54 protein-coding genes and 6 tRNA genes (2 of these 60 only partly in view) are annotated in these 57298 nt (G+C 51.9%); 27 read left to right on the top strand and 33 right to left on the bottom strand.

The window, feature by feature from the left end; all coding sequences use genetic code 11:
• The 7 genes from acpS to lepA form a co-directional block, all read right to left on the bottom strand.
• Positions 1–273 carry the 5' portion of a holo-ACP synthase gene (acpS, locus tag DUT67_RS06095; protein ID WP_113631582.1) on the bottom strand. It extends 108 nt beyond the left edge of the window, so 273 of the gene's 381 nt are visible here — the first part of the coding sequence; its start codon is at positions 271–273; the stop codon falls past the left edge of the window.
• Positions 273–1004, bottom strand: coding sequence for a pyridoxine 5'-phosphate synthase (gene pdxJ, locus DUT67_RS06090; protein ID WP_113631581.1), 732 nt, complete (start codon positions 1002–1004; stop codon positions 273–275). The genes acpS and pdxJ overlap by 1 nt, the downstream gene beginning before the upstream one ends.
• 80 nt (positions 1005–1084) lie before the next feature.
• Positions 1085–1822 (bottom strand): DNA repair protein RecO, encoded by a 738-nt coding sequence (gene recO, locus DUT67_RS06085; protein ID WP_048261552.1) that lies wholly within the window; start codon positions 1820–1822, stop codon positions 1085–1087.
• Positions 1823–1833: 11 nt separating this feature from the next.
• Complete coding sequence (gene era, locus DUT67_RS06080; protein WP_048261553.1) at positions 1834–2739, bottom strand: GTPase Era; 906 nt, start codon at positions 2737–2739, stop codon at positions 1834–1836.
• Positions 2736–3416 (bottom strand): ribonuclease III, encoded by a 681-nt coding sequence (rnc, locus tag DUT67_RS06075; protein WP_048261555.1) that lies wholly within the window; start codon positions 3414–3416, stop codon positions 2736–2738. The genes era and rnc overlap by 4 nt, the downstream gene beginning before the upstream one ends.
• 292 nt (positions 3417–3708) lie before the next feature.
• A complete protein-coding gene (gene lepB / locus DUT67_RS06070; RefSeq protein ID WP_048261557.1) occupies positions 3709–4674 on the bottom strand; it encodes a signal peptidase I in 966 nt (321 codons plus the stop codon).
• A gap of 16 nt (positions 4675–4690) precedes the next feature.
• Positions 4691–6490, bottom strand: a complete 1800-nt coding sequence (gene lepA, locus DUT67_RS06065) for a translation elongation factor 4 (RefSeq protein ID WP_048261559.1) — start codon at positions 6488–6490, stop codon at positions 4691–4693.
• On the opposite strand from lepA, the gene DUT67_RS06060 reads away from it, so the two are divergent.
• Entirely contained in the window at positions 6482–6694 is a 213-nt protein-coding gene (locus DUT67_RS06060; RefSeq protein ID WP_113631580.1) for a hypothetical protein, read from the top strand. The two genes, lepA and DUT67_RS06060, sit on opposite strands and share 9 nt — an antisense overlap.
• 92 nt (positions 6695–6786) lie before the next feature.
• Here the strand turns inward: DUT67_RS06060 and rseC are convergent, their stop codons facing one another.
• Genes rseC through rpoE form a run of 4 tightly spaced genes read right to left on the bottom strand, consistent with a single transcriptional unit; the run spans position 6787 to position 9480 of the window.
• Complete coding sequence (gene rseC, locus DUT67_RS06055) at positions 6787–7239, bottom strand: SoxR-reducing system protein RseC (protein ID WP_048261561.1); 453 nt, start codon at positions 7237–7239, stop codon at positions 6787–6789.
• Complete coding sequence (rseB, locus tag DUT67_RS06050; protein WP_113631579.1) at positions 7236–8198, bottom strand: sigma-E factor regulatory protein RseB; 963 nt, start codon at positions 8196–8198, stop codon at positions 7236–7238. The genes rseC and rseB overlap by 4 nt, the downstream gene beginning before the upstream one ends.
• Positions 8198–8845: an anti-sigma-E factor RseA gene (gene rseA, locus DUT67_RS06045; RefSeq protein ID WP_113631578.1), complete on the bottom strand. Its 648-nt coding sequence runs from the start codon at positions 8843–8845 to the stop codon at positions 8198–8200. Before rseA ends, rseB begins: the two co-directional genes overlap by 1 nt.
• Positions 8846–8904: 59 nt before the next feature.
• Positions 8905–9480 (bottom strand): RNA polymerase sigma factor RpoE, encoded by a 576-nt coding sequence (gene rpoE, locus DUT67_RS06040; protein WP_005973561.1) that lies wholly within the window; start codon positions 9478–9480, stop codon positions 8905–8907.
• Positions 9481–9871: 391 nt separating this feature from the next.
• On the opposite strand from rpoE, the gene nadB reads away from it, so the two are divergent.
• Positions 9872–11473: an L-aspartate oxidase gene (gene nadB / locus DUT67_RS06035; RefSeq protein ID WP_113631577.1), complete on the top strand. Its 1602-nt coding sequence runs from the start codon at positions 9872–9874 to the stop codon at positions 11471–11473.
• 70 nt (positions 11474–11543) lie between these two features.
• Here nadB and DUT67_RS06030 read toward each other — a convergent pair whose 3' ends face one another.
• The gene (locus DUT67_RS06030) at positions 11544–12290 is read right to left on the bottom strand and encodes a tRNA1(Val) (adenine(37)-N6)-methyltransferase (RefSeq protein ID WP_113631576.1); all 747 of its coding nucleotides are present in this window, start codon (positions 12288–12290) and stop codon (positions 11544–11546) included.
• Positions 12291–12424: 134 nt separating this feature from the next.
• Between DUT67_RS06030 and srmB the strand changes: the two genes are divergently transcribed.
• On the top strand, positions 12425–13750 hold the full coding sequence (srmB, locus tag DUT67_RS06025; RefSeq protein WP_048261569.1) for an ATP-dependent RNA helicase SrmB: 1326 nt from the start codon (positions 12425–12427) through the stop codon (positions 13748–13750).
• 72 nt (positions 13751–13822) lie between these two features.
• On the opposite strand, the gene grcA is transcribed toward srmB, so the two are convergent.
• Positions 13823–14206: an autonomous glycyl radical cofactor GrcA gene (grcA, locus tag DUT67_RS06020; protein ID WP_005973551.1), complete on the bottom strand. Its 384-nt coding sequence runs from the start codon at positions 14204–14206 to the stop codon at positions 13823–13825.
• A gap of 392 nt (positions 14207–14598) precedes the next feature.
• On the opposite strand from grcA, the gene ung reads away from it, so the two are divergent.
• Positions 14599–15285 (top strand): uracil-DNA glycosylase, encoded by a 687-nt coding sequence (gene ung, locus DUT67_RS06015; protein WP_048261571.1) that lies wholly within the window; start codon positions 14599–14601, stop codon positions 15283–15285.
• A gap of 179 nt (positions 15286–15464) precedes the next feature.
• Here ung and DUT67_RS06010 read toward each other — a convergent pair.
• Both DUT67_RS06010 and DUT67_RS06005 read right to left on the bottom strand, forming a co-directional pair.
• A tRNA-Ala gene (locus tag DUT67_RS06010) sits at positions 15465–15540 on the bottom strand.
• A 47-nt stretch (positions 15541–15587) separates the two neighbouring features.
• Positions 15588–15663, bottom strand: a tRNA-Ala gene (locus tag DUT67_RS06005).
• 265 nt (positions 15664–15928) lie between these two features.
• On the opposite strand from DUT67_RS06005, the gene DUT67_RS06000 reads away from it, so the two are divergent.
• Positions 15929–16798, top strand: a complete 870-nt coding sequence (locus DUT67_RS06000; protein WP_223254560.1) for an alpha/beta hydrolase — start codon at positions 15929–15931, stop codon at positions 16796–16798.
• 73 nt (positions 16799–16871) lie between these two features.
• Here DUT67_RS06000 and gltX read toward each other — a convergent pair whose 3' ends face one another.
• The gene (gene gltX, locus DUT67_RS05995; protein ID WP_113627976.1) at positions 16872–18287 is read right to left on the bottom strand and encodes a glutamate--tRNA ligase; all 1416 of its coding nucleotides are present in this window, start codon (positions 18285–18287) and stop codon (positions 16872–16874) included.
• A gap of 291 nt (positions 18288–18578) precedes the next feature.
• Between gltX and DUT67_RS05990 the strand changes: the two genes are divergently transcribed.
• The 4 genes from DUT67_RS05990 (at position 18579) to DUT67_RS05975 (ending at position 19013) form a co-directional block, all read left to right on the top strand.
• Positions 18579–18654, top strand: a tRNA-Val gene (locus tag DUT67_RS05990).
• Between the two features lie 58 nt (positions 18655–18712).
• Positions 18713–18788: transfer RNA gene (locus DUT67_RS05985), tRNA-Val, on the top strand.
• Between the two features lie 66 nt (positions 18789–18854).
• Positions 18855–18930: transfer RNA gene (locus tag DUT67_RS05980), tRNA-Val, on the top strand.
• A 7-nt stretch (positions 18931–18937) separates the two neighbouring features.
• A tRNA-Lys gene (locus DUT67_RS05975) sits at positions 18938–19013 on the top strand.
• 32 nt (positions 19014–19045) lie between these two features.
• Here the strand turns inward: DUT67_RS05975 and DUT67_RS05970 are convergent.
• Together DUT67_RS05970 and DUT67_RS05965 are read right to left on the bottom strand one after the other, a co-directional pair.
• Complete coding sequence (locus tag DUT67_RS05970) at positions 19046–19867, bottom strand: oxidoreductase (protein ID WP_113627975.1); 822 nt, start codon at positions 19865–19867, stop codon at positions 19046–19048.
• Positions 19868–20015: 148 nt separating this feature from the next.
• Positions 20016–21122 carry an NADH:flavin oxidoreductase gene (locus DUT67_RS05965; RefSeq protein ID WP_113627974.1) on the bottom strand — a complete coding sequence of 369 codons (1107 nt, stop codon included), beginning with the start codon at positions 21120–21122 and terminating at the stop codon, positions 20016–20018.
• A 187-nt stretch (positions 21123–21309) separates the two neighbouring features.
• Between DUT67_RS05965 and DUT67_RS05960 the strand changes: the two genes are divergently transcribed.
• The 3 genes from DUT67_RS05960 to DUT67_RS05950 all read left to right on the top strand — a co-directional run bounded on the left by DUT67_RS05960 (position 21310) and on the right by DUT67_RS05950 (position 23777).
• On the top strand, positions 21310–22359 hold the full coding sequence (locus DUT67_RS05960) for an aldo/keto reductase (protein ID WP_113627973.1): 1050 nt from the start codon (positions 21310–21312) through the stop codon (positions 22357–22359).
• Positions 22360–22443: 84 nt separating this feature from the next.
• Positions 22444–23025 (top strand): TetR/AcrR family transcriptional regulator, encoded by a 582-nt coding sequence (locus DUT67_RS05955; protein WP_048261581.1) that lies wholly within the window; start codon positions 22444–22446, stop codon positions 23023–23025.
• A gap of 317 nt (positions 23026–23342) precedes the next feature.
• Entirely contained in the window at positions 23343–23777 is a 435-nt protein-coding gene (locus DUT67_RS05950) for a DoxX family protein (RefSeq protein ID WP_048261583.1), read from the top strand.
• Between the two features lie 82 nt (positions 23778–23859).
• On the opposite strand, the gene DUT67_RS05945 is transcribed toward DUT67_RS05950, so the two are convergent.
• The 7 genes from DUT67_RS05945 to dgt form a co-directional block, all read right to left on the bottom strand.
• Positions 23860–24852 carry a sulfate/molybdate ABC transporter ATP-binding protein gene (locus tag DUT67_RS05945; protein ID WP_113631575.1) on the bottom strand — a complete coding sequence of 331 codons (993 nt, stop codon included), beginning with the start codon at positions 24850–24852 and terminating at the stop codon, positions 23860–23862.
• Entirely contained in the window at positions 24842–25723 is an 882-nt protein-coding gene (gene cysW / locus DUT67_RS05940; RefSeq protein ID WP_048261586.1) for a sulfate ABC transporter permease subunit CysW, read from the bottom strand. Before cysW ends, DUT67_RS05945 begins: the two co-directional genes overlap by 11 nt.
• Positions 25724–25735: 12 nt before the next feature.
• A complete protein-coding gene (cysT, locus tag DUT67_RS05935; RefSeq protein WP_048261588.1) occupies positions 25736–26548 on the bottom strand; it encodes a sulfate ABC transporter permease subunit CysT in 813 nt (270 codons plus the stop codon).
• Between the two features lie 155 nt (positions 26549–26703).
• Complete coding sequence (locus DUT67_RS05930; protein ID WP_048261591.1) at positions 26704–27714, bottom strand: sulfate ABC transporter substrate-binding protein; 1011 nt, start codon at positions 27712–27714, stop codon at positions 26704–26706.
• A 436-nt stretch (positions 27715–28150) separates the two neighbouring features.
• Positions 28151–29308: a CdaR family transcriptional regulator gene (locus DUT67_RS05925; RefSeq protein ID WP_048261593.1), complete on the bottom strand. Its 1158-nt coding sequence runs from the start codon at positions 29306–29308 to the stop codon at positions 28151–28153.
• Between the two features lie 231 nt (positions 29309–29539).
• Entirely contained in the window at positions 29540–31003 is a 1464-nt protein-coding gene (gene degP / locus DUT67_RS05920) for a serine endoprotease DegP (protein ID WP_048261595.1), read from the bottom strand.
• Positions 31004–31192: 189 nt separating this feature from the next.
• The gene (gene dgt, locus DUT67_RS05915) at positions 31193–32704 is read right to left on the bottom strand and encodes a dGTPase (protein WP_113627972.1); all 1512 of its coding nucleotides are present in this window, start codon (positions 32702–32704) and stop codon (positions 31193–31195) included.
• A 123-nt stretch (positions 32705–32827) separates the two neighbouring features.
• On the opposite strand from dgt, the gene mtnN reads away from it, so the two are divergent.
• The 3 genes from mtnN (at position 32828) to DUT67_RS05900 (ending at position 34880) form a co-directional block, all read left to right on the top strand.
• Positions 32828–33526 carry a 5'-methylthioadenosine/S-adenosylhomocysteine nucleosidase gene (mtnN, locus tag DUT67_RS05910; RefSeq protein WP_113627971.1) on the top strand — a complete coding sequence of 233 codons (699 nt, stop codon included), beginning with the start codon at positions 32828–32830 and terminating at the stop codon, positions 33524–33526.
• A gap of 3 nt (positions 33527–33529) precedes the next feature.
• Positions 33530–34369, top strand: a complete 840-nt coding sequence (gene btuF / locus DUT67_RS05905) for a vitamin B12 ABC transporter substrate-binding protein BtuF (RefSeq protein WP_113627970.1) — start codon at positions 33530–33532, stop codon at positions 34367–34369.
• A 232-nt stretch (positions 34370–34601) separates the two neighbouring features.
• The gene (locus DUT67_RS05900; protein WP_048261603.1) at positions 34602–34880 is read left to right on the top strand and encodes a hypothetical protein; all 279 of its coding nucleotides are present in this window, start codon (positions 34602–34604) and stop codon (positions 34878–34880) included.
• A 138-nt stretch (positions 34881–35018) separates the two neighbouring features.
• On the opposite strand, the gene erpA is transcribed toward DUT67_RS05900, so the two are convergent.
• Positions 35019–35366 carry an iron-sulfur cluster insertion protein ErpA gene (gene erpA, locus DUT67_RS05895; protein ID WP_005969047.1) on the bottom strand — a complete coding sequence of 116 codons (348 nt, stop codon included), beginning with the start codon at positions 35364–35366 and terminating at the stop codon, positions 35019–35021.
• A 267-nt stretch (positions 35367–35633) separates the two neighbouring features.
• Here erpA and hemL point away from each other — a divergent pair, with 267 nt between their 5' ends.
• Together hemL and DUT67_RS05885 are read left to right on the top strand one after the other, a co-directional pair.
• Positions 35634–36914, top strand: a complete 1281-nt coding sequence (gene hemL / locus DUT67_RS05890) for a glutamate-1-semialdehyde 2,1-aminomutase (RefSeq protein ID WP_113627969.1) — start codon at positions 35634–35636, stop codon at positions 36912–36914.
• 172 nt (positions 36915–37086) lie between these two features.
• Positions 37087–37710, top strand: coding sequence for a glutathione S-transferase family protein (locus DUT67_RS05885; RefSeq protein ID WP_113627968.1), 624 nt, complete (start codon positions 37087–37089; stop codon positions 37708–37710).
• Positions 37711–37712: 2 nt separating this feature from the next.
• Here DUT67_RS05885 and DUT67_RS05880 read toward each other — a convergent pair whose 3' ends face one another.
• Positions 37713–39173, bottom strand: a complete 1461-nt coding sequence (locus DUT67_RS05880; RefSeq protein WP_113627967.1) for a PLP-dependent aminotransferase family protein — start codon at positions 39171–39173, stop codon at positions 37713–37715.
• Between the two features lie 135 nt (positions 39174–39308).
• Between DUT67_RS05880 and DUT67_RS05875 the strand changes: the two genes are divergently transcribed.
• Positions 39309–39899: a LysE family translocator gene (locus tag DUT67_RS05875; protein ID WP_113627966.1), complete on the top strand. Its 591-nt coding sequence runs from the start codon at positions 39309–39311 to the stop codon at positions 39897–39899.
• A 42-nt stretch (positions 39900–39941) separates the two neighbouring features.
• Here DUT67_RS05875 and fhuB read toward each other — a convergent pair whose 3' ends face one another.
• From fhuB to hrpB, 5 genes are all read right to left on the bottom strand, one after another.
• The gene (gene fhuB / locus DUT67_RS05870; protein ID WP_113627965.1) at positions 39942–41960 is read right to left on the bottom strand and encodes a Fe(3+)-hydroxamate ABC transporter permease FhuB; all 2019 of its coding nucleotides are present in this window, start codon (positions 41958–41960) and stop codon (positions 39942–39944) included.
• The gene (gene fhuD, locus DUT67_RS05865; RefSeq protein ID WP_113627964.1) at positions 41953–42879 is read right to left on the bottom strand and encodes a Fe(3+)-hydroxamate ABC transporter substrate-binding protein FhuD; all 927 of its coding nucleotides are present in this window, start codon (positions 42877–42879) and stop codon (positions 41953–41955) included. The genes fhuB and fhuD overlap by 8 nt, the downstream gene beginning before the upstream one ends.
• Before the next feature lie 16 nt (positions 42880–42895).
• Positions 42896–43693 (bottom strand): Fe3+-hydroxamate ABC transporter ATP-binding protein FhuC, encoded by a 798-nt coding sequence (gene fhuC, locus DUT67_RS05860; protein ID WP_113631587.1) that lies wholly within the window; start codon positions 43691–43693, stop codon positions 42896–42898.
• 613 nt (positions 43694–44306) lie between these two features.
• Positions 44307–46787, bottom strand: a complete 2481-nt coding sequence (mrcB, locus tag DUT67_RS05855; RefSeq protein ID WP_113631574.1) for a bifunctional glycosyl transferase/transpeptidase — start codon at positions 46785–46787, stop codon at positions 44307–44309.
• Between the two features lie 102 nt (positions 46788–46889).
• The gene (hrpB, locus tag DUT67_RS05850; RefSeq protein WP_113631586.1) at positions 46890–49334 is read right to left on the bottom strand and encodes an ATP-dependent helicase HrpB; all 2445 of its coding nucleotides are present in this window, start codon (positions 49332–49334) and stop codon (positions 46890–46892) included.
• Between the two features lie 93 nt (positions 49335–49427).
• Between hrpB and thpR the strand changes: the two genes are divergently transcribed.
• The 9 genes from thpR (at position 49428) to panD (ending at position 56887) form a co-directional block, all read left to right on the top strand.
• Positions 49428–49958: an RNA 2',3'-cyclic phosphodiesterase gene (gene thpR, locus DUT67_RS05845; protein WP_113631573.1), complete on the top strand. Its 531-nt coding sequence runs from the start codon at positions 49428–49430 to the stop codon at positions 49956–49958.
• A 20-nt stretch (positions 49959–49978) separates the two neighbouring features.
• Entirely contained in the window at positions 49979–50683 is a 705-nt protein-coding gene (gene sfsA / locus DUT67_RS05840) for a DNA/RNA nuclease SfsA (RefSeq protein WP_113631572.1), read from the top strand.
• Positions 50684–51075: 392 nt separating this feature from the next.
• Entirely contained in the window at positions 51076–51531 is a 456-nt protein-coding gene (dksA, locus tag DUT67_RS05835; RefSeq protein ID WP_005969032.1) for an RNA polymerase-binding protein DksA, read from the top strand.
• A gap of 127 nt (positions 51532–51658) precedes the next feature.
• Positions 51659–52627, top strand: coding sequence for a tRNA glutamyl-Q(34) synthetase GluQRS (gene gluQRS, locus DUT67_RS05830; protein ID WP_113631571.1), 969 nt, complete (start codon positions 51659–51661; stop codon positions 52625–52627).
• Positions 52628–52766: 139 nt separating this feature from the next.
• The gene (gene pcnB / locus DUT67_RS05825) at positions 52767–54179 is read left to right on the top strand and encodes a polynucleotide adenylyltransferase PcnB (protein WP_223254562.1); all 1413 of its coding nucleotides are present in this window, start codon (positions 52767–52769) and stop codon (positions 54177–54179) included.
• Entirely contained in the window at positions 54179–54676 is a 498-nt protein-coding gene (folK, locus tag DUT67_RS05820; protein WP_113631570.1) for a 2-amino-4-hydroxy-6-hydroxymethyldihydropteridine diphosphokinase, read from the top strand. The genes pcnB and folK overlap by 1 nt, the downstream gene beginning before the upstream one ends.
• Positions 54677–54792: 116 nt before the next feature.
• The gene (gene panB, locus DUT67_RS05815; protein ID WP_113631569.1) at positions 54793–55587 is read left to right on the top strand and encodes a 3-methyl-2-oxobutanoate hydroxymethyltransferase; all 795 of its coding nucleotides are present in this window, start codon (positions 54793–54795) and stop codon (positions 55585–55587) included.
• 47 nt (positions 55588–55634) lie between these two features.
• Positions 55635–56489, top strand: a complete 855-nt coding sequence (gene panC / locus DUT67_RS05810) for a pantoate--beta-alanine ligase (RefSeq protein WP_113631585.1) — start codon at positions 55635–55637, stop codon at positions 56487–56489.
• A 17-nt stretch (positions 56490–56506) separates the two neighbouring features.
• Positions 56507–56887: an aspartate 1-decarboxylase gene (gene panD / locus DUT67_RS05805; protein WP_039325177.1), complete on the top strand. Its 381-nt coding sequence runs from the start codon at positions 56507–56509 to the stop codon at positions 56885–56887.
• A 69-nt stretch (positions 56888–56956) separates the two neighbouring features.
• Here the strand turns inward: panD and DUT67_RS05800 are convergent, their stop codons facing one another.
• On the bottom strand, positions 56957–57298 hold the final stretch of the coding sequence (locus DUT67_RS05800; RefSeq protein WP_039307158.1) for an ABC transporter permease. 429 nt of this gene lie beyond the right edge of the window; only the last 342 of its 771 coding nucleotides appear in the window; its start codon lies beyond the right edge, outside the window — the gene reads right to left on this strand; its stop codon occupies positions 56957–56959.

Below are 57298 nucleotides of genomic sequence, written 5' to 3'. Positions count from 1 at the left end.
AAACCGCAGACAGGGTTTGCCCAGTTCGTCATTAAAGACCTCAAACTGGTTGAACGCGAGGCCATTACGAATTCCCGTACCAAACGCTTTTGCTGCCGCTTCTTTCACAGCAAAACGCTTGGCGAGGAAACGAACAGGCTGCTGATGCTGTTGATAATGCTCCCATTCAGCATCCGTCAGAATACGGCGAGCCAATCGCTCGCCTGAACGTTCAATCACCACTTCAATACGGGCGATTTCGACAATATCCGTTCCCAGCCCGAGAATCGCCATCAGCGGCGTGCTTCCCGCATCAGAATTTTCATTTCGCCAACTGCATCCTTCAGCCCGCTCATCACTGCACGCCCGATAATTGCATGCCCGATATTTAATTCGTGCATTTCCGGCAACGCTGCAATCGGAAGAACGTTATGGTACGTCAAACCGTGACCAGCATTCACCTTGAGCCCTTTCGCCGCCGCGTAAGTCGCCGCATCACGAATGCGCTCGAACTCATGCTGACGAGTTTCATCATCTGGCGCATCGGCATACGCCCCAGTATGGATTTCGATATAGGGTGCCCCACTGGCAACGGCAGCATCAATTTGCCGTTTATCCGCATCAATAAAGAGCGAAACCAATATATTAGCCTGGCTAAGTCTGGCTACTGCGTTACCAATTTTGTCCTGCTGCCCTGCCACATCTAACCCGCCTTCTGTTGTTACTTCCTGGCGTTTTTCGGGTACCAGACAGCAAAAATGCGGCTTCACCTCACAGGCGATGTTCAGCATTTCTTCCGTGACGGCCATTTCCAGATTCATACGGGTTTGGAGCGTCTCTCTCAGGATCCTCACATCACGATCCGTAATATGGCGACGATCTTCACGCAAGTGCACCGTGATACCATCCGCCCCCGCCTGCTCAGCGACAAAAGCCGCCTGAACGGGATCGGGATACGCCGTTCCGCGTGCATTACGCAGTGTCGCAATGTGATCGATATTAACGCCAAGTAACAGTTCAGCCATGATAAATCCTCGGTAAAGTCATGCACGGTACGTGGCAGTTTACACCGATGTCACGGCGTCAGGGTACTGACGAAAGGGGATTATTTATCAGAAGAAGTAGGTTTGGACAAATTAGCCGCAGGAACGAACTGCCTGAATAGTTCACGACTTTTCAGCGGTTTCCCCCCCAGATACGGTTTTAACGCAATGCGGGTGAAACGCTTTGCAGCCTTCAGTGTGCCAACATCAGGAAATTCACGTGATGCCAGTGAATGTAACTCATGCCCAGTAAAACTCTTATTATCAACAACCAGACTGGCGATGAACCCTCTTTCCTCTCGATACTGATAGGTCATGGTATCCGCCACGGGTTCGCCGCTACCAGCACAATGCAGGAAATCGACGCCATATCCCAGGTAGCCCAATAACGCCAATTCAAAGCGTCTTAATGCCGGTTCTGGAGAAGCATCTTGTGCAGCAAGGTGTTGTAAACAGTGGAGATAATCGAAGAAAAGAGCGGAATAATTAGTTTCGTGTTCCAGCACGCGGGACAGCAGCTCGTTAACATATAAACCGCTATACAGCATCGAGCCAGTCAGTGGCAGCGCCAGTGAGACGGGCTCCGCACTGCGTAATGTTTTCACTTCACCCCGCCCGCTCCAGCGCACCAGCAGCGGAGTAAAAGGCTGTAAACAGCCTTTTAGGCTAGAGCGTCGAGCTCGCGCACCTTTGGCAAGCACGCGAACACGACCATCGCTTTCGCTAAACAGATCCAGCAATAAACTGGTTTCACTATAAGGTCGCCCATGTAAGACAAATGCGCGCTGCCAGCCTTCCATCGACGTAAACCTTACAAGTCTTCGCTATAACCCAGGCTGCGCAGGGCACGTTCGTCATCTGCCCAGCCGGATTTCACTTTAACCCACAGTTCAAGGTGAACTTTGGCTTCGAACATCTCTTCCATATCATGACGAGACTCGATACCAATGGTTTTAATTTTGGCACCTTTGTTACCAATGACCATCTTCTTCTGGCCTTCACGTTCAACCAGAATCAGGCCATTGATGTCATAACCGCCGCGTTCGTTAGTCACGAAACGTTCGATTTCGACCGTTACGGAATACGGCAATTCTTCACCCAGAAAACGCATCAGCTTTTCACGGATAATTTCCGATGCCATAAAACGCTGAGAACGATCGGTGATGTAATCTTCCGGGAAGTGATGAGTTGCCTGCGGTAAGTGTTTACGCACAATGCTCGCAATCGTATCAACATTTGTGCCTTTCTCCGCAGAGATAGGCACGACATCAAGGAAGTCCATCTGTTGGCTGAGGAACTGGATATGCGGCAGTAACTTGGTTTTATCCGTGACGTTATCGACTTTATTGATCGCCAACAGCACAGGAAGTTTCTGGTCACGCAGTTTATTCAACACCATGTCATCGTCGTCGTTCCAGTGCGTACCTTCAACAACGAAAATGATCAGCTCAACGTCACCAATCGAGCTGCTAGCCGCACGGTTCATCAGGCGGTTAATCGCTCGTTTTTCCTCAATATGCAGCCCCGGCGTATCCACATAGATAGCCTGATAAGGCCCTTCAGTGTGAATACCCATAATGCGGTGCCGCGTCGTCTGGGGCTTACGTGACGTAATGGAGATCTTCTGCCCCAGTAATTGATTCAATAACGTCGATTTTCCGACATTAGGTCGACCAACAATCGCGACAAAACCGCAGTGTGTTTGTATTTCGCTCATTCAAGCCCCAGTTTTTTCAACGCTTGTTCAGCCGCAGCCTGTTCGGCTTTACGACGACTCGATCCAGTACCAATGACCGACTCACTAAAGCCGCTCACCTCACAGTGGATAGTAAATTCCTGATCGTGTGCTTCCCCACGAACCTGCACAACCAGATAGGTTGGCAAAGGTAAGTGACGCCCTTGCAGAAATTCCTGCAACCGCGTTTTCGGATCTTTTTGCTTATCGCCAGGACTGATTTCATCCAGACGCGTTTGGTACCAATTCAGGATCAAACGCTCGATATTCAGGATGTCGCTGTCGAGGAAAATACCACCAATCAACGCTTCGACCGTATCAGCCAAGATCGATTCACGACGAAAACCACCGCTTTTTAATTCACCAGGACCGAGGCGCAAGCACTCTCCCAGTTCAAATTCACGCGCGATTTCCGCCAAAGTGTTTCCTCGCACCAGCGTTGCCCGCATCCGGCTCATATCCCCTTCATCAACCTTAGGGAAACGGTGATACAGCGCATTGGCGATCACAAAACTCAGGATGGAGTCACCCAGGAACTCGAGTCTTTCATTATGTTTGCTGCTGGCACTGCGATGTGTCAACGCCTGTAACAAAAGCTCGTACTGCTGAAAAGTATAGCCCAGCTTTCTTTGTAAACGATTTATCAGGATGGGATTCATGTGTTACCAATAGATCAACGATGCGTCAAAAACAGCAGCATACGGAACAGCCCTGCTTACCAATTCGGTCAAAACTGTTTCGTTTGCATTGGCTCCCATCAGGGAGCCTGCCTTTCTGCCCGTCATACTTCGCGTTGCATGTCCGTTAACGTGGTTCAAACGATAACGTTTTGTCCTGCAACTTCCATTATTTAGGGCACGTTCTTTCAAAAAGAACATTTCAGAAAATATTCTACAACGGACAGCATCAGAATGCTGCCTGTATCTTATTTTGAGTAATGCTTACTTTTGATTAATGAATACCACCGATGCGGCTCAAACGTACACCAGTAGGCCATTCACCTTCCTGCTTCTCAAAACTCATCCAGATAGCAGTGGCTTTACCGACCAAATTTCTCTCCGGTACAAAGCCCCAATAGCGACTATCCAGGCTGTTGTCGCGGTTATCACCCATCATGAAGTAGTGCCCTGCTGGGACGACCCATGTCGCAAGCTGCTGCTGCGATTGCTGATAATAACCACCGAGCTGATCCTGCTGGCCCGGCACTAATAAGATATTATGCGTCACATTACCTAATGACTCTTTGCGCGCGCCCATGCGGACACCATCCACGCTGTTGTCATTGGCTGGCACCTGATAGAAACCACCACGCGATTCCATACCAGGCTGGTTAAAAGTCTGAACAAAATCGCTAGGCTGTACATTACTGTATGTGACTGCCAGTGCGGTATCACACGCCTGCTGCCCTTGACAGGATGGACGAATCGTTACCTGCTTGGTCATCGGGTTATAGCTGACGCGATCGCCAGGAATACCAACCACACGCTTGATGAAATCTACCTTAGGATCGGACGGATATTTAAACACCACCACGTCGCCACGCTTCGGATGCCCCGTTTCGATCAGCGTTTTTTGCGTGAAGGGTTCTTTAATGCCATAGGCAAATTTTTCCACCAGAATAAAATCACCGATCAACAGCGTCGGCATCATCGAACCAGATGGAATTTGAAACGGCTCATAAATAAAAGAACGCACAACCAATACTAAAGCAACGACTGGGAATACGGACGCTATCGTCTCAATCCAGCCTGGCTGTTCAATGGCTTTCGATGAAACCGCGCCATCAGCCAGATTGGCACCGCTCATAGCGGCAAATTTTTTCCGGCGAGCAGGTTCCCAGACGAAACGTTCTAAACACCAGACAATCCCCGTGACCAGCGTCACCAATGCCAAAATTACGGCAAACATATTGGCCATGCATACTCCTCAGAATTTATTTACTGTCTTTGCCGACGTGCAGAATTGCCAGAAACGCTTCTTGCGGCAGCTCGACATTCCCGACCTGCTTCATACGCTTCTTACCATCTTTCTGTTTCTGCAACAGTTTCTTCTTACGGCTGACGTCGCCACCATAACACTTGGCCAGTACGTTTTTACGCAATTGCTTAACCGTCGCACGCGCAATAATGTGGTTACCAATCGCAGCCTGAATCGCAATATCAAACTGCTGACGCGGAATGAGTTCTTTCATCTTTTCGACGAACTCACGGCCACGATATTGTGAATTATCACGGTGAGTAATCAGGGCCAATGCGTCGACACGCTCGTTGTTGATTAATACATCAACACGCACCATGTCCGATGTCTGGAAACGTTTGAAGCCGTAATCCAGCGACGCATAACCACGAGAGGTTGATTTCAGACGATCGAAGAAATCGAGCACCACTTCAGCCATCGGAATTTCATACGTCAACGCAACCTGATTACCGTGATACACCATGTTCGTCTGCACGCCACGCTTCTCAATACAGAGCGTAATCACGTTGCCCAAATATTCCTGAGGCATCAGCATATGACACTCGGCAATCGGCTCACGCAGTTCCTGAATGTTATTCAGCGGCGGCAGTTTAGACGGGCTATCAACATAAATGGTTTCTTTAGCCGTCGTTTCTACTTCATATACGACCGTCGGTGCAGTGGTGATCAATTCCAGATCGTACTCACGCTCCAGACGTTCCTGAATGATCTCCATGTGCAGCAGACCCAGGAAGCCACAGCGGAAGCCAAAGCCCAGCGCAGTAGAGCTTTCCGGCTCATAGAACAGAGAGGCATCATTGAGGCTCAGCTTGCCTAACGCATCACGGAATGCTTCATAGTCGTCGGAACTGATCGGGAACAAACCGGCATAAACCTGAGGTTTGACTTTCTTAAAGCCCGGCAATGCTTTTTCAGCTGGCTGACGCGACAGCGTCAGGGTATCCCCGACTGGTGCCCCCAAAATATCTTTGATGGCACACACCAACCAACCTACTTCGCCGCAGTTCAATACATCGCGGTCGATCTGCTTCGGTGTAAAAATACCAAGACGGTCAGCGTTATACACCTGACCCGTACTCATCACCTTAATTTTGTCGCCTTTGCGCATCGTGCCGTTTTTGATACGTACCAGCGATACCACGCCAAGGTAATTATCAAACCAGGAGTCGATAATCAGCGCCTGCAACGGTGCATCAGCGCTGCCTTCCGGCGGCGGAATATCACGCACCAGACGGTCCAAAATATCCGGCACGCCAACTCCTGTTTTCGCGGAGCAACGCACGGCATCAGTGGCATCAATACCAACGATGTCTTCAATTTCTTGAGCAACACGATCTGGATCAGCAGCAGGCAGGTCGATCTTGTTCAGAACCGGCACCACTTCCAGATTCATATCTAACGCGGTATAGCAGTTAGCCAGCGTTTGGGCTTCAACACCCTGCCCAGCATCAACAACAAGCAGCGCGCCTTCACAAGCAGCGAGCGAGCGGGAAACTTCATAAGAGAAGTCAACGTGCCCAGGCGTATCAATGAAGTTTAACTGGTAGGTTTGGCCGTCCTGCGCTTTATAATCCAGCGTTACGCTTTGTGCTTTAATCGTTATTCCGCGTTCACGTTCCAGATCCATGGAATCCAGAACCTGCGCAGCCATTTCACGCTCGGTTAAACCGCCGCAGATCTGGATAATACGGTCAGATAACGTCGATTTACCGTGGTCGATATGGGCAATAATGGAGAAATTTCGTATATGCTTCATTATAAAAATTTTTCTACCTTGATATTCCTGAAATTCTTGCCGATGGGCATGCGCATAGGTGAAAAAATCAGCGATGTTATTCCACCTGAATCGCAGCATTCTACATGCGAGAAGCGTGAAAACCTAGTCATGTCCGGTGCATTCCCCTTGATTATGACGGTTTTATTTGGAATAGCAGAACAACGAGAGGAAAGCAGGAAGTAAAGTGTCATTACGTGGCAAACATCGTGTCGAAAGATAACAAAATACTGAACGCTGTCTCCGCATCGCACGCCGTTTATGCTCAGGCGCACAGGTCAATTTTGTAAGAGCGTGCCAGGCAACGCAATTTGCAGGATAACAGGCTCATAACGCTTATTCTTACCTAACCGTTTTGCCCATCGCTTCACGCCGATAAACGCGAATCCACCGCCCAACAACGCACCGATAACAGCAGCCAAGTCGGTACCGAATAGCGTTTGGAATACCGCAGCACCAAACAACAGTCCCACCAGCGGAACGAAGTAAACCAGAGCGGCAGAAAGTAGTAATCGCCCCTCGGAAATTCCCAGCTCTACTTTTTGCCCGACCTCTAAAGGTCGATCGTAAGGGACATACAGCGTATTTTCAGCGGAAAGCCCGAGCTGACTTAACAACCCCGTTCCACACGACGAGCGAGATTTACAGGTGCCACATCCCGCACTCGGTTCACACCGCAGTTCTGCGATGCCATCCTGCCATGATACAACCGTTGCCCACTCTTTGATCATGGCTGCACCTTCAACACGATACTGTCAGCCACGCGTTTAGCCGTAGAAGGCGGAATATCACCGACAACGGTAATCTCGCGATTTCCCCGCATGACGGTATGAATAGCACGTCGCCCCGTGAGCAGAGACTGTTCCTCGCTCACGTCAGAAGACGGGCTAATGTTAATCGAGAAACTGAACAAACCATCGCTGTACAGCCGTGTTTCAATCGGAACAGATGATCCAGGCAATACTTTCTTATTGTGCGAAAGTGCTTTCATCCCTGTAGGCAGCCATTCTGGTTCCCAGGTAAAATCACCTTTTTCTGCAGCAGGCGTCGGTAAAACAGGAGGTAGTTTGATCCCTTCCAGCGGACGCATCACGCTAACCACATCATCGTCAACAATCAGCGATGTCGTTAAGAATTGCTCCAACCGCTTGTCGCCATTGCGATCCTGTAAATCAATCCGCAGGGGAAGTTTCGATTCCGCATCGATCCAGACCATGTAGCTGTAGCGTGTACCATCGCGTGAAATAACCCGAACCCCTGACGCCAGACGATCGGCAATACGCACCCTTCCGTCGGCGGGAATAAAGTCATAATAAGGCGATAACTTCTGGAAATCAGCGAAAACCAGAGAAGGGAGAGAATCGACAATATGATCGCTGGCGAGCGTAAACGGCTCAAAACCCGGATCGAAATAGCTAACTTCATTGCCACGCTGCACGATTTCGCGTCGCGGCCCGTCCATAAACAGCAACTGCGCCAAGGAGCGATTGTTGACTATGGCATGGCGATACCGTACCGACTCAAATCCTTGCGGGGTGATGTTGATAAATGAAATTTCGTAATTCAGAGAACGAACGGCGCTATTCATCTGCTGCAGCAACGCACCCGGCTCAACATTCTGAGCCGGGGCGAACGTAGAATAAAACAGACTGCCAATCAGAAAACAGGCGGCGGACCAAACACGCTTCATTACCGAGACTGTGTTCCTAATGATTGAGTGCCGGGAACCTGAATTGCCGCTTGCTGATCGTCCTGCGGCAGAGCGTGTTCGGCATGCAGCCGACGCTGTAATTCGTAGTCCTGCAAAATGGCGTTAAGGCGGTTACGCTGCATATCAGATTTCTGTTGGCCGCTGTGAGGGGCAATATTTTCTGACGGAACGCCCAAGCTAACTGGGGAAGCCGTGCCCATAGCAGGCAAGGTACTGAACACACCGGATTCGACAACATGCTCGGGTGCATTACCCTGCTGGTAATTTTGTACGCCGACGATCACCGCTAAAGATACGCAGGCAGCGACACCGATTTGCGTCAGTTGGCTACCCCAAGGACGGATTTTGCGCCAGAAAGGCATCTTCGTCCACTCGACAGGTTGTGGCTGAGATTCAGGCTGCGCTTGGGGAACCAGACGAACAGGTTCCTTTTCAATTGCAGCAGCAACACGAGAAGCGATGTCCAGATGAATCACGTTTTCACTGACATCACCACGCAACGTATCACGAATTAGATGATAACTTTGCCAACTTTGCTGCAACGCGTCATCGCGTGACAGTGCGCCTAACAGTTCGGAATCTACTGCTTCGCCATCCATTAAAGCGGAAAGTTTCTCTTTCTGCATACCGACACCCTTACCTTGTCAAATCCATCATTAGTCATGCGGATAGCTGAAAACGCTCGCTAGCGCTGAATAAGCGGTTGTACTTTATTATCAATAGCTTCCCGCGCCCGGAAAATACGAGAACGAACAGTGCCGACGGGACAATCCATAATCACGGCAATCTCTTCGTAGCTTAAACCGTCCAACTCACGCAGCGTAATCGCTAAACGTAAATCCTCCGGCAAAGACTCGATAGTTCGGAAAACTATGCTTCGTAATTCCTCTGACAACATTAAATTCTCAGGGTTCGATATTTCTTTCAGTGCGCCCGCATTTTCATAGTTTTCCGCGTCATTGGCATCAATGTCGCTGGAAGGCGGGCGGCGCCCCTGAGCTACCAGATAATTCTTGGCCGTATTCACTGCAATACGATACAGCCACGTATAAAATGCACTATCGCCACGGAATGATTCCAACGCGCGATACGCTTTAATAAACGATTCCTGTACCACGTCCGGCACGTCCCCTTGTGGAACATACCGCGATACCAGACTCGCTACCTTATGCTGATAACGAACGACCAACAAGTTAAACGATTTTTGATCGCCTTTTTGGACTCGCTCGACCAGAACCTGATCTGCCAGTTGCTCGCTCATCCGAGGTAATCTCTACTCAAACCGTTCTCCACACATAAAATAATACTGCCAGCTATATAAGTCATATTTAGAGCAAGCTCCTCATTAGAACCAAGACATTCAATAAAGTTCCGGGTCATCATTTTTCTTTTACTTAGCGCCGTTACTCGTCTTTGCGATGCGTATCATGACGCATTCTCTTCATTACACATTGTCTTCAGCAAAAAATTGTCTTCATCTGAGGCTTCCGCTCTTGCGAGGATGATACGATAAATCCAAGGTATTCGCACGATTCACCATGCTCCACCACTCGCTTATTCTTTATAGTGTAAGGGGCTAAAAACCCATACTGCAATCAACCGTTGGGTGCTACCATCGGAATTCCTCTTCTTTTCGTATCCACGACACGACCATGCAAACGACCACTGAACACGTCTGTGATGTTTTAATCATTGGCAGCGGTGCTGCCGGGCTTTCACTGGCGCTGCGTCTGGCTTCACAGGCCAACGTGACGGTACTAAGCAAAGGCCCACTCAACGAAGGCGCGACGTTTTATGCTCAAGGCGGAATCGCAGCCGTTTTCGATGAAACCGACACGATTGATTCTCATATCGAAGATACTCTGATCGCTGGCGATGGCCTGTGTGAACGGGAAGCCGTTGAATTCATCGCCAGTAATGCCAAACACTGCGTGCAATGGCTGATTGAACAAGGCGTGCTATTCGATACCGAAACTAGCACCAGCGGTGAAGAACGCTATCATCTCACGCGCGAAGGTGGGCATAGTCACCGTCGGATTCTGCACGCAGCGGATGCAACCGGAAAAGAAGTGGAAAATACGTTGGCGCAGAAAGCGTTATCCCATCCGAATATTCGGATTATGGAACGCTGTAACGCCGTCGATTTAATTACCTCCAATAAGCTGGGCTTGCCTGGCACACGCCGCATTATTGGTGCTTATATATGGAATCGTGAACGGGAACGCGTAGAATCCTGCCGGGCGAAAACAGTAGTTTTAGCGACCGGCGGCGCATCCAAAGTTTATCAATACACCACGAATCCTGATATTTCCTCCGGCGACGGTATCGCCATGGCGTGGCGTGCGGGTTGTCGCGTAGCGAATCTGGAATTCAATCAATTTCACCCAACTTGCCTGTTCCATCCGCAGGCGCGAAATTTCTTGCTAACGGAAGCGTTACGCGGTGAAGGCGCATACCTCAAGCGCCCCGACGGCTCCCGCTTTATGCCCGATTTCGATGCCAGAGGCGAACTGGCTCCGCGTGATGTGGTCGCCCGAGCGATTGACCATGAGATGAAACGGCTTGGTGCAGACTGCATGTATCTGGACATCAGCCACAAACCCGAAGCGTTCATCAAACAGCATTTCCCTACCATCGATGAAAAATTACAGTCTCTCGGCATTGATCTGACACGAGAAGCGATACCGATCGTACCAGCAGCGCACTATACCTGCGGTGGCGTGATGGTCGACCAACATGGGCGTACCGATCTTGACGGCCTGTATGCGATTGGCGAAGTCAGCTATACCGGATTACACGGCGCAAACCGCATGGCATCTAATTCACTGCTGGAATGTCTGGTTTATGGCTGGTCAGCCGCTGAGGATATTTTGCAGCGCTTACCGCAAATCAAAGCGGTGAAAAAATTGCCGGATTGGGATGAAAGTCAGGTAGACAACTCCGACGAACAGGTGGTGATCCAGCATAACTGGCATGAGCTGCGTCTGTTTATGTGGGATTACGTTGGGATCGTGCGGACCACCAAGCGATTGGAGCGGGCACAACGTCGTATCCATCTGCTTCAGCAGGAGATCAATGAGTACTACTCTCACTTCCGTATTTCCAATAATTTGCTGGAGCTACGTAATCTGGTGCAGGTAGCCGAACTCATCGTTCGCTGTGCGTTGGAAAGGAAAGAAAGCCGCGGGCTGCATTATACGCTGGACTATCCAGAACAGTTCGAGGCACCGACACCAACGATTCTGGTGCCATAATGCATAAAAATCGTAGTTAACAAAAATCATAGTTCAGAAAAGGCAGACGCGGCTACAAGGCGTCTGCCACCTACATGAAAAGATAAAAATCTTTTGTGAGTTGCTGGAAATCCGTCGAATAACGTCTTTCTGCATCACGGATTGCCAATGAGGAATTCACACACTCACTTTCCTGACGAGACAGCGCCAGTAAAACGCGATGCGCCGGCCTTTCTTCCTGTTCAGATATGCAAAGCTGGTGCTGAACGTGCCACTGATGTTGCTGAGCCAGCGGAATAAAGTGCTCCGCAACCTGAACGGGCAGCACCACGCAAAAAAGCCCTTCGGGCGTCAGTAGTTGATGAGCACAACGCAATAGCACGTCATGGGTTAACAAAGTGGTGTAGCGCGCCTGTTCACGCTGGGCTGAACCACATGCGATTCCCGGCGAGAAATAAGGTGGATTACTTATAATCAACGAATAGTCAGCAGATCGCGTCGCGGCGAAACGCACGATATCCTCAGCATAAACCGTGATTCTTTCCGCCCATGGAGAAGCGGTAACGTTTTCTTTCGCCTGCTGACTGGCGGCACTATCCAACTCGACCGCATCAATCAGAATATGTGGCTCGGAACGTTGTGCCAGCATCAACGCGAGGAGGCCAGAACCACTGCCGATATCCAGAATCCGCGTAGCTGAGGACACTGGCACCCAGGCTCCTAGCAAAATACCATCGGTTCCAACCTTCATTGCACAGCGATCGTGCGCCACAAAGAATTGCTTGAAGGTAAATCCATCCCGACGCAATGTCAGTTTATTATCAGCCTGATGACTCATGAAAATAAGATTCCAAACGCAAACCGCAGTAGCATAGGCGAAACATCAATGCAGGAAAAGTGCCGATATCTGCTTAAACAGGTGAAGAAACCGGCCAATCCGTCTATAATCGGCGCCCCAAATAGAGGTAGACCATGACTGTAACCAATTTTTCCGAGCTCGATCTTGATGAAAGCCTGTTAGACGCCCTGCGTGATATGGGTTATGAACGTCCGACTGCGATTCAAGCCGAGGCAATCCCTCCGGCGATGGAAGGCCGTGACGTACTGGGCTCCGCGCCAACAGGAACAGGTAAAACCGCCGCCTATCTGCTGCCGGTTTTGCAGCATCTTATCGATTTCCCTCGTAAAAAATCAGGTCCACCTCGTATTCTGATCCTCACGCCAACCCGTGAACTCGCTATGCAGGTTGCCGATCAGGCGCGAGCATTCGCGGCACATACGCATCTGGATATCGCCACGATCACTGGCGGCGTAGCGTATATGAACCATGCGGAAGTGTTCAGTGAAAATCAGGATGTCGTCGTCGCGACGACTGGCCGTCTGATGCAATACATCAAAGAAGAAAACTTCGATTGCCGCGCGGTAGAAACGCTGATTCTGGACGAAGCGGACAGAATGCTGGATATGGGCTTTGCCCAAGATATTGAACACATCGCCGGAGAAACCCGCTGGCGTAAGCAAACGCTGCTGTTTTCTGCGACGCTGGAAGGGGACGCGATCAAGGATTTCGCCGAGCGTCTGCTCAACGAACCGGTTGAAATCGAGTCCGATCCATCACGTCGGGAACGTAAAAAAATTCTGCAATGGTATTACCGTGCCGACGATCTCAAACACAAAACGACTCTGCTCTGCCATCAGTTAAAACAGCCAGATGTTACGCGTTCTATCATCTTTGTACGCAAGCGTGAGCGGGTGCATGAGCTCGTATCCTGGCTGCATGAAGCTGGCATTAACTCATGCTATCTCGAAGGCGAAATGGTGCAGGCCAAGCGCAACGAGGCGATCAAACGCATGAGCGACGGTCGGGTTAACGTGCTGGTGGCAACAGATATCGCAGCGCGCGGCATCGATATTGACGATGTCAGCCACGTATTTAACTTCGACTTGCCGCGTACAGCAGATACTTACCTTCACCGTATCGGCCGCACCGGCCGCGCGGGTCGCAAAGGCTGTGCCATCTCTTTCGTTGAAGCGCACGATCACCTGCTGCTGGGAAAAATCAGCCGCTACCTGAATGAGCCGCTAAAAGCGCGCGTCATTGAGGAACTCCGCCCAGAGACCAAAGCGCCAAGCGCCAAAACGACGGGCAAACCATCGAAAAAAGTGCTCGCCAAGCGGAAAGAGAAAAAAGAGAAGGAAAAAGAAAAAGTTAAAGTGAAGGTTCGCGATCGCGACAGTAAAAATGTTGGTAAGCGTCGTCAACCAACAAAGAAAACTGACGAACCGTCTGCTGAATAAAACAGTCGATATTTTATATAGATGTAAAAAAGGGAGCTTCGGCTCCCTTTCTGTTAAAGCTTAAGTAACAACTTACAGGCTTGCGGTAAAAGTACGAGCGATAACGTCGCGCTGCTGTTCCGGCGTCAGTGAGTTGAAACGAACAGCATAGCCAGATACGCGGATGGTCAACTGAGGATAGTTTTCCGGATGCTTAACGGCATCTTCCAGCGTCTCACGGCGCAGAACGTTTACGTTCAGGTGTTGACCACCTTCCACACGCACTTCAGGTTTGATTTCCAGCGGGATTTCACGATACTCGATCTGACCCAGATCGCTAACCGGAACGATTTGATCTTCGCTATAACCAGATTTAGCACATACGCAACGCGCCTGTGATTTTTCTTCATCCAGCAACCAGAAGGAATTGATCAGAGCACTGTCGTTAGCCTTGGTGATTTGAATACCAGTAACCATAATTGCCTCCGTAAAACGGCGTGTTATTGTCTTAGTTAAAAACCGACATCGTTAAAAACTAGCTTAGTAAAAATCGCTATAGGCAAAAAACTGCCAGATTTCATAACGATCGTATAAAACTATGTTTCTCTGCTCTCTTATATACCAGCCTGACAACCAGATATCTTTGACTTAAATCAATTTTAAAACCCACCAACTTAGTGGCACGCTAGCAATATATTGTTTTATATCAATTTTACCAACACATCGAATTGCAAATATTTTTGTAAATTTTCAATTTTTTTTCAAGAAAAGTCCCTTTCATCCCGACAATTGCGGTTACGGTTTTACCTCGGCACGATAGATCGGTAAGCTACCTACAACACCATTTAACCTGTAAAAAAGAGTGCATGATGGCGACCTCTCTCACCTGGCATGACGTGCTGGCACAAGAAAAGCAGCAGCCTTACTTCATCAATACCCTTGAATTCATAGGGAAAGAACGGGCTGCTGGTAAGACGATTTATCCCCCGCAGAAGGATGTTTTTAACGCGTTCCGCTTTACCGAACTGCATCAGGTCAAAGTCGTCATTTTGGGGCAAGATCCTTATCACGGCCCAAATCAAGCTCACGGACTGTCATTTTCTGTACGTCCGGGCGTCCCCGCTCCGCCTTCTTTGGGTAATATTTATAAAGAACTGGCGAACGACATCCCTGGATTTGAAATTCCACGACACGGTTTTCTGCAAAGCTGGGCGGAGCAAGGCGTTTTACTGCTAAACACGGTATTAACGGTTGAAGCTGGGCAAGCGCACTCACATGCCAATCTGGGCTGGGAAACCTTTACTGACCGCGTCATTGCTGCATTAAATGAACAGCGGGAAGGCTTGATTTTTCTCTTGTGGGGTTCGCATGCACAGAAAAAAGGCAATATCATTGACCAACAGCGTCACCATATTCTGAAATCACCGCACCCATCCCCACTGTCTGCACACCGTGGATTTCTGGGCTGTAAGCATTTTTCGCAAGCCAATCAGCTTCTGGAACAGCAAGGATTATCGCCAATAGATTGGACGCCAAGGCTTCCGGAAGAGGTCTAAGCGGTAGCGGTTTGGTTGCTTTCAAAGAATGGGAGCAGCCGACTATCCTTTACAAAGAACTGCTTATAAAAGAATCGTTAACAAGAAGCTACTTACACGTGTATTAAGCAAATGAAAAACGCTGATTGAATACGGATAAATCGAGAAAAAAGAGATAAATAGGAAGTAACGCGATGATTTGGTGGAGCTAAGCGGGATCGAACCGCTGACCTCTTGCATGCCATGCAAGCGCTCTCCCAGCTGAGCTATAGCCCCACAACGAGTGGAATGTTCGTGATAACTAACCAAACAGAGGGAGTGTTTGGTGGAGCTAAGCGGGATCGAACCGCTGACCTCTTGCATGCCATGCAAGCGCTCTCCCAGCTGAGCTATAGCCCCGTATCTTACAGCATTACCGTAAAGGCAAGTACTGTGCGAACGCGTCGCATAATATGAAACCCAATTAGCAGTGTCAACGGCTAAATCCGGTTATCCGATCAACCGCTGAAAAAGACGCCAAAGGTAAGAAAAAACAGGCGGCAATTTCAGTGTCATCTCATCATAAGCACAATAAAAAGCTGCCAACGATAACGCGATTTATTATCATTGATCCACGTTACGCTTTTGTCTTCTATTAAGCACCCAGCACATGCGCTATTTTCCTATGATTGTATTTTCTCTGATGATATCTACATCTGGCATGCTGCCCGTTCGGGCTGAGCCAACCATTTCTGATATTACCGAACAAGCAAAAGCTCAATTTGAGATCAGGCACGTTGAGATGCAAAGCAGTGCACAACATTCCTATCGGTTTTTCATCGCGCTTCCCCGCCAACCCGCACCAGAAGGCGGCTATCCGGTGCTGTACATGTTGGACGGCAATGCTCAGTTTCCTGTTGCTATAAACAGCTATAACGCAAAAAATGGCGCAGCACCGCTGATTGTCGCTATCGGTTACCCGATCGATAAACCTTACGATGTTCCTGCCAGAACGCGAGACTACACGCCGCCAACCACACTCACCGATCCAGATTTTGCCACAGGCGGTGAAGCCGAGGCGTTTTATCAATTCCTGCAATCCACCGTAAAACCTTGGATTGAAGCAAACTATGCCGTTAATAAACAAAAACAAACACTTGCTGGACACTCTTTCGGTGGTCTGTTTACGCTCTATACGCTTTTTAACCACACCGAATCTTTCCAGCGCTATGTTGCTGCAAGTCCATCTATTTGGTGGGGCGATGGCGTTGTGGTTCCAGCAAGAACGCCGCTGCTCGCTACACCGCCGCTGTCAATTACCGTCACAGCAGGGGCAAATGAAGATGAACCTGTCAAAACGCGGGCGGGTCAACCCGTTGATGAAAAACGGACAGAACGGCTCAGCCAGAGAAAAATGGTTGAAAGAGCAAAAACGCTGGCCACACAGCTCAATGAGCAAGGTACAAAAGCCGACTTTATTCTTTTCCCTGGAAAGGGACATGGTGACGTGATTCCCGATGCTATTGGTAAAGCGGTCGCTATAGCCGGTCAATAACCCTCATACCCTATAATAAAAAACCCCGGCATTTTGGCCGGGGTTCGTTTTGTATACATTCACATGATAGTGATTACTGCTGGGTTTCACGCTCGGCAATGAACGCCAACGCTTTATCAATACGCGCCAGCGAACGCTGTTGACCAACCGCGTGCACGGTAACATCAACACCCGGAGACTGACCTGCGCCTGTTACCGAAACGCGCAGCGGCATACCGACTTTACCCATGCCCTGACCCAACTCGTCCGCCGCCCCCTGAATGGCGTGGTGGATGTTCTCTGCCGTCCAGCTAGTAATCGCTGCAAGTTTTTCACGTACCAGCTCAAGCGGTTGACGCGCAACCGGACGCAGATGTTTCTTCGCGGCATCGGCATCAAACTCAGCAAAGTCTTCATAGAAATAGCGGCAAGAGTCCGCGATTTCTTTCAACGTCTTACAACGTTCACCCAACAAGCCGACCAGTTCGCTCAACTGCGGGCCGGTGCGAGTATCAATTCCAGCCTGCTCAATATGCCATGACAAATGCGTCGCCACGTATTCAGCAGGCAGATGGTTAATATAGTGATGGTTCAGCCACTGCAGCTTCTCAGTATTAAAGGCGCTCGCCGATTTGTTGACGGCATCCAATGAGAACAGAGACTTCATCTCATCAATAGAGAATATTTCCTGATCGCCTGATGACCAGCCTAAACGCACCAGATAGTTCAGCAGTGCTTCCGGCAGATAGCCATCATCGCGGTATTGCATCACACCGACAGCGCCGTGACGTTTGGACAATTTCTTACCGTCATCACCCAGAATCATCGACACGTGCGCATACTCAGGTACTGGTGCGCCCAGCGCTTTCAGGATGTTGATCTGACGCGGCGTGTTGTTGATATGGTCTTCACCACGAATAACGTGCGTAATTTCCATATCCCAGTCATCGATAACGACACAGAAGTTGTAGGTCGGTGAGCCGTCAGTACGGCGGATAATCAGATCGTCGAGTTCCTGATTGCTGAATTCGATCGGCCCACGAATGCGGTCATTAAAGATGACTGAGCCTTCTTGTGGGTTAAGGAAACGGACAACGTGCGGTTCATTATCAGCATGATGCGCGTGAGAACCACGGCAGCAGCCGTCGTAACGTGGCTTATCACCATTTTCCATCTGCTGCTCACGCAGCGCTTCCAGACGCTCTTTCGAACAGTAGCATTTATATGCCGTACCGTTTTCCAGCATCTGGTCAATAACGGCGTTGTAACGGTCAAAACGTTTAGTCTGGTAGTACGGGCCTTCATCCCAGTTCAGGCTCAGCCAGTTCATACCATCCATAATGGCATCAATCGCGTCCTGAGTTGAACGCTCCAGATCGGTATCTTCAATACGCAGCACAAACTCGCCGTCCTGATGACGGGCAAACAGCCAAGAGTACAGTGCGGTACGAGCGCCGCCAACGTGAAGATAGCCAGTAGGGCTAGGGGCGAAACGGGTTTTGATTTTCATTTGGGATTACAGCCTTATTACGCAACGGCTGTCGGCATAGACCGACATAAGCTCAGAGAACAAAAGTGGGCAACATTCTATCACTCTGCTTCGATTCCTCAACGCCGTAACATGCCGCACGCGCTTTTATTGTGGTTGAAGGAGCAAGATAGCTGACTGAATTGCACAAGGATACGGCGCTAACGGCGATAAATACGACGCCTTGCCTAATTTTGCAACGAACAATCATTTTAGTTTTAAAAAGCGTTGACTCATATTCAAGGATCCCTATAATGCGACTCCACACAGCGGGGGTGATTAGCTCAGCTGGGAGAGCACCTCCCTTACAAGGAGGGGGTCGGCGGTTCGATCCCGTCATCACCCACCACTCTTTACTGATTTTAAGTAAGATTTACTCGCTGTGTAGAGTAAGAAGATTTGAGATTGGGTGATTAGCTCAGCTGGGAGAGCACCTCCCTTACAAGGAGGGGGTCGGCGGTTCGATCCCGTCATCACCCACCAATCTCTACCAGCTGGTCTTCTTATTAGAAGTTGAAGTGAGCATAGAAGTAAACGTAGTACAGAAGTGGGTGATTAGCTCAGCTGGGAGAGCACCTCCCTTACAAGGAGGGGGTCGGCGGTTCGATCCCGTCATCACCCACCACTTCTGCGGGTCGTTAGCTCAGTCGGTAGAGCAGTTGACTTTTAATCAATTGGTCGCAGGTTCGAATCCTGCACGACCCACCAATGTAAAAAGGCGCCCTAAAGGCGCCTTTTTGCTATCTGTCATTTACGTCGAGCTGAAGGTTTTTTCGGATACCAGAATCCAGCATACTTGGCGCAAATCGACGCAATAACGTCAGACGAGCCGCAGCCGTACCAGCCGTGTAGCGGATTTTCGGGTGTTTCGCTTGGGCCGCTTTCAGCACAACCTTGGCTACGACAGTTGGGTCGTCCGCATTTTCCATCGCCTGCTTCAATACTTTGCCTAATTCGCGCCGCACAAACGCATATTCATCCAGCATTGCATCCGGCTGCACATTGTTCGCTTCAAACTGCGTCTTCGTATATGCAGGTTCAACAACAGAAATCCGGATACCACGAGTGCGTAACTCATGATCTAGTGATTCTGAATAGCCTTCTACTGCATGCTTGCTGGCGACATAAAGTGCCGTGTAAGGCATCGGCACAACGCCCAGAATAGAACCGATATTGATGATACGACCAGCCCTCTGCTGACGCATGTGAGGCACGACAGCCTGAATCATCCGAACAATGCCCAAAAAATTGGTGTCAAAGATTGCCTGAGCCTGTTCAAGCGAGCTTTCTTCCGCACTTGCTGGGCTCAGCCCAAAACCCGCGTTGTTCACCAACAGATCGATACGCCCTTCCCGCCTGATTAGTTCACTCACTGCCTCTTTAACTGACTTATCGCTAGTCACATCCAACGACAGCATTTCAAACCGCTGATTCCCTAACGATGCACCTCGCCTGCTGGTTCCATACACGGTATAGCCCGCTAGTGCCAGTTGCTCCGCGATAGCAGCCCCAATCCCCGATGAAGCACCAGTAACCAGCGCGACAACTTTATCTGACGCCATAAAAAGCCCCTTATCTGTTAAACCTCAACCATTAAATGATGATTGACATATATAATGAGAAAATAAAGCCGACATGGAACCATCCGATATCGGCAGAAAAATAGATTGTCAGGCTGCCACAGTCTTAATTCACCATGGCACCTAAACGTCACGCCAGTACGGCTAAATCCGCTGCATCAAAACCACGTAATTTATCAGTCTGTCCAGAACGCACTTTTTGCACCCATTGCGCATCAGAGAGCAGTACCCGGCCGACCGCGATCAAATCAAACTCTTCCCGCTCCATTCGTGCATACAGATTGTCCAGCGCCGCCGTACCAGAACCTTCACCACCAAACGCAGCAAAGAAATCTGAGCTTAACCCTACCGAGCCAACGCTGATTGTCGCCGCGCCAGTCAGCTTCTTCGCCCAACCGGCGAAGTTCAGCCCTTCAGCCCCGTCAATCTCAGGGAACTCCGGCTCCCAAAAACGACGCTGAGAGCAGTGGAGAACATCCACACCCGCCTCAACCAGCGGTGCCAGCCAGTCCGTCATTTCCTGCGGTGAGGTGGCAAGCCGTGCGCTGTAATCCTGCTGCTTCCACTGGCTCACGCGCAGGATCAGCGGGAAATCCTCACCAACAGCGGCGCGAACCGCACGGATAATCTCTGCAGCAAAGTGGGAACGCTCACGGATCGTGGCTCCACCGAAGATATCTGTACGCTTATTCGTACCCGGCCAGAAGAATTGATCGATCAGGTAGCCATGTGCACCATGCAGCTCCAGCGTGTCAAACCCCAGACGTTTGGCATCGGCAGCCGCACGGGCGAAAGCCGCCACGGTATCGGCGATATCTTCTTCCGTCATCACCACACCACGAGGCTCATCCGGCCCAACCAGTCCAGAAGGACTCTCAACAGGGGCATCAGGTTCCCAGCCGCGACCGTGCGTTGATCCCGTGTGCCAAATTTGTGGGCCGATACGCCCCCCTGCGGCATGAACGGCTTTAGCCACCGTATCCCAGCCCGCCAGCGCCGCTTCACCATGGAAAAATGGAATCCCTGGCATGTTACGCGAAGCAGGGCGATCGACAACGGTCCCCTCCGTTAGAATCAGTCCTACGCCACCCTCAGCGCGGCGTCGGTAATATTCCGCATTCACCGTACCGGGAATCCCCTCTTCCGCCATACTCCGCGTCATGGGTGCCATAACGATGCGATTGGGAAGGGTTAACCCTTTCACCGTGAAGGGACTAAACAGAATATCATCAGACATGGATATTTCCTTTTAAGGTTTAACGCCATAGCGGCGTTGAACATTGATTAAAAACGCAATTCATGCAGTTAAGCAACCTCTGTTAGCATCGCCTCTCGTAAAGATAATGCCACCCTGCTTGCACTTATAGATGATGTGTGACATATATAATAAATGTCAATCAACATTTAAATGTAAGGTGAACAGTATGAAATACACGACGTTTGGACGGAATACGGGATTACGCGTTTCGGAGCTGGCCCTCGGAACAGGAAATTTTGGCACCGGGTGGGGATATGGTTCTGAAAAAGAACAGGCTAAACAGGTATTTGATCGTTATGCCAATGCTGGCGGTAACTTCATCGATACAGCAGATGCTTACCAATTCGGTCAATCTGAACAGATGGTCGGAGAATTTATTGCCGCAGACCGCGATCATTTTGTCGTGGCAACGAAATACACCTTAAGCGCCATGCCAGATGCCGGAATATCCCGAACCGGCAATAGCCGTAAGAATATGATCTCATCGGTAGAAAACAGCCTTAAGCGACTGAAAACCAATCGTATCGATGTGCTGTGGGCGCACTTTGATGACCAATTAACTCCGCTTGAAGAAATTGTTCGTGCTTTCGACGATCTCATTCGAGCAGGAAAAATCCAGTACGCTGGCTTCTCTAATTTCCCAGCCTGGCGTATTGCCCGAGCGGACACCATCGCGGAACTGCGCGGCTGGTCGCGAATTGCTGGTATTCAGGTGGAATACAGTCTGGTACAACGCACAGCAGAGCGAGAACTGCTGCCGATGGCAGAAGCAATGGGGCTGGCAGCCACGCTTTGGTCTCCGCTGGGCGGCGGCTTGCTGACAGGAAAATACCGCCAAAGCAAAGAAGGTCGTCTGATCGGTTTTGGCGGAAGATTAGTGCATACCGAGCAAGATACAGCCTTGCTGGATGAAGTATTTCGCGTTGCAAACGACGTGAACGTCATGCCAATACAGATTGCCATCGCCTGGTTACGGCATAAATCCGCACACTCCAGCACCAGCCTGATCCCCATTCTGGGTTCTCGCACGCTGGCACAACTGGACGATACGCTACTCGCATTAGATGTGACGCTAAGCGAAGATCAGGTCGCGCGACTGGATAAAGTCAGTGCTATTTCGCTAGGAACGCCGCACGATCAGATCGCGGGGACGTTGCCTCGGGCTCAAGGAGGCGACAGCGCTAATATCATTACACCGTGGCCACCACGAGCCTGATCTGACTATTGATGAAAGGCATCATCTATTGAGTCTGGTTTTTTCATACTTTAAGATGATGCCTGACAGAGGAAGGAGAACAAAATGGCCCGTGTATCAAAACAGCAGATGGAGCGTAACCGAGAGGAAATCATCCAGGTGTCGTCACAGCTCTTTCGTGAACGAGGCCTGAACGGCGTCAGCGTGAACGATTTGATGGCCGCGGCTGGATTAACCCACGGTGGCTTTTATGGCCATTTTGCTTCTAAAGATGAACTCGCCGCAATCGCCAGCCGTAAAGCGTTTGAAGATTCCGGTTCTCGCTGGAAGGAAATAAGCCAACACGCCGATCAACATGATCTACGAACGATGGTGGAACACTATCTTTCCCCTGACCACCGTGACGGCGCTAAGGATGGCTGTGCGATCACCGCGTTAGCCAGCGACATCGCCAGAGAAAGTGAAGACAAACCGGTACGTGAGGTTTATCTCAGCGGCGTCAGAGCTATGCTGGGCAGGCTGGAATCCATCTCCACGATAGAAGATAAAGAACAGCGCAGGCTGCATGCTCTGGCGCAATTCGCACTGCTGTCCGGCGCACTAACGTTAGCCCGTGCAACAGCTGGTGATCCCTTATCGGACGACTTTCTTAACGCCGCTAAAAAAGCACTGCTTGGCGAAGCATAAACCGGTTATGAAGGGGCCTACCGCATCCATGATAAGCCCCAAACCGCGTTCCCTCTTAAAATATTCCCTACAAGCTATTCCCTGACCTTCAGTCGGTCAGGTTGTAGACGCTTTTCATAACATATTGTTATTGCGTTATTCTCATCCATCATTAGACCGCCACAATTGCAGTGCTATGCTTATCCGCGTTGACACGCTTCACCTAATTTTTTGACAGAAAATATCAAATTTATTTGTTTTCTATTCAGGCGCTAAATCGACGACACTGCCGCCTTATATCCAATAGCACTTTTCGCTTACTCATGAGGTTGTCTAGTATGATTTCTCAGTTGAATCAGTGGTTCACGCGTTTAACCGATCATCCCGATGCAGGTAAACTTTTACTGCGTTTAACCGTGGGTATTCTGTTGCTGTTTCACGGCGTAGCAAAAGTTGAGCACGGCGTAGGCTGGATCGTACAGATGCTGCAAGGCGCAGGCCTGCCAGGTTTTATCGCTTATGGCGTTTATGTGGGTGAAGTCGTTGCGCCGATTCTGATTATTCTGGGCGTATTTACTCGTATTTCTGGCCTGATTGCCGCGGTGACACTGGTTGTCGCTACGCTGATGGTGGGTACTGGTAAATTCTTCACCCTGACCAACGTCGGTGCATGGGCACTGGAACTGGAAGCACTCTATTTCTTCGCGGGCATTATCATCATGCTGGTTGGCAGCGGCCGTTACTCTGTTGCCTCTAACCCCGCTTATCGTTAATTCTTTCAATCGAAAGCATTAACCGTAAACGCAAAAACCCGCGAATTTCGCGGGTTTTTTATTGCTATCGTCGGCCTGCCGATCAGATTTCCCAGTCGTGATTATAGCGCTTGGGCTTGAACTGAATAACGTCACCTTTCTGCAACCCTTCCAGGCTCGCATCGTCTTTTGCGACTTCAGCTTCAATTAACTCCGACTGCTCACCCAACTTCAACGACAGACGCGTCAAGGCTCCTAACGGGCGAATATCGCGAACCGTCACCGCCTGATAGCCATCCTGAGCTTGAACAGACAACGACACTTCATGTGGGCGGAACAGAATAGTTTCTTCCGTTTGCGCCACTTTCAGACGGTTACTGTCGCCAAGGAAATGGTAAACAAATTCGCTGGCCGGATGGTTATATACCTCTGCTGGCGTACCGATTTGCTCAATCACGCCTTTGTTCATCAGCACGATGCGGTCGGCCACTTCCATCGCCTCTTCCTGATCGTGTGTTACAAATACCGATGTCAGATCGATATCTTCATGCAACTGAGATAGCCAGCGACGCAGCTCTTTACGCACCTTGGCATCCAGTGCACCAAAAGGTTCATCCAACAGCAGAATGCTCGGTTCAACGATCAACGCACGTGCCAGCGCAATACGCTGACGCTGGCCGCCGGAAAGCTGTTCAGGATAGCGGTCTCCCAGCCAGTCCAACTGCACCAGATTCAGCAATTCATGCACTTTCTTTTCGATGTCACTCTTCGACGGGCGGATATTCTTCGGCTTCATTCGCAGCCCAAACGCGACGTTATCGAACACCGTCATGTGGCGGAACAGCGCATAGTGCTGGAAGACAAACCCGACGTTGCGTTTACGTACATCGTGGACGGACACATCCTGACCGTGAAAGATGATACTGCCGCTATCCGGCTGCTCCAGCCCGGCGATAATACGCAGCAACGTCGTCTTACCACAGCCTGATGGCCCCAGCAGCGCCACCAGCTCGCCGCTGTGGATCGACAAATTAATCTCGTTCAGCGCCCGAAACTGGCCAAATTGTTTATTAATATTGCGAATCTCAATGCTCATTTTTGGCCAACTCCTGTTGTTTCTGTATTTGCTTCGTCAATCGACTTTCACTCCACTGACGTAGTAACAGCACCACCAGCGACATCATCAGCAGCAGAATCGCCACGCTGAAGGCTGCAACGATGTTGTACTCGTTATAAAGAATTTCGATATGCAGCGGCAGCGTGTTAGTCAGGCCGCGAATATGACCGGAAATGACGGAAACCGCGCCAAATTCCCCCATTGCACGTGCGGTACACAGTACCACGCCGTAAATCAGCGCCCATTTCACATTCGGCAGCGTAATGTGCCAGAACATTTGCCAGCCATTCGCCCCCAGCAGTCGCGCCGCTTCTTCTTCCTGCGAACCCTGTTCTTCCATCAGCGGAATCAGCTCACGGGCAACATAAGGCAATGTGACGAAAATCGTCGCCAGTACGATGCCAGGCACGGCGTAAACAATTTGCAAATCGTGTTCGAGCAGGAAGGGATAGATCTTGCTTTGTGCCCCAAACAGCAGCACATATACCAGCCCCGCAACAACGGGTGATACGGAAAAGGGCAAATCGATCAGCGCCAGCAGAAAGCTCTTGCCACGAAATTCGAATTTCGTCACACACCACGCCGTCGCCAGCCCGAACACCACGTTTAACGGCACGGAAATGACCGTCGCGAGTAACGTCAGCTTAAGCGCAGAGATCGCATCCGGTTCGCTAATCGCGTCCCAAAATGCGCCAATGCCTTTATCCAGACCCTGAGTCACTACCATCATCAGCGGCAGCACCAGAATCAGGAAAAAGACGACCCACGCCAGTGAAACCAGAATGTAATAGGCTGCGGGCTGTTTCTTTCTTTTAGCCGCGCTGTCCTGAGCGGAAATAACCTGTTCCATGACGACCAGCCCTTACAGTTTCGGTTGAATGCGGCGCTGCAACACGTTAATCAGCAGCAGCATAATGAAAGAAACCAGCAGCATGAACACGCCGATCCCAGTTGCTCCTTTGTAATCATACTGATCGAGCTTAGAGACAATCAGCAGCGGCAGGATTTCGGTTTTAAAAGGAATATTCCCCGCGATAAACACCACCGAACCGTATTCCCCTACGCCGCGAGCAAAGGCCAGAGCAAAACCAGTCAGCCATGCGGGTAACAGCGCGGGGACTAACACATGACGGAAAACCTGAAGCGGGCGGGCGCCAAGGCAGGCTGCGGCCTCTTCCACTTCTTTGGGTATATCAGCCAACACCGGTTGCAGCGTTCTGACGACAAAAGGCAACGTAACGAAGATCAGCGCCAGCGTGATACCAATGCTGGTGTAGGCAATTTTGAAAGGAAACAGCGAACCAATCAAACCATTCGGCGCATACAACGCCGTTAGAGCAATCCCCGCCACGGCGGTTGGTAGCGCGAAGGGCATGTCGATCATGGCATCGATCACTTTACGGCCGGGGAAAGTATAACGAACGAGTACCCACGCCAACAGCGTCCCGAGAATACCGTTAATAAAAGCCGCAGCCAGTGCCGTACCAAACGAAAGCCGCAGAGAAAACAACACCTGACGGCTGGTGATGAGATCCCAAAATTGACCGAAGGTTAGTTGGCTGGCATACAAAAACATCGCTGCCAACGGAATAAGAACAATTAATCCTAAATAGCTCAGGCTAAACCCTAACGTTAGCCCGAAACCGGGGATCACTGAGGAAGAACGCTGTGACATACCGTGCCTTTAATTTTCATACTCACTATCCAGCCAACAACTGCTTGCCGACACGCACTACCTGACAGAGCATTTCAGGCGGCAGTGGCCTGCCTTTTTAACCTGAAAAAGCCGCTACGGTTAATAGCGGCCTTAATCCGTCAGACGTTACAAAATTACTTATTGATCTCTTTAAAGATTTTGTCGAACACGCCGCCATCGTTAAAGAATTTGTCCTGTGCCGCTGTCCAGCCACCGAAATCCTTATCGATCGTCACCAGGTTCACCGGTGCAAACTGATCTTTAAACTCTTCGGCAATTTTGGCGTTACGCGGGCGGTAGAAGTTTTTACCGATAATGCGTTGTGCTTCATCGCTGTAGAGATATTGCAGATAAGCCTCTGCTTGTTTCTGTGTTCCTTTACGCTCAACCACTTTGTCGACAACCGCTACCGGCGGTTCAGCCAGAATTGACAGAGACGGCGTGACGATTTCAAGCTGATCGCCGCCCTGCTCTTTTAGAGACAGGTAAGCTTCGTTTTCCCATGCCAGCAGCACATCGCCCAACTGGCGTTGTACAAAGCTGATGGTCGCGCCACGCGCACCGGTATCCAGTACTGGAGCATGGCGATACAGTTCGGTGACAAACTTCAGTGCGGTTTCTTCATTGCCGCCCGGTAGCGCTTTGGCATAGGCCCATGCAGCCAGGAAGTTCCAACGTGCGCCGCCAGAAGTTTTCGGGTTTGGCGTAATCACTTCAACACCCGGTTTCACCAGATCGTTCCAGTCTTTGATTTGCTTCGGATTACCTTTGCGTACCAGAAAAACGATGGTGGAAGTGTAAGGAGTACTGTTGTCAGGCAAACGCGCCTGCCACTTAGGATCGATCAGCGGTTGGTTCAGGTTTAATGCATCAATGTCACCGGCCAGCGCCAGCGTCACCACGTCGGCCTGCAAGCCGTCAATAACTGAACGCGCCTGTTTTCCAGAACCACCGTGCGAGTTTTTGATGGTGATATCTTCACCCGTGGTCGCTTTCCAATGCTTAATAAACGCGGCATTGTATTGCTGATACAGTTCACGCGTCGGATCGTAAGACACGTTTAATAATTCGGTAGCCGCCGAGGCCACACCAGAAAATAACAGCGCTGCAGTAGCAACAGATAACCCCAGACGACGTATTGACATTCTTATCACTCCCTAACCTTAATGCTTGAAAGTATTTAGATGAATGTGGCCGACTGACGCCTTTTGTACGGCGATGCCCTAAATAATTCGAGCTGCAAGAAGGCGGCGACACAGCGAATCCCCAGGAGCTTACATCAGTAAGTGACTGGGGTAAGCGAGGAAAGCCAACGCACATGCAGCTTGAAGTATGACGGGTATGTCAGGCTGACAACATGGGAGTGACAATAGTGGATATAGAGAAGGGGCAAAAATATTGTTTCGCGATAATTTATGCTATCGCGTTATATTGTTAATGGTTATGTCATAGTTTTCAGTCTAAGCAATTTTGTTACGACTGAAGACCGAAATGGGTAGCCCTGATACCGAGTGGCATCAGGGGGACACGGTAGAGATTCAGATGACCTAAAGGTGGACGTAAAGCCGTTTGTCTTCAGCCCTACTCTTCTTCATCCAGCTGCAAGGCGACATACAGCAGCAGGCGGTCATCGAAGTTCCCCAGATCTAATCCCGTCAGTTCAGAGATACGATTAAGGCGATACTCCAATGTATTACGGTGAATAAACAGCGCTTTCGCCGTCGCACCGGGTTGAACGTTATTACGGAACCACGCACCTAACGTCCGGCGCAGCAGGCCATTACCGTCCATTGCCTTGAGCTTCGAAAGCGGACGTACCAGTTCGTTTGCCTGCCAACCGCCGCGCAGGCTATCCAACAGCACGGGCAACATTAGATCCTGATAGTAATAACAACGCTGGGCGGGCATACGCTGCTTGCCTACGCTCATTGTCGTGCGCGCCGTGCGGTAAGAGCGCGCGATACTGCCGGGGCCAGCAAAATAATTCCCCAGCGCCAGCCGCACCCGCAGCCGACTGCTTTCCGCCATCCGCGACATCAGCGTATCCACGCGTCGGCGATGTTCTTCCGCATCCCAACGCCCGTGGTTATTCAGCGCCGGTTTTAATACCACCATTTCCGTCAGCGAGACAATCGCGATCAGGTTGTCACGCTCTGGCGTGGTCAGCAGGGTTTGCAACTGCTGTAGTTCAGCCATTGCCGAATCTACGCCAAGCTGCCCGCTGTCCACTTCGATCACCGCTGCGACGCGGGGTTTATTCATATCGATACCTAGACGCTGCGCCCACTCCATCAGAGCGGGTGACAGATCGTCGGTACGGATCAGGTTCAACACCAGTTCTTCACGCAGACGGCTATCCTGTGCCAGCATATGCAGCAGCCTTGCCTGCTCCAGCATCATTTCCGCTGTCATACAGACGAGCTCGCCGTATTGCCGCAGTTGGCTAGGGTTCCCCGTCAGACCGATAACACCGACGATTTCACCGTCGATGCGCAGGGGTAAATTGATGCCCGGACGCACGCCGTGCAGATGGCGCGCCACAGCGTCATCAATATCGACAACACGCCCCTGAGAGAGCGCCAGCAGCGCCCCTTCGTGCAGTTCCCCCAATCGTTCCTGATCGCCACTGCCGATAATCTTACCGCGAGCATCCATCACGTTGATATTACTATCAATGATCTGCATAGTTCGCGCGACAATATCCTGTGCCATCTTGGCATTGAGATGATACGACGCCATTTTTACCTCTGAGAGGAACATTGACAATTGCACCAGCATACCGCCACACGGTGCGCCACACATTGTGCAAATTAACAAAGAAAGGGGAATTAGGTTAAATCTGTGGAAGAACTCACAAAAGCGCTTTTATGGAGAAACGAGAAATAGCCGGGCACCTGAGCACCCGGCCAGACAATCAACGTAACATATTGTCTTAAAGGTAATTATTCACTTACACGTTGAACAGTTCGATTACTGCGCCAGCAGATAAATCGTGCTGTCACCACGGCGAACGTTAAACGCTAATACCGCGGGTTTGCTGTCCAAAATTTTACGCAGTTCGCCAATATTCTGTACCGCCTGTTGGTTAACGCCAAGAATAATGTCGTCCTTCTTCAGCCCTACTTTAGCCGCCGCGGAACCGGGTTTAACGTTATCCACTTTGACGCCTTTTTTATCGTCCAACTGAGTATTGCTCAGTTCAGCACCTTCAATGCCGGAGTAGAGATTACCGGAAGCCACCTGAGCCTGATTGCTCTGTTGCAGCGTCACATCAACCGTCAGCGGTTTACCATCACGCAGCAGCCCCAGCGCGACTTTGCTGCCCACTGGCAGCGAACCAACCTGTGCACGCAGCGCGGAGAAACTGCTAACCGCTTTTCCATTCAGCGTGACGATCACATCGCCCGCCTTTATGCCCGCTGCATCTGCCGCCGATTTTGGTCGCACCTGACTCACAAACGCGCCGCGCTGTGCATCGACCTTCATCGCCTGCGCCAGTTCGGAATTCAGCTCCGTACCGGTGATACCCAGTTCACCGCGCTTCACTTCACCAAATTCGACAATCTGTGCGACGACGCTTTTCACCATATTGCTGGGGATAGCGAAACCAATACCGATATTGCCGCCGTCTGGCGCAAGAATCGCGGTATTCAGCCCAATCAACTCCCCATTCAGGTTCACCAGTGCGCCACCAGAATTACCCCGGTTGATCGCCGCATCGGTCTGAATAAAGTTCTCGTAGTTTTCAATATTCAAGCCGCTACGTCCCAGCGCGGACACAATGCCCGATGTCGCAGTTTCCCCCAGACCATACGGGTTACCAATTGCTACGGTGTAATCACCGACCCGCAGTTGGTCCGAATCCGCGACCTTAATAGCCGTCAGATTTTTAAAGTCTTTCAACTGCACCAGCGCGATATCTGAACGTGGATCTTTGCCTAACACTTTGCCGTCATACTTACGGCCATCACTGAGTCGAATCTGAATCTTATCGGCGTTATCCACCACGTGACTATTGGTCACTACGTAGCCTTTTTCGGCATTAATCACGACGCCCGCGCCCAAAGCCTGGAAGTTTTCCTGTTTGGGTTGTGGTTGACCGTTGTCATCATCACCTTCTCCCTGACACATCGGCGACGACTGGAAAGGCGATCCCTCTTGGCAGAACGGTGAGTTCTCACCAAAAAACGGCTGAAGCTGCGGCGGAATACCGTCTTTGCCCGCATTGCTTTCTTTGCCTGAATTGGTGGTATGCCCTTCAACGTAGATGCTTACGACAGAAGGCATCACATTTTCCAGCATAGGGGCCAGGCTGGGTAATTGACCCGATGACGCAGCAGACGCGGCTGACTCCGCCGCATTCGCTGTGGTGGAACCCATAGCCATCGCCAGACTTAACGCCAGCGCACTCAGAACCAGTGATTTTCTTTTCATAGGAGTATGTCTCATAGTAATCAACACGCGAGTCTTACGGCCCGTGTACCCGACACCGGGTACACTCAGTGGTCGTGCTGTATGAGATAAATATGAACCAACAATGTTCCCGAGGGGAAGAGCGTGAAGCGTAAGGAAATATTGAACGGCTTTACAAAACTCGCGATTTCCGTTGCAGCCTGTTCATGGCTAATCCGCCGCCATCAGTTTGCGGTACTCGTCGTAGGCGTACAAATCCGTCATACCGCTGATGTAATCCTGAATCAGACGTGCCCGATAATAATATTCACGGACGATCCGTTCAGGTCCAGCGACCCCTTCCAACTCAGTGACCGCTTCGCGATAGGCCAGACAATGCTTGCTGGATAACTTGTGATAAAGCCGCGTTTCAATCGGATAACGTTTGTGCGTATCGTCGCTGACCAGCTGGCTGAAATCCTGGTAAGGCATCTCGAGCAGTGGGCTATAAATATCCAGCAGGCCGCGAATCACACGGTCACCCTGTAGCTCCAGTTGCTCAACCTCATGGTGATTGAAAACGTGCTTTAAGGCGACATGCTTGAAGATCCCTAACAGGCGATTCTGCGGACTATCATCCTCAAGCAACGCCTGATTAAACGATCCGGCATGGATCGCTGGCAGGTTATCGATAAAACGCTTCGCGGCATGGGGCACCATCTGCTGCACGGTGTTAACACGGAGATTCATAAAGAACTGGTCGTCGTGACTGCGCCATTTTAAACGCTCACGCTCTTTGTAGGCATATTCAATCGTTTTGGCGAAAATGTCTTTCTCTGCGCCTGCGCCCCAGTTTTCACGCAACAGATCGTACAGTTCTTCGATTGTGAGGATATCTTTCTCGACGGCATCTTCTAAATCCGCGATACAGTAGGACACATCATCAGCCGCTTCCATAATGTAGCTCAGCGGATGGCGGTGAAATTCCCCCATATCCAGCTCTTCACGCAGCCGCAAGACAAATGCTTCTTCTGCCAGATAGTAACCCGGCTTCTTCATCAGATAGTTGTAATCGGCGGGAAGATCGCCGTGCCAATACGCGGGGCGGGTATATTTCAGGATACAGGCTACTTGACTGTAGGTCAGATTGAGTTTCAGCAGCGTATGCACCAGCCGGATCGCTTGCGCATTGCCTTCAAAATGGCTTAGATCCTGCCGGATCTGCCCGCGCAGATCGTCTAGCCCATCCTGCTGCATCCGCAGCGTAGGGACTTTACAATCATCGACGCGTTCCGGGGATTCACTGTCCAGATAATGGCTATCCAGCAATTTTCTGAACCATTGATTAATCGCGGACTCGCCAAAATGGCCAAACGGCGGATTGCCGATGTCGTGCATCAGACATGCCATTTCAACCAGGCTTTCAAACGGCGTTTGTCTATCCGCTAGCCCGAGCGATTCCAGTCGGCCGTCGGCTTGCAGACGGTGCAAAATCTCTTTTGCGATGTAACGGCCAACCTGCTGAACTTCCATCGAGTGGGTGAGACGGGAACGTACCGCCGCATTACGTTCCAGCGGAAAGACCTGGGTTTTTTGCTGTAATCGGCGAATGGCAGCGGAGTTAATAATACGACCGCGATCGCTTTCAAACTGACGCACAATCGCATATTCACTCTCAGCCGTTTTAGGTCGACTGAAATGCCGCTGAAAGCTCATTTTTTTGGCGAAATCGATATCAGACATACAGTTCTCCCTGTCATCCCGCTACAGCACAATGATGGATACTCCATCTCATCCCGCTAGCCATGATAGACTAACGTCCGCGATATACACCTTCCATTTATAACAGAATTTACGGGGAACCTTATGAAAGTCGGTATTATCGGCGCGATGGAACAAGAAGTAACGCTGCTGCGCGATCGGATTGAAAACCGTCAGACCTTCCAGCGTGCGGGTTGCGAAATCTACACCGGACAAATCAACGGCGTAGACGTCGCGCTGCTTAAATCCGGTATCGGCAAAGTCTCCGCCGCACTCGGTACCACTCTGCTACTGGAACATAGCAAGCCGGACGTAGTGATTAATACCGGTTCCGCTGGCGGCCTGGCATCCACACTGAACGTCGGTGATATCGTGATTTCCGATGAAGTGCGCTACCACGATGCCGACGTGACGGCCTTTGGCTATGAACCCGGCCAGATGGCGGGCTGCCCTGCCGCTTTCCCTGCCGATGAAAAACTCATCGCACTGGCGCAGGAAGCCATTGCCGATTTACAGCTGAATGCCGTGCGCGGTCTGGTTGTTAGCGGCGACGCCTTCATTAACGGCGCAGAGCCGTTAGCACGCATCCGCACTACCTTCCCGAAGGCTATTGCCGTAGAAATGGAAGCCACCGCGATCGCACATGTCTGCCATCAATTCGCCGTACCGTTTGTGGTAGTTCGCGCGATTTCTGATGTGGCCGATAAAGCCTCACACCTGAGTTTTGATGAGTTCCTGAGCGTTGCTGCACAGCAATCAACGCGGATGGTAGAAGCGATTCTGGCCAAGCTGGCTGCACGCTAATCGATGACCGTCAGGTTCCTCTGCTGGCTGACAGGGCTGCTGCTCTGCACCGCCGCTTATGCCATTCCGCAACGTGTTATCAGTCTCGCACCACACGCGACGGAAATGGCCTATGCGGCTGGAATGGGCGAACAACTGATAGCGGTCAGCGCTTGGTCAGATTACCCGCCGGAAGCGAAAAAGCTGGAACAGGTTGCCTCCTGGCAGGGAATCAACCTTGAGCGGATCCTCGCACTCAAGCCCGATCTTATTCTGGCCTGGCGCGAGGGTAACCCGCAGCGTCCGCTGGAACAGCTCGCTAATTTCTCGATTCCCATCGTTTATCTGGATGCGAAAACGTTAGACGATATTCCGGCGTCATTACGACAGTTGGCAACCTATAGCCGCCATCCTGAACAAGCCGAACGGGCCGCGACAGATTTTCAGCAGCAAATAGGCGAACGACAACACGCGGATGAGAAGCATAAGGCAGCACACATAGCGCCATTGCGGGTATTCATTCAATTTGGCACTCAGCCGCTGTTTACATCTTCAAAAGCGACGCTGCAAAGTCAGATCGTTTCACTGTGCGGGGCAGAAAATATCTTTGCCGACAGCCCAGTACCCTGGCCGCAGGTAAGCCGTGAACAGGTGTTAAGACGGCAGCCACAGGCCATTATTATCGGCGGTACGCCAGATAAAATTGCCAATGCACAGGCATTTTGGCAACCGCAGCTAGCGGTTCCCATTATTACCGTCAATGAAGACTGGTTTAGCCGTAGCGGCCCTCGCTTGCTCTTGGCAGCACAACAAATTTGCTCTCAATTAACAGAATTAAGATCCACGTCTTCGTCAGCAAAGTGATTGTTAATTAACACTGTGAAATCATTCCGATAACAATAACTTCATTAGTATACAAGTTGTAACACTAGCAGGCTTTTATTTCGCCATTATTTGCCGATAATCTGAGCGTAACGGTGGAATCATAGACACCAATAAAAGGTGTTGATTACCACTCGGCGATAAAGCCAAAGCAATATGCAGTAAATAAAAATTTTGAACCGATATCGGTTCCTTTACACCAGGTAGCTTTAACATGAAAAGTGCGTTGCTTTACGCGGGTCTGCTGATGGCGGCCTGTAGCACGGCATATGCAGGGAGTCAGGGTGGGCAAATTAACGCTCAACTGACGATATTACCGTCGTGTGGCGTCACGCCGCAATCCGGTCAATATCAAATGAACTGTAACGTAGCATCTGTACCTCAACCTAAAATTACTGAGTCACGTATTCAGGTCGATCAGGCAAAATTTTCTACCTCCGCGACAAAAACGACGCAAGGTACGGAAACACGGTTGATTACGGTCGAATGGTAACCACAGTAAAACACGGGGCGTATTTTTTAACGCTTCTGTGGCAGGTTAATTGTTATAAAAAATGTCTGCTATAAAAAAACCGTGTCTCAATAAGACACGGTTTTTATTTTTTAGTCGGTGAATAACTGTAATGCGGGATCAGACGCTGAAAGAGGAACCACAGCCACAGGTAGATTTCGCATTCGGATTCGTCACGATGAAGCGAGAACCTTCCAGCCCTTCGGTATAATCGACTGCTCCGCCAACCAGATATTGCAGGCTCATCGGATCAACCACCAGCGCCACGCCCTGTTTCTCAATGGTCATGTCGCCATCGTTGATTTGATCATCAAAGGTAAAACCATACTGGAAACCGCTACAGCCGCCGCCCGTGATGTACACGCGCAGTTTCAGCTCTGGGTTTTCTTCATCAGCAATCAGGTTTTTCACCTTGCTTGCCGCCGCATCGGTAAATTGCAGAGGCAGTGCTGCTATATCGTCGCTCATATTTTTACTCCCAACTCAGGGCTTATCAGGTGATAGACCCACATTCATATGCTTATTATCCGGCAGGATTAGAAAACGTTCAAGATTTGACAGCTGCTGTTGAAATAATCGCCGCATTATGCCGCTTCATATTCCCCTCAGCCAGTACTCTCAGTGGGTATGATGCAACGCGTTTTCAAGTGAAAACCTGCACAGCGATTTCATAACGGCGGTCAGTTCATTAGAATACCCCTACATTTTACGATCAAGACCAGTCAGGACCGCGTAATGAACAAATCTGAAAGCCTGTATGCTGCGGCGCAGCAACTTATTCCCGGCGGTGTGAATTCACCTGTTCGCGCCTTTAACGGCGTTGGCGGCACCCCGCTGTTCATCGAACGGGCAGACGGAGCCTATCTCTACGACGTCGACGAACAGGCGTACATTGATTACGTGGGATCGTGGGGTCCGATGGTACTGGGTCACAATCACCCAGCGATTCGTGATGCAGTCATTGCTGCCGCAGAACGCGGTCTGAGTTTCGGTGCTCCCACTGAGATGGAAGTGCAGATGGCGCGTCTCGTCACCTCTCTAGTGCCGAGCATGGATATGGTGCGGATGGTCAACTCCGGTACAGAAGCCACCATGAGCGCGATTCGTCTGGCGCGTGGTTACACAGGCCGCGATAAAATCATCAAATTTGAAGGCTGCTACCATGGTCACGCCGACTGCCTGCTGGTAAAAGCAGGCTCTGGTGCGCTGACGCTGGGTCAACCGAACTCTCCCGGCGTTCCGGCCGACTTCGCCCGTCATACGCTGACCTGCGTCTATAACGATCTGTCATCCGTACGCGCCGCGTTTGAACAATACCCCGACGATATCGCTGCGATCATCGTCGAACCCGTCGCGGGCAACATGAACTGCGTTCCACCACTGCCGGATTTCCTTCCCGGCCTGCGTGCCCTGTGTGACGAGTTTGGTGCCCTGTTCATCATCGATGAAGTGATGACCGGCTTCCGTGTCGCACTGGCGGGTGCGCAGTCGCACTACGGCGTGGTGCCGGATCTAACCTGTCTGGGGAAAATCATCGGCGGCGGCATGCCAGTCGGCGCATTCGGCGGCAAGCGTGAAGTCATGCAGGCGCTGGCACCAACTGGCCCGGTTTATCAAGCGGGAACGCTCTCCGGCAACCCCATAGCCATGGCCGCAGGCTTTGCCTGTTTGACCGAAGTGGCGAAACCCGGCGTACATGAAAAGCTCACCGCGTTGACCAATCAGTTGGCTGACGGCCTGCTGACTGCCGCGAAAGCCGAAAATATTCCGCTGGTGGTTAATCAGGCAGGCGGCATGTTCGGCTTGTTCTTTACCGATGCCGACAGCGTTACCTGCTATCAGGATGTGATGAAGTGCGACGTCGAACGCTTTAAGCTTTTCTTCCACATGATGCTGGAAGAAGGGATTTATCTCGCGCCGTCAGCTTTTGAAGCAGGCTTTATGTCGCTGGCACATACGCCACAGGACATCGAACGCACCATCGAAGCCGCACAGATCTGCTTCTCGCGCCTGTAAAGCGAACGCGTACACCATGGCGTCACGGAATGACGCCATGGCAGCTAAATAACAGCCCTCTACCCTCTACTTCTGCCTTCCACTTTTTTCGTCAGAATTACCGTTCGAGAATGACAAGCCATTTCAAATTGGTTATGAGTAAGTCTACTTGCCTGAAAATAGCGGAGAAGTCATGTTAAAGGTTCTAGGACGCACGTCGTCGATCAACGTTCGGAAAGTGCTGTGGCTGTGTGATGAGTTGGCGATTCCCTTCCACCGCGAAGACTGGGGTGATGGCTATAAGTCACCGCAATCGCCGGAATTTTTGGCGCTCAATCCGAATGCCATGATACCGGTTATTCAGGATGAGGACTTCGTCATGTGGGAATCGAACGCGATCTTACGCTACCTCGCCAATGCGAAAGACGGAAGCTGGCTCTACCCACAGGATCCGCGTAGCCGCGCCGCGATAGACCAATGGATCGACTGGCAGGCCACCGAGCTCAATCCCTCATGGCGTTACGCCTTTATGTCGCTGGTACGTCAGTCTCCCACGCATCAGGATCCGCAACTGCTAGCCGAATCCTGCGCGCTTTGGTCGCGCACCATGGGCATTTTGAATCAGCAATTGGAGCAGACTGGTCACTACGTTGCAGGACACGCGTTTACGCTGGCCGATATTCCTATCGGGCTCTCGGTAAACCGCTGGTATGAAACGCCGCTGGAACACACAGACTATCCTGCCGTCCGCGCCTACTATGAGCGCTTAAGCGAGCGAGCAGGCTACCTAATCTGGGGACGAAACGGCACGCCATAACGCTATTCTGCGCTACCCGGCCCCATGCCGCTCATTTCACACGCCAGTGCGCCAGCACGCTTAAGTGCATACGTGTAGCGTTCATCAAACGGGTAGCAGCAAGACAGCCGAAGCGCATGCTTACAGCGACCACTCAGCGTGTAGAGCTCACCGGGCGTGACGCAAATCTTCTCTTGCAGCAGGCGATGGAATAACTCAACCCCATCTACACCGCCCGGTAATTCCAGCCAGAAGACAAATCCACCCTGCGGCTGCGTCGCGCGCGTACCCTGCGGGAAATGCCGGGCAATCAGCCCACGAGCCTCATCCATCTGCGCGGCATAGCGGCGACGCAGCGTGCGCAGATGATGATCGTAACCGCCTGACTCCAGAAACTGCGCCAGCGTTTCTGATAGCAACGCCGATTCCGCCATTGACGACACCGCTTTCAATCGCGCCACTTTTGCCCGGAAACGCCCCGACGCTATCCAGCCGATGCGAAAATCGGGTGCCAGCGTTTTCGTGAAGCTGGAGCAGTAAATAACCCAACCCTCGCGGTCGAAGGCTTTCACAGTCGGCGACAGCGGCCAGGTAAACTGAAGCTCGCTGTATAATCCATCCTCAATAAGCGGTACTTGGTAGTCGTTCACCAGCTTTGCCAGCCGCTTTTTATCCGCCAGCGTCATACTGCACCCTAACGGATTCTGCGCGTTCGGCATGGCGATAATCGCCTGTAATCGATTTTCTGAGAGCAGTAGTTCCAGTGCATCCAGCGCGAGGCCACGCTGCGGATCGGTAGGAATCTCCACCGTTTTCAATCCCAGACTGGCTAGCAGAGGAAAGAGATAAAAATAGGTTGGCGTTTCCAGCCCCACACAGTCGCCCGGCTGCGTAACCGTACGTAACGCCAGTTGTAACGCTTCCATACAGCCGTGAGTGATCGTGATGTCCTCACGGGTCAATGTCATACCCAAATCCATCGCTCGACGCGCCACTTCGCGTCGCAGCCGTTCACTGCCCGGCGGCAGCGCATAGCGCCCAATCAGTTCAGGCTGTCGTCGCAGCAAGGAGGCGGCAATGCGGCTGATCTTCTCAGTCGGATAGAAATCAGCATGCTGCGGGCACGCCAGAGAAATATTGGTGTAGTCGGGGTGAGTTTGGGCAGCAAACACGGTATCAATCAGATCCAGTTTTTCACTGCCCGGCACAATCACCTGCGCACGGTGAGGTTTGCTTTCCGTTAGCGACGGCAGACGCCCTCGGACAAAATAGCCGGACTGTGGTCGTGCTTCGATCAGCCCGCGATCTTCGAGAATACGCCAGGCATTCAACACCGTGTTGACACTCACCTGATGTGAACCAGCCACTCGACGAATAGAAGGCAAACGGCTTCCCGATGCTAGCGTCCCTTGATGAATGGCCGTGGCGAAGGTTTCCGCGAGTTGCTGATAGAGCGTGCTTTCTTGTGAATCGATGATGGACACAGTTCCCCCGCCAGCCAATGAGTACAGTTAACGATTAATGCGCTTTGTACCCATTACAATAATCATTTTGTGTATCTGTAACCATTTATTTTTTCTGCCTACTATAGTGTTCTTCCCCATCATCAGGATAACACCATGCTCGATCCTTCTTTTTTCAGCTACGTCACCGTTATGTCGATCACGCCGGGGCCAAATAATCTGCTGCTGGCGACGTCAGGCGTCAATTTTGGTCTGCGTCGTACGTTACCGATGCTGATGGGCATTGTCATGGGTTGCGCGATACAAACGGTGTTGATGGGCGTGGCATTGGAGCTTTTGCTGAGTTGGATGAGCATGATCCGCCTTCCCCTTACCGTGTTGGGATGCGCCTATTTACTGTGGCTATCGTGGAAAATCGTGCGCTCGTCGGCACCAGAATTACAAGGGCGAGTACAGCCGATGACTGTACTGCAAGGAACATTATTTCAGGCGGTAAACCCGAAAGCCTGGTTGATGTCCAGCAACATCGCGCTGCTTTATACCGCCAGCAACGGCATTTTCACCATTATGATCGCCTTTATGGCGCTCAATCTGCCCTGCATTTTAGTCTGGGCGCTACTCGGCGATCGCATCGGTAAACATCTTCAGGAACCGTGGAAACTGAAAGCTTTCAACGGCGTCATGGCGCTTTCTCTGGTGCTCACCACGTTCTGGATGCTGGTCGAAGCCATCAACGTCTCCGGCTAATCACATGGCGTCGACGGGTTTCCCTTCCCACCGACGCTCGCGTTATTTCACCTGTTTGCGCAACAGATAAACAAAGTAAGGCGCGCCGATAAACGTCGCGAGCAGCCCTGCCGGAATCTGCGCCGGAAAGAGGATCATCCGGCCAAACCAGTCCGCAATCACCATCAGTGCCCCACCAATCAGCGCAGAGCTCGCAATTTGCGGCAACACGCGACTAAAGCCCAGCATCCGCGCCATATGTGGTGCCATGAGGCCCACAAAGCTCATCGGGCCAACCATCATGGTTGCCATCGCAGTCAGCACCGAAGCCAGCAGCAAGACCAGCAGGCGAACCGGCGTGACGGCTACACCAAGGGATCTGGCTGTTGTGGTACCAAGCGGCAGAATACGCAGCCAACGCTGACAGAGCGGGACGATCAATAGCAGCAGAATCGCGATTACTGCCGTGCGTATCGCATCTATAGGTTCGACCGCATAGGTTGATCCCGACAGCCAGGTCAGTACGGTGCCCATACGCGGATCGCCACTGGCTAACAACAGCGCAATCACGGTAGAGAACGCCATACTCAGCGCGATCCCCGCCAGCAGCATACGCTGCGTGGAGAAACCGCCTCGTCCGGCGATAATCACCATGACCAACAGTGTCAATGCTGCCCCCGCGCTTCCGGCCGGAAGCAGCCACACGAACGCGTTACTGGGGATGAAAAACAGTAAAATAATGACGCCAAACGATGCGCCGGAGCTAATCCCCAGCACCTCCGGGCTCCCCATCGGGTTACCCGTTAATTTCTGTATTAGCGTTCCTGCCACCGCCAGCATGACCCCAGCGGTTAGCGCAGCCAGAACTCGAGGCCAGCGCCATGAAAGCAGTTGCGCTAACACATCGCCACCGCCCCACTGCCAACCTTCCGCATCTTTCCCCAACATCAACGCCGTGATAATCACCATTCCCAGCAGCATGACGCCGAGCAGCAGCCACTTTCCCCACAGGCTACGTTCGAGTGTCGGCGTGCTATTACTGTCGACCATCGCGGGTTGACCGCTATTACGCAGGCGCGGTAGCAGCCACAGTAGCAGCGGCGCGCCAATCAGCGCCGTTGCCGCGCCCGTTGGTACGTCAAGCCACACTCGGCTCAGCCAGATAACGCCCTGATCGGTGAGACCAAGCAGCAGCGCCCCCAGCAGCGGGGCTAATAAGAGTCGGTGCAGTAAACGCCGTGCACCCAGCATTTTCGCCAGCAGCGGCGCAAACAGGCCGATAAAACCGATAATGCCCGCCGCATTCACCAACTGCGCACACAGGAAAATCCCCAACCCAAGCGCACTCAAACGTGCCAGCGACAGCCCAAGCCCCAGATTACGCGCAACGCCGTCATCCAGTCCCAGCAGCGTTAGCGGACGAATCAGAAGCAGTGCCAGACAGAAACACACCACGAGACGTGGGAGAACAAACTGCACATTGCTCCAGTCCTGCTGGTTCAGCACGCCGCTGCTCCACAAGAATAAGCCTTGAAGCTGTTCATGATGGAAGAGCACCAGCAGTTGATTGACCGCACTACAGTAGAAACTCAGCACCAACCCCGCCAGTATCAGCGTCACTGGCGATAACCGCTTGCCCCAGGCGACGCCAAACACCAATGCGCCAACCACCAGCGCACCGATCATCGCAGCGGCCTGCTGGATCCATTCGCCGCCGGGCAGCGCCCACAGCGTTACCACCGTGATACCTAGCTGTGCTCCTGTGGCGATCCCCAGCGTTGATGGTTCGGCCAGCGGATTGCGCAAGACTTGCTGGAACAGCACGCCACACAGCCCCAGCCCAGCACCAATTAGCGGCGCCAACACCATGCGTGGTAACAGGCTGTAGTGGAACAGAAGCTGCTGCATGTTGTTCAACGCGGGCTGCGTCAGCGCCTCAAACCACTGCGACACAGGTAATTGCTGCTGCAAATTGTAGCTACCCATTCCCAGAATCACGAGCAGCAGAAAACCAATCAAAACAATGGGAAGTACCAACGGGTGAACGGCACGCTTGTGCGCGACAGACAGAGAATTAGGCATGTTTTCTCGCCTCCAATGCCTGATTCAATACGCGACAAAAGCGCATCGCCGAAAGCGTTCCGCCATACAGCCAGACGGCAGGCACGCGTTGTAAACGCTGTTGACGCACAAATGGCATGGCCTGCCAGAGCGGATTATTATCAAGCTGCGCGCTGATGGCGCTATCGCCGTGTTCGAAGCAGAGCACATTGGCATCACCGATTTCCACCAGACGTTCAATGCCCACAATCGTACTGCCCCAGAAGCTGGTTTCACCCTGCCAGGCATTCTCTATCCCGACATGATCCATCACTTCCTGAAAAAGACTGTTCTTGGCCATTACCAGCACATGGCGACTATCGACCAGCGTGATAAGCAACAGAGGCCGCTCGGTATACGGCTGAAGCGTGATATTTTCCTGCTGGAGAAACTGCGCCAACTCCGTCAGATGCCGTTCTCCAGCCGCCTTCATATTTAGCGCATCGGCCAGTTTCATCACTGAGGTCTGTGCCGATGTCAGCGGTTTTCCCTGTTCGCTGCTAAACCCAAAGCCTAGAAGCGGAGAAATGCGGGACATTTTCGCGACCGAAGGGCCATAACCTTCAGAGTAAAGAATCATGGATGGGCGAATCTGCGTCAGCAACTCAAGGTTAGGCTCAGTACGTAACCCCACATCAATCACTGACTCTGGCAACGCAGGCTCTTTCACCCACAGGTTGTAATTATGCTTATCGGCAATCGCGAAGGGCGTAATGCCCAACGCCAGAAGCAGTTCAACAGGCAACCATTCCAGCGCCACAATACGGCTTAAATCAGGAAAAGCACGTGTAGCACCTTTGCTCGCCGCCGAATAAACCAGCGGCGACAGCAGCAGCGCCGTCAATAGACGACGGCGCAGCGGATCGGGGGAATACGGGGAAGAAAAAAATTCAGGCATCATTAGCAGGTAAACCGAGTTAACAAACGAAGCTGACCGGTGCGCCACCAGCCGGATGAGGCAGAATGCCCATGGGAATGCCGTAGATACTTTCCAGCACATCCCCTTGCATCAGCGCGACAGGCTCACCCTGCGCAATCATTTTACCGCCGCGCAATGCCACCAAATGATCGCAGTAACGGGCGGCCATATTGATATCATGCAGCACCGCAATCACGGTAATACCGCGTTCGTGGCTCATGCGCTGGATCAGCGCCAGAACCTCAACCTGATGCGCAATATCCAGTGCGGAAGTCGGTTCATCCAACAGCAGGCAGCGGCTATCCTGCGCCACCGTCATCGCCAGCCAGGCTCGCTGCCGTTCACCGCCGGACAGACTATCCACCAGACGGTTAGCAAACGGCTTTAATCCCACCAGCGTGATGGCCTCTTCGACCTTTTCCCTATCGGCGCTGCCGAAACGACCCAATGCACCATGCCACGGGTAACGCCCTACAGCGACCAGCTCACGCACGGTCATCCCTTCAGCAGCGGGAAGCTGCTGCGGCAAATAGGCAACCTGACGGGCGAACAATTTGCTGTCCCAGCTTCCGGTCGCCTGTTCACCCAACAGCGCGGTACCGCTGCTGGCAGGCTGATGGCGACCCAGAATTTTCAGCAATGTCGATTTGCCTGAGCCATTGTGCCCAATCAGACCACACACTTTCCCCACCGGAAACGTGATCGATAACGGGTGTAGCAGCGTGCGTCCGGCGACGGAAAAGCTGACGTCATCCAGTCTGAAAGTGGTATCAGGCAGTACAGTTTGATTTTGCATAGCGCTTTTGATTTTTAATGTCACGGACGGAAAGGGGTTAAGCGGAGATCGCTATTCCCGTAACTATCGAACCAGACTCATAACGATCAAGCTAAAAGAGAACGATAATGATTACGATAAAGGCAGCATGATAGGCGCAACAGAATGCCAATCGCAAGACTTTTACCTATTGGCATCAGTTAGCATGGCAGGAAAAGCGGCATCTGGCAGGATGTGGTGTTCACCCCAAAACAGCAGAGAAAAAATACTCATAGATTCAGCCTATTAGGCACATTTCATGCCACTATTGAGGCAGTTTCGTGCGCGATAATACCGTTATTTTCATGCTACCTTGTAGCACGCGCCCGACATAGGGGGCTACGCCAGCCCCCTATGAACCCTGGCTTTTGGCGGGAACTATGCCGCTAAAGCGGTGCCTTCGTCGATATCAGGCTTAACGGACCGCTTGCGACACGTTCCTGACGTGGCGCAAGCTTTCGCCGCGTCCATGCGGCGGCTCATCCTAAGCCAGCTATCTCCTCAGCATAATTTTTTACGCCGGATAACGACAAAACGCGTGATACCCCTGTCTTTGTCTATAAGAGACAATAGATTAATCGGGGGCTGTTAGAGATTATTGACCAAACATTTCTTTGATCCAGTCAGCGACGCCTTCGCCGTTTTGCTGGCCCTGCTGCGCGGAAGGCTGCGGCTGGCTAGCCTGACACAATGCCTGAGGATTATCCGTCCAGACTGGCAATACGCGTCCGGCGCTGCTGCCGTTGCAGACAAAGTTGCCGCTAGCATCCACCGTCATGGTCGTTATGCCTTCCGGCGGCGTCAGCATCAACGGCAGTGGCGTTTGGTTTTCCAGATAGCGGCGATAAATCGTCAGTGCACCGTTCGCCCCGGTCAGTTTGGCCGGGCCGTTGTTATCACGTCCTACCCAGCTAATCGCCACTTCTTTACCGTCAATCCCGGCAAACCAGCTATCACGCAGGTCATTAGTAGTACCGGTTTTGGCTGCCAGATGATAATTCGGGAATTTCACCGCCAGTGACCGCGACGTACCACGTTCGACCACCTGCTGCATGCCGTATAGCGTCAGATAGGCCGCCTGTGCCGGAACCGCTCGTTCAGCCTGCGGGAAGCTCTGATACAGCACAGTGCCATCTTCCGCAATCACCGAACGCAGTGAGGAAAGTGGAGCACGATTGCCGCCGCTGGCGATCGTCTGGTATTCCTGCGCCACTTCCATCGGCGTTAGACTGATCGCCCCCAACAGCATCGCCGGTACAGTCTGAATCACGTTTTCGGGGATACCTAAACGCTTCAACGTTGCCGTGACCTGATCCAGCCCCACGGCCATCCCCAGATTGACGGTCGGGACGTTCAGCGAGTTTGCCAACGCATCGACTAACATGACGCGGCCGCGGAATTCACGATCGTAGTTCTTCGGCTGCCACACTTGTCCGTTAGGCTGCTTGAGCGACAGCGGTTCATCTGCCAGCAAGGTATTCAGACGATAGGTATCCGGCTGGCTCAACGCCGTCAGGTAGGTCGGCGGCTTAGCCAGCGATCCGACAGGGCGACGCGCCTGTAGCGCACGGTTAAACCCAGCGTACTGTGTTTGAGCACCGCCAACCATCGCGCGGACTTCGCCACTAAAACGATCGACAATCACCATTGCCGCTTCAAGATCGCTGACGTTACGGCCTGCACGCAGTGCCGGTATACCGACTTCCACCGCTCTTTCTGCTGCATCCTGCGAGACGGGATCGAGCGTGGTAAAGACCTTCACGCCGGAGAGATCGTTAACTTTGTCGCCAAGCCGCTGTTGCAGCTCCTGACGTACCATCTGCATAAATGCTGGCTGAGGACTGATTACGCCACCTTTCGGCTGTACGCCCAGCGGACGCGCACTCAGCATGTTGTACAGGTCGGCATCAATCACCTGCTGATTCTGCAACAGGCGCAGCACCAGATTACGTCGCTCTAACGTAATATCTGGGTTACGCCACGGGTTGTACAGCGACGCCCCTTTCACCATCCCCACCAGCAGTGCCTGCTGATCGAGACTCAGTTCATTCACCGGACGACCAAAGTAATACAGGCTGGCAAGCGGGAAACCACGGATCTGATCGTTACCGCTCTGACCGAGGTACACCTCATTCAGATACAGTTCAAGGATACGATCCTTGCTGTAGCGATAATCCATGATCAGCGCCATATAGGCTTCGTTGGCTTTACGCCACAGCGAACGTTCGTTGGTTAGGAACAGGTTCTTAACTAACTGTTGCGTCAGCGTACTCCCGCCCTGCACTGCCCGCCCCGCCGTGATGTTCGCTAAAAACGCACGACCAATGGAGTACAGGCTGATGCCATCGTGTTCATAGAAATGACGGTCTTCGGTCGCCACCAGCGTATCCACTAACAGATCGGGGAAACCAGCACGTGGCACGAACAAACGCTGTTCGCCATTCGGCGACTGCATCATGGTGATCAGTTTTGGATCGAGACGGAAAAAGCCGAAGTTACGCTGATTGTCCAGATTCTGGATCTGCGACAAACGATCGTTGGCAAACGTCAGGCGCGCCTGAATCTGCCCTTCTTTTCCATCGGGGAAATCAAACGGACGGCGCAGCATATCGATACTGTTGCCACGCACGCTGAATTCGCCCGGACGAGTAATACGGCTCACCTGACGGTATTGCATACCTTCCAGCAGGCTAATCATCTCTTTCTGGCTATAGGCCATGCCAGGCTCGAGGTTGACCATGCGGCCATAGACGGCAGCCGGCAACTGCCAGACTTTGCCTTCAATACGGCTGCGAATCTGGCTGTCGAGATAGACGCCATAGATCGCCATCGCTACGGCAAAGATCAGGAACAGCTTGATCGCCAGCCCCAGCCAGCGCCGTCTTCTTTGCGATTTCCGCGTCATTTTGTCATCGCCGTCGTAATCATCATCGTCGTCATAGTCGTCCTGATAATCGTCATAGTCATCATCATCATAGTCGTCATCCCTGCGACGTCGTATGGCCTGCTTGCGTTCAGGCTTACGTTTTGGCGCTTTCCCTTTACGTCCGATAGGTTCGCGGTCATCCCGAGACATTACAATAACTTCTCCATCAGGTTGTTCACGGCTATCTGCTCTGCGCTCAAGCCGCCTACTCTGTTTCCAGCCTCTTTTTTGGGAAAGCGGAAACGTCTGAAATTAGTGATTCTGATATTTCTTGGTACGTCGCGTTGGAGCCGTATTCGCTGGATCGTCAGGCCAGACATGCTTGGGGTAACGCCCCTTCATCTCTTTTTGCACCTCGCGGTACGTGCCTTGCCAAAACGCCGCTAAATCGCGCGTAATCTGTAGTGGACGCTGTGCTGGCGATAAAAGTTCCAACACTAGCGCCACACGACCTTCTGCTAGCAGCGGGCTCTGCTGCTCGCCGAACATTTCCTGCATCCGTACCGACAGCACCGGTGGCTTATCGTCATAATAAGCGATAGGCAAACGACTACCACCGGGTGCCGTGTAGTGCGTAGGCAATGCGCTATCCAGCCGCTGACGCAACGACCAGTCCAACAGCCGCAGCAGCGCATCGCTCAAATTAATCTGGTGCAGCGCACGTAAATCACGCACGCCAGACAGTGACGGCTGCAACCAGATTTCCAGCGTTGCCAGTAGCGTGTCGTCGTCCACTTGCGGCCAGTCAACCTCGGGTAACCACTGGCAAGCACACTGTAGTCGCGCGCGTAGCTGCAACGCCGCAGCGTCCCAATTCAATGCTTTGAGCCCCTGCTCCCGAATCCAGAATAGCATCGCCTGCTGTAATGCTTCATCGGAAGGCTTATTTAACGAGCGCGTTCGCAGAATCAGGCAACCTATTTGGTCACGCTGGCTGGCGCGCAGAGTACCCTTTTCTTCGTCCCAGTGCACCACGTTACGTTCATTTATTAATCCAGATAACCGCCGTTCCAGCCGCTCAATATCCAGCGGCAACGCCAGTAGAATCCGCGCATCTGCGCTCTGGTTATTCTGCAACAGTGCTGGTGCCAGCAGCCACTCGTTACCTGACAACGCGTCATCAGCCGACATCATCGCGCCGCTACCGTTAGCGAGCTGGTAACGCCCATCCTGACTGCGCCGCCGGGCGATACGATCAGGGAAAGCCTGTGCCAGCAGCCAATCGGCTTCGCCACTATGAATATTCCCCGATGTTGTCGATAAACGGCGTGTCAGCTGTTTTGCCCGCCGCAACCAATGAGGGAGCGGGCGATGCAGCCAGTCAGCCAGATTGATCGACCCGCTACGCGGCGGCTCTTCGAGTATCGCCGCCAAACATCCTGCGGTCGCCAACGCATCTGAACCTTGCAGTGACGCGGCATACAACATCGTTGCCAGTCGGGCATCACTGCCGAGTGCCGCAATTTTCCGCCCCTCAGCGGTCAACCGACCTTGGTCATCGGTAATACCAAGCTGGCGTAGTAATTGGCGTGCGGCATAAAGCGCAGGCGCCGGTGGCATATCCAGCCATGTGAGCTGCGCCACATCGGTACAGCCCCACTGTAATAAATCCAGCCAGACGCTGCTTAAATCACTATTCAGAATCTCGGCTTCACTTTGCACCGCGGCGCGCTCTGCCTGTTCGCGAGAGCACAGATGCCAGCAAATACCGGGACTTAAGCGCCCTGCTCGTCCCGCGCGCTGTACCATCGAGGCTTGACTGATTCGCTGCGTCACCAGCCGAGTCACGCCGCTTTTCACATCGAAGCTCGCTACGCGCTCAAGGCCGCTATCCACCACCAGCCGGATACCTTCAATTGTTAGACTGGTTTCAGCGATGTTGGTGGCTAACACCACCTTACGACGGCCCGGCACCGCAGGCAGGATCGCCTTTTGCTGTTCCGCCAGCGTCAAGGCGCCATATAAAGGACAAAGATCGGTCTCGCTCGACACGCTATTTTCCAGCAGCGCCTGCACGCGGCGAATTTCCGCCACGCCGGGTAAAAACAGCAGCAGCGAGCCGTCTTCTTCACTGAGCAAACGCCGCACCTGTCGCGCAACACCCTCTTCCAAACGATCCTGGCTATTTAGCGGTGCGTAACACCGTTCTACCGGATAACTACGGCCTTCGGAAACCACACAGACGGCTTCCGGCAACAGCGCTGACAGCCGCACATTGTCGAGCGTGGCGGACATAATCAGCAGCTTTAAATCGTCACGCAGCCCCTGTTGTACATCCAGCAGCAGCGCCAATGCCAAATCGGCCTGCATGCTGCGCTCATGGAATTCATCAAGGATGATTAGCGCGACACCTTGCAGTTCCGCATCCTGTTGTAGTAAACGGGTCAACATGCCTTCGGTGACGACTTCCAGTTTCGTTGCATCACTCACGCGGCTTTCCGCACGCATGCGATAGCCTATCGTTTGCCCCGGTTCTTCCCCCAACTGCTGCGCCAAACGCCAGGCAACACTCTTCGCTGCCAGACGGCGTGGCTCTAGCATGATGATTCGCCCGTTCACGTTGCCCTGTTGCAGTAATTGCAACGGCAGCCAGGTTGATTTTCCCGCCCCCGTTGGGGCATTGAGTAGCACCTGAGGCGCGTTATGTAGCGCCGTTATCACATCATCCAGCACGGCGCTGACGGGCGGTAAAATCACAGACATCTCCGTATAAGGTTAACTTTCAGCGGCGAGCATTGTAGCATCTGGATGAATGTAGCACCGGATGGAATCAGAACAAGAGAGCGCACCATGTCAGCCACCCGCCGCCTGTTTTTTGCCTTATCACTGCCGGAAACCACACAGCAAGAGATTATCCGCTGGCGTGCCGAACACTTTCCTCTGGAAGCTGGCCGTCCAGTTGCCGCAGCCAATCTGCATCTGACGCTGGCGTTTTTAGGCGATGTGAGTGAGCAAAAGGCGCAGGTCTTACAGACCTTAGCAAGCCGTATCCGCCAGCCTACGTTTACCCTGACGCTGAATGACGCTGGACATTGGCCGCGTCCCGGCGTTGTCTGGCTAGGCTGCCGCCGTGCACCGCGTGGATTGTTACAGCTCGCGGAACTGTTGCGCTCTCAGGCAGCACGCAACGGCTGCTATCAAACAGCATTGCCTTTTCACCCACATATTACGTTATTGCGCGGCGCGACTCGCCCGGTTGCGATTCCCCCCGCCACCTTTAGCTGGCAGGTCGACATGACGCACTTTTCGCTTTATGAGTCACTTTTCGACAATGGCAAAACCCGCTATCAACAGTTGGAAAGCTGGTCATTTATTAAATAGACGGTTAGAACAGGATACTTATGGACTATACCCCACGTTTACAGCCCGCCCAGTTAATTAAACGTTACAAACGCTTTTTGGCCGATGTCGTGACGCCGGAGGGTAAGATGCTCACGCTGCACTGTGCCAATACCGGTGCAATGACGGGCTGTGCGACACCCGGTGATACCGTCTGGTATTCAACGTCCGATAACCCTAAACGTAAGTATCCACAAAGTTGGGAACTGACTGAAACGCAACAAAATCACTGGATTTGTGTCAATACTCTGCGTGCCAACACATTATTGTATGAAGCCTTATTGGAAAATCGCATAGAAGAGCTGGCGGGCTATCCGGACATAAAAACGGAGGTCAAATACGGTACGGAAAACAGCCGAATCGACCTGATTTTACAGGCGCCGGACAGGATTGACTGCTATATTGAGGTGAAATCCGTCACATTATTGCAACATGAATGTGGTTACTTTCCCGATGCGGTTACACTCAGAGGGCAAAAGCATCTGCGTGAACTGCAACAGATGGTTTCCAATGGAAAACGCGCTGTTCTTTTTTTTGCCGTTCTCCATTCAGGGATCCAGCAGGTTTCTCCCGCTCGGCATATTGATTCACGCTATGCGGAATTATTTATCGAAGCGCAGCAGACAGGGGTTGAAATTTTATGTTACGGCTCCACATTATGCCCTGACGGTATTAAATTGACGCATAAGCTACCGTTGTTGGGATGAAGCACAAGCATTGCATAACACGCCGAACGTACCACCAAAGGCGTAACACATTGTTTATTATTTAATGTATACCCTAAATAATTCGAGTTTCAGGAAGGCGGCAAGGGAAGGAGTCCCGATGAGCTTACATAGGTAAGTGATTCGGGTGAACGAACGAAGCCAACGCACATGCAACTTGAAGTATGACGGGTACAAGCAGGTTGTTCCTGACACTTTATCAGGCCGGTGTCAGGAAGCATTGCCAACCCCATCTTCATCTGCTATTTATAGCGGCCTGTTTTTTCCCCCTTTGGGGGCCGATATACCCAGATAGCTGGAGTTATGGTCAACAACGCCGCAACTTCACTGCATAAAAGGGTATTATGCGTGTCGTGTTATGTAGGAGAAGCAACATGCAAGAAGGGCAAAATCGTAAGACATCTTCTCTAAGCATTCTCGCAATTGCCGGAGTAGAGCCGTACCAAGAGAAGCCGGGCGAAGAGTATATGAACGACGCTCAGCTGGCTCATTTCAAGCGTATTCTTGAAGCATGGCGCAACCAACTCATGGATGAAGTGGATCGGACTGTATCGCACATGCGCGATGAAGCCGCTAATTTTCCCGATCCCGTGGATCGCGCGGCGCAGGAAGAAGAGTTCAGTCTCGAACTGCGTAACCGTGACCGTGAGCGCAAGCTGATCAAGAAAATCGCCAAAACCCTGGTGAAAATCGAAGATGAGGATTTCGGATTCTGCGAATCCTGTGGCGTCGAGATTGGCATTCGCCGTCTGGAAGCTCGTCCGACTGCCGATCTGTGTATCGACTGCAAAACGCTGGCAGAGATACGCGAAAAGCAAATGGCGGGATAATTTTCCTGTCCAGAATCGGCTCCTGCCACTCGCAGGGGCCGTCTTCGCATAATTTACCGCTGATGAATGACATTCATCATTCTATCTTCTGTCTGAATAAACGCTGACGAGATAGCACCAACCTCTTATGTCTGTGACCGATTGTTTTACCCAAACTAGTAGTTTTACCCAAAGTAATCATTTTACTGACACTCATCGTTATGTCGGGCGTTTTGCTCCCTCTCCCTCTGGTGACCTGCATTTTGGCTCACTGATCGCCGCACTAGGTAGTTATCTTCAGGCTCGCTCCCAACAAGGGCGCTGGCTAGTACGCATTGAAGATATCGATCCTCCACGGGAAATTCCCGGAGCCGCTTCCCGCATACTGGCACAGTTAGAGCACTACGGTCTGCACTGGGACGGTGATGTGATTTATCAGTCACAGCGCTATGCGCGCTATCGCGAAATTCTTCAGCAGCTTCAACAGCAGGGAATGAGCTATTACTGCACCTGTACACGTAGCCGCATTCAGCAGTTGGGTGGGCACTATGATGGCTATTGCAGAACGCGCAACCTGCCCGCCGACAACGCCGCGCTACGCTTGCGCCAGACAACGCCGGTATTTCATTTTCACGATAAATTGCGTGGCGATCTGTATGCCGATAAGGCTCTCGCTCAGGAAGATTTTATTATCCACCGTCGCGACGGGCTGTTTGCTTATAATCTCGCCGTGGTCATCGACGATAACGATCAAGGTATTACGGAGATCGTGCGCGGTGCCGATCTTATCGAACCGACGGTTCGGCAAATTTCGCTCTATCAACAGTTGGGTTATGCGATCCCCACCTATATTCATCTGCCTCTGGTTCTGAACACAGAGGGAAATAAGCTTTCCAAACAGAATCACGCCCCCGCACTGCCGGACAGCGATCCACGTCCCGTGTTGCTTGCGGCGTTGCAGTTTTTAAATCAACCACTGCCGGAAAATGGGCAAGAGATGGCACTTTCCGCCCTTCTGGCATGGTCTGTCGCGCACTGGTCGCTTGATATCGTCCCGCTACAGGCGGTAATAAACGCATCCACGATCACATCGGCATTCTCAAAGGGACATTGGTGAGCTATGATTAGCCGCTATTTTTCGTGACGCGCCATACTTGACCGTCATTTTTGCAGGCCGTCGTCGGGGTGACGTCAAAAACGTCTTCCGGAAGTTTTTTGCTGTGCCGTTGATTTTTCCATCACTATCGAGGTGTATTATCTTTTCCCGAGTTGCTAATTTTTGTCGTAAAGTACTGAATCGTGAGAATGAAATGGTCGTATCAGAGGAACCGCGTCAGCATCTGACGGTAATCCCGCGTGACCAACATACTATTTCACGCAGTGACATCAGCGATAATGCGCTGAAAGTACTTTATCGCCTGAACAAAGCGGGCTACGAAGCTTATCTGGTTGGCGGCGGCGTACGCGATCTGCTGCTGGGCAAAAAGCCGAAGGATTTTGATATCACCACTAACGCTACGCCCGATCAGGTGCGCAAGTTATTTCGCAACTGTCGTTTGGTAGGGCGCCGTTTCCGTCTCGCACATATTATGTTCGGGCCTGAGGTGATTGAAGTTGCCACGTTCCGTGGTCACCACGAGCAGCATCAGGAGCAGCAAGAAACCAAAAATTCTTCTCAGCAGGCTCAGAGTGGCATGCTGCTGCGCGACAACATTTTTGGCTCGGTTGAAGAAGACGCCCAACGCCGCGATTTTTCTATCAATAGCCTCTATTACAGCATTTCTGATTTCAGCGTACGCGATTATACCAATGGCCTGAACGATCTGCGTCAGGGCGTTATCCGTATGATTGGCGATCCTGAAACGCGCTACCGTGAAGATCCGGTGCGCATGCTGCGCGCAGTCCGTTTCGCCGCCAAGCTGAACATGACCGTCAGCCCAGAAACCGCCGAACCGATTCCTCGTCTGGCTGCCTTGCTGCACGATATTCCTGCAGCGCGAATGTTTGAAGAATCGCTGAAACTGCTTCAGTCAGGCTACGGTTATCCAACTTATAAAATGCTGTGTGAATACCAGCTGTTCCAGCCGCTTTTCCCGTTGCTGAGCCGCCATTTCACACCAAACGGTGATTCCACGCTGGAGCGCATGGTTGCTCAGGTGTTGAAAAACACCGATCAGCGTTTGCAAAACGATATGCGGGTAAATCCGGCATTTTTGTTCTCCGCCATGCTGTGGTATCCGCTGATTGAACATGCGCAAAAACTGGCTCAGGAAAGTGGTCTGGCCTACTTAGATGCGTTCGCGCTGGCGATGAACGATGTGCTGGACGAACAATGCCGTTCTCTGGCGATCCCTAAACGTATTACCTCTTTAGTCCGTGATATCTGGCAACTGCAAATGCGCCTGTCTCGTCGTCAGGGTAAACGCGCTTATAAGCTGATGGAGCATCCTAAGTTCCGCGCCGCGTATGACCTGCTTTGCCTGCGCGCCGAGATTGAAAACCATCAGGAGCTGCTGCGTCTGGCTCAATGGTGGGGAGAATTCCAGGTTGCCGCGCCGCCGCGTCAGCAAAATATGCTTAAATCGCTGGATGATGGCCCGACACCACATCGTCGCTCCCGCCCTCGTCGGCCGCGTAAACCGACTACGGCACGCAGGGATCCAGCCTGATGGCACGCGTGTATCTGGCGCTGGGCAGCAATCTTGCCCAGCCTTTGCAACAGGTACGCGCCGCATTGGCTGCGCTGGATGCGATTCCACAGACTCGCGTCGTTCGCTGCTCTTCGTTTTATCGTAGCCGCCCGCTCGGCCCACAGGATCAGCCGGATTACCTTAATGCCGTCGTTGAGCTGGAAACTGAATTAGCCCCCGAGTCGTTGCTCGATCGCACACAGGCGATTGAGCTGGAACAAGGTCGCGAACGCAAGGCACACCGATGGGGTCCGCGTACGTTGGATCTGGACATTCTGCTGTTCGGTGATGCCATCATCCAGACAGAACGTTTGACGGTACCGCATTACGACATGAAGAATCGTGAATTCATGCTTTATCCGCTCGCGGAAATCGCCCATGAACTGACGTTCCCCGACGGCGAAACACTCGTCCAACGGTTAACCCATGTCGACCGCAATGGTCTGACATTGTGGGACAACAGCAATCCCGCCTAATCCATAATAAAGCCTGCATACAAGTAGATTGAAGCATGGCGGGTATATCGCTACACGTCGGCTTACATTAGAATGTTCCCCTCGATTCTTCGCCCTATTGACATAGGAAGACCGTCATGAAACCGACGACTATCTCCCACTTGCGCCAATGGAAACAAGAGCAGCGAAAATTCGCTACGATAACGGCTTATGACGCCAGCTTCTCTCGTTTGTTTTTTGAACAAGGCATTCGCGTGATGCTGGTGGGTGACTCTCTGGGAATGACCGTGCAAGGTCACGATTCCACATTGCCCGTGACCACACACGACATCGTTTACCATACGCAGTGTGTTCGCCGTGGCGCACCGCTGGCTCTGGTTCTCTCCGATATGCCTTTTATGACCTACGCCACGCCAGAACAAACGTTCAGCCAGGCCGCAGAACTGATGCGTGCCGGTGCTAATATGGTGAAGCTGGAAGGCGGAAGCTGGCTTGCCCCTACGGTAAAAATGCTGACCGAACGTGCCGTGCCAGTTTGCGGTCATCTGGGTCTGACGCCGCAGTCCGTTAACATCTTTGGTGGCTATAAAATTCAGGGTCGAAGCGAAAGCGATGCCAACCAGTTGCTGGCCGATGCCCTCGCGCTTGAAGAAGCCGGTGCGCAGTTGCTCGTGCTGGAATGCGTACCTGTCGCGCTGGCCAAACGCGTAACAGAAGCGCTGTCGATTCCGGTGATCGGTATAGGCGCAGGCAATGTTACCGACGGACAGATTCTGGTCATGCATGATGCTTTAGGCATTACCGGTGACAGCACGCCTAAGTTTGCCAAGAACTTTCTGGCGCAAAGCGGTGACATCCGCGCCGCAGTACGCCTGTATGCGCAAGAAGTCGAACAGGGTATTTATCCGGCCGAAGCGCATTCGTTCCATTAAAGAACACAAATTCCACTAATCAGACTGTTTTTTTAAGGAGTATGGGTGTGTTGATTATCGAAACCCCTCTGCTGCTGCGCCGCGAAGTCCGTCGCTGGCGTCAGGAAGGGAAACGTATTGCTTTGGTTCCCACCATGGGTAATTTGCATGATGGACACATGACGCTGGTCGATGAAGCCAGAGCGCGTGCCGACATCGTTATTGTCAGCGTTTTTGTCAATCCCATGCAGTTTGAGAGGCCAGATGATTTAGCCCGCTATCCACGGACGTTGCAGGAAGACTGCGAGAAATTGAACCGCCGTGGTGCCGATCTGGTTTTCGCACCGAGCCCGGATGTGATATACCCAAATGGACTGGGTTCGCAAACATTTGTCGATGTGCCCGGCCTGTCTTCCATGTTGGAAGGTGCCAGCCGTCCCGGTCATTTCCGAGGCGTAGCCACCATCGTTAGCAAGCTGTTCAATCTGGTACAGCCGGATTTGGCCTGCTTCGGCGAGAAGGATTACCAGCAGTTAGCGCTGATTCGGCAGCTTGTTCGCGATATGGGCTATGACATTGATATCGTCGGCGTCCCTATCGTGCGTGCAAAAGACGGTTTGGCATTAAGTTCACGTAATGGCTATCTCTGTGCTGAAGAGCGCCAACTGGCACCACAACTTTATCAGTTGATGATGGAACTGTCGGCGCAGTTGGATAACGGCGATCGCCAGATAGATACATTGCTGGAACAAACGGCAGAGAAATTGCGCGAAGCAGGCTTTACGCCTGATGAACTGTTTATCCGCGATGCTGATACGCTGCAGCCATTGAGCGCTGCCAGCACGCGTGCCGTGATTTTGATGGCTGCCTGGTTAGGCAAGGCCAGATTGATTGATAACCACCAGGTCGATTTGACTGTATGAACCGAGGTAACAAAGCGATGATACGTACCATGCTGCAAGGCAAGCTGCACCGGGTGAAAGTAACTCAGGCCGACTTGCATTATGAAGGCTCTTGCGCCATCGATCAGGATTTTATGGATGCCGCAGGCATTCTGGAATACGAAGCGATTGATATCTACAACGTTGATAACGGTCAGCGTTTCTCTACCTACGCGATTGCAGGCGAAAGAGGCTCACGTATTATCTCTGTGAACGGCGCCGCCGCTCGCTGCGCCTGCGTGGGCGACAAGCTGATTATCTGTTCCTACGTGCAGATGTCGGACGAACAAGCCAGAAGCCACAACCCTAAGGTTGCCTATTTCGCTGGCGATAACGAGCTGCAACGTCAGGCCAAAGCCATTCCGGTTCAGGTCGCCTGAACTCAGTATACGGCGAGCAAAAGGCGGTGTTACCACCGCCTTCTCATCAAGCTATGTATAACTGACAAACTACGTCCGCAGCCCGCGTCCACGTTCAATCAACCACCAGACCAGCAGATAAAACACCACGATAAAGGCAATTAGTACCGACATCGTAAACAGCAGCGGCACATCCTGAATCCCGAGGAAGCCATAGCGGAAACCGCTAATCATGTACACCACTGGATTCAGTTTGGAAATGGCCTGCCAGACAGGCGGCAACAGCGTTAACGAGTAGAACACGCCGCCCAGATAGGTCAGCGGCGTCAACACAAACGTCGGAATCAGGCTGATATCATCAAAGGTTTTCGCAAACACTGCATTCAGTAATCCCGCCAGCGAGAACAGCGTCGCCGTCAGTAACAGCGTCAG

The sequence above is a fragment of the Pectobacterium peruviense genome, from assembly GCF_003312355.2.
GTDB lineage: Bacteria > Pseudomonadota > Gammaproteobacteria > Enterobacterales > Enterobacteriaceae > Pectobacterium > Pectobacterium peruviense.
Note: the sequence above shows the minus strand (reverse complement) of the source record. Positions and strands in the feature narration are given on the sequence as shown.

What these genes read in the sequence shown, in the direction of transcription:
- pdxJ (WP_113631581.1), bottom strand. Translation starts at nt 1,004, where the DNA reads ATGGCTGAACTGTTACTTGGCGTTAATATCGATCACATTGCGACACTG.
- recO (WP_048261552.1), bottom strand. Translation starts at nt 1,822, where the DNA reads ATGGAAGGCTGGCAGCGCGCATTTGTCTTACATGGGCGACCTTATAGT.
- era (WP_048261553.1), bottom strand. Translation starts at nt 2,739, where the DNA reads ATGAGCGAAATACAAACACACTGCGGTTTTGTCGCGATTGTTGGTCGA.
- rnc (WP_048261555.1), bottom strand. Translation starts at nt 3,416, where the DNA reads ATGAATCCCATCCTGATAAATCGTTTACAAAGAAAGCTGGGCTATACT.
- lepB (WP_048261557.1), bottom strand. Translation starts at nt 4,674, where the DNA reads ATGGCCAATATGTTTGCCGTAATTTTGGCATTGGTGACGCTGGTCACG.
- DUT67_RS06060 (WP_113631580.1), top strand. Translation starts at nt 6,482, where the DNA reads ATGCTTCATTATAAAAATTTTTCTACCTTGATATTCCTGAAATTCTTG.
- lepA (WP_048261559.1), bottom strand. Translation starts at nt 6,490, where the DNA reads ATGAAGCATATACGAAATTTCTCCATTATTGCCCATATCGACCACGGT.
- rseC (WP_048261561.1), bottom strand. Translation starts at nt 7,239, where the DNA reads ATGATCAAAGAGTGGGCAACGGTTGTATCATGGCAGGATGGCATCGCA.
- rseB (WP_113631579.1), bottom strand. Translation starts at nt 8,198, where the DNA reads ATGAAGCGTGTTTGGTCCGCCGCCTGTTTTCTGATTGGCAGTCTGTTT.
- rseA (WP_113631578.1), bottom strand. Translation starts at nt 8,845, where the DNA reads ATGCAGAAAGAGAAACTTTCCGCTTTAATGGATGGCGAAGCAGTAGAT.
- rpoE (WP_005973561.1), bottom strand. Translation starts at nt 9,480, where the DNA reads ATGAGCGAGCAACTGGCAGATCAGGTTCTGGTCGAGCGAGTCCAAAAA.
- nadB (WP_113631577.1), top strand. Translation starts at nt 9,872, where the DNA reads ATGCAAACGACCACTGAACACGTCTGTGATGTTTTAATCATTGGCAGC.
- DUT67_RS06030 (WP_113631576.1), bottom strand. Translation starts at nt 12,290, where the DNA reads ATGAGTCATCAGGCTGATAATAAACTGACATTGCGTCGGGATGGATTT.
- srmB (WP_048261569.1), top strand. Translation starts at nt 12,425, where the DNA reads ATGACTGTAACCAATTTTTCCGAGCTCGATCTTGATGAAAGCCTGTTA.
- grcA (WP_005973551.1), bottom strand. Translation starts at nt 14,206, where the DNA reads ATGGTTACTGGTATTCAAATCACCAAGGCTAACGACAGTGCTCTGATC.
- ung (WP_048261571.1), top strand. Translation starts at nt 14,599, where the DNA reads ATGGCGACCTCTCTCACCTGGCATGACGTGCTGGCACAAGAAAAGCAG.
- DUT67_RS06000 (WP_223254560.1), top strand. Translation starts at nt 15,929, where the DNA reads ATGATTGTATTTTCTCTGATGATATCTACATCTGGCATGCTGCCCGTT.
- gltX (WP_113627976.1), bottom strand. Translation starts at nt 18,287, where the DNA reads ATGAAAATCAAAACCCGTTTCGCCCCTAGCCCTACTGGCTATCTTCAC.
- DUT67_RS05970 (WP_113627975.1), bottom strand. Translation starts at nt 19,867, where the DNA reads ATGGCGTCAGATAAAGTTGTCGCGCTGGTTACTGGTGCTTCATCGGGG.
- DUT67_RS05965 (WP_113627974.1), bottom strand. Translation starts at nt 21,122, where the DNA reads ATGTCTGATGATATTCTGTTTAGTCCCTTCACGGTGAAAGGGTTAACC.
- DUT67_RS05960 (WP_113627973.1), top strand. Translation starts at nt 21,310, where the DNA reads ATGAAATACACGACGTTTGGACGGAATACGGGATTACGCGTTTCGGAG.
- DUT67_RS05955 (WP_048261581.1), top strand. Translation starts at nt 22,444, where the DNA reads ATGGCCCGTGTATCAAAACAGCAGATGGAGCGTAACCGAGAGGAAATC.
- DUT67_RS05950 (WP_048261583.1), top strand. Translation starts at nt 23,343, where the DNA reads ATGATTTCTCAGTTGAATCAGTGGTTCACGCGTTTAACCGATCATCCC.
- DUT67_RS05945 (WP_113631575.1), bottom strand. Translation starts at nt 24,852, where the DNA reads ATGAGCATTGAGATTCGCAATATTAATAAACAATTTGGCCAGTTTCGG.
- cysW (WP_048261586.1), bottom strand. Translation starts at nt 25,723, where the DNA reads ATGGAACAGGTTATTTCCGCTCAGGACAGCGCGGCTAAAAGAAAGAAA.
- cysT (WP_048261588.1), bottom strand. Translation starts at nt 26,548, where the DNA reads ATGTCACAGCGTTCTTCCTCAGTGATCCCCGGTTTCGGGCTAACGTTA.
- DUT67_RS05930 (WP_048261591.1), bottom strand. Translation starts at nt 27,714, where the DNA reads ATGTCAATACGTCGTCTGGGGTTATCTGTTGCTACTGCAGCGCTGTTA.
- DUT67_RS05925 (WP_048261593.1), bottom strand. Translation starts at nt 29,308, where the DNA reads ATGGCGTCGTATCATCTCAATGCCAAGATGGCACAGGATATTGTCGCG.
- degP (WP_048261595.1), bottom strand. Translation starts at nt 31,003, where the DNA reads ATGAAAAGAAAATCACTGGTTCTGAGTGCGCTGGCGTTAAGTCTGGCG.
- dgt (WP_113627972.1), bottom strand. Translation starts at nt 32,704, where the DNA reads ATGTCTGATATCGATTTCGCCAAAAAAATGAGCTTTCAGCGGCATTTC.
- mtnN (WP_113627971.1), top strand. Translation starts at nt 32,828, where the DNA reads ATGAAAGTCGGTATTATCGGCGCGATGGAACAAGAAGTAACGCTGCTG.
- btuF (WP_113627970.1), top strand. Translation starts at nt 33,530, where the DNA reads ATGACCGTCAGGTTCCTCTGCTGGCTGACAGGGCTGCTGCTCTGCACC.
- DUT67_RS05900 (WP_048261603.1), top strand. Translation starts at nt 34,602, where the DNA reads ATGAAAAGTGCGTTGCTTTACGCGGGTCTGCTGATGGCGGCCTGTAGC.
- erpA (WP_005969047.1), bottom strand. Translation starts at nt 35,366, where the DNA reads ATGAGCGACGATATAGCAGCACTGCCTCTGCAATTTACCGATGCGGCG.
- hemL (WP_113627969.1), top strand. Translation starts at nt 35,634, where the DNA reads ATGAACAAATCTGAAAGCCTGTATGCTGCGGCGCAGCAACTTATTCCC.
- DUT67_RS05885 (WP_113627968.1), top strand. Translation starts at nt 37,087, where the DNA reads ATGTTAAAGGTTCTAGGACGCACGTCGTCGATCAACGTTCGGAAAGTG.
- DUT67_RS05875 (WP_113627966.1), top strand. Translation starts at nt 39,309, where the DNA reads ATGCTCGATCCTTCTTTTTTCAGCTACGTCACCGTTATGTCGATCACG.
- fhuB (WP_113627965.1), bottom strand. Translation starts at nt 41,960, where the DNA reads ATGCCTAATTCTCTGTCTGTCGCGCACAAGCGTGCCGTTCACCCGTTG.
- fhuD (WP_113627964.1), bottom strand. Translation starts at nt 42,879, where the DNA reads ATGATGCCTGAATTTTTTTCTTCCCCGTATTCCCCCGATCCGCTGCGC.
- fhuC (WP_113631587.1), bottom strand. Translation starts at nt 43,693, where the DNA reads ATGCAAAATCAAACTGTACTGCCTGATACCACTTTCAGACTGGATGAC.
- mrcB (WP_113631574.1), bottom strand. Translation starts at nt 46,787, where the DNA reads ATGTCTCGGGATGACCGCGAACCTATCGGACGTAAAGGGAAAGCGCCA.
- thpR (WP_113631573.1), top strand. Translation starts at nt 49,428, where the DNA reads ATGTCAGCCACCCGCCGCCTGTTTTTTGCCTTATCACTGCCGGAAACC.
- sfsA (WP_113631572.1), top strand. Translation starts at nt 49,979, where the DNA reads ATGGACTATACCCCACGTTTACAGCCCGCCCAGTTAATTAAACGTTAC.
- dksA (WP_005969032.1), top strand. Translation starts at nt 51,076, where the DNA reads ATGCAAGAAGGGCAAAATCGTAAGACATCTTCTCTAAGCATTCTCGCA.
- gluQRS (WP_113631571.1), top strand. Translation starts at nt 51,659, where the DNA reads ATGTCTGTGACCGATTGTTTTACCCAAACTAGTAGTTTTACCCAAAGT.
- folK (WP_113631570.1), top strand. Translation starts at nt 54,179, where the DNA reads ATGGCACGCGTGTATCTGGCGCTGGGCAGCAATCTTGCCCAGCCTTTG.
- panB (WP_113631569.1), top strand. Translation starts at nt 54,793, where the DNA reads ATGAAACCGACGACTATCTCCCACTTGCGCCAATGGAAACAAGAGCAG.
- panD (WP_039325177.1), top strand. Translation starts at nt 56,507, where the DNA reads ATGATACGTACCATGCTGCAAGGCAAGCTGCACCGGGTGAAAGTAACT.